The sequence below is a fragment of the bacterium genome (assembly GCA_016708025.1).
GTDB lineage: Bacteria > Zixibacteria > MSB-5A5 > GN15 > FEB-12 > FEB-12.
The window spans coordinates 1-57671 of record JADJGQ010000001.1; the positions used below are offsets into that span (position 1 = coordinate 1).

A 57671-nucleotide genomic window follows, 5' to 3' on the forward strand; every position below is an offset into this window, starting at 1 on the left:
GCCACTACACCATATCGACTGACCGTCCCTCTCCGAGCGGAGGGAGCGAATATCGCGGAAACGACCTCCGTTCTATTATCTTCTGCTGAAGTAACTGCTGACTTTGTAGTATCTAATGAAGTAACGTCACTCGCAGTCGACCCGGACTTCCATCTCTTCCGCCGCCTCTACCCTGAGGAAGTTGAACCGATCATCTCGGCGGTGCTGGGAGTGGAGCGAAAAGAATTGTTGAGGGAACCAGACGATCAGACCGGAAGCGAGGCATTTACCTCGTTTGGTTCAGCGATCACTGAAGGTTCGGTCGTCCTGCGTTCAATCGCGGATCTCGACGCGCTCCCGCATGACTGTGCACCGATCATCATGAATCCGATGCAGTTGCCCGATTATCTCGCCAAGCAGATCGTTCGCACAAAGGACTCCGTCACGATCGGTGGTGCGACTTGGTCGTTGGCAGATCACACCGTGATCATGGCAGGTCAGAACTGGAATGGCTTTGGGAAATATCTGGTGGTGATCACCGGTGACTACAGCTCATTGCCGCGAGTTGGCCAGTTGGTACCGCATTACGGCAAGTACTCCTATCTCGTGTTCGCCGGTGCCAAAAACGTCGCCAAGGGACAGTGGCCGGTGACCGACTCTCCCTTGCGAAAAATTCTTCCCTGATCGGGACATCAATCTTACCCAAAAGAATACCGCATGCAGAGCATGCGGTATTCTCTTATCCATAACTTCAGTCACTCGACTGCGAGTCAGCAGTGATCTACTGAAGTTGCATCAAAGCACGGAAGAACGGTTGCCAGTCCTCTACCATAACCGGTTTTTGCTCCAGCAACGCGGCATCCTCTTTCGAGAGCAGCTTTTTTTCGACCATCACCAGCAGGACGTTGTCATCGAACCAGGAGTCGTACATTGTCCAGTAGCCGCCGGAACCTGCGCTGGCTCCCCAGGAATTCTCAACCTTCCATTTGCGCGGGACACCCGCCTCCGTGGTATCGACCGCCAGGAGTACCATGGCGTGGTTGGGAGTCTCATCGCGATAGGCGAGACGGTCAGCTTTGGTGGTTCGCATATCGATCCCAAGCGTGCTGGTGTAGTCCCAGACATTGGCGGCAAAGAGTCCGCTATCGCTGTAGTTGTCGCGTCCCACATCGCAGGCAAACCAGACGATCTGGCTGTCCTGGATCATCTTGTACGCGTATTCTTTCAGTTTCTCGATCGGCATATTCAGGAATCGATTATCGGGCTGCTCGAGAATATTCCGACTGCTCGCCAATTCAAACAGGGTGCGGTCTTTCTGGGCAGGATTGTTGACGATCGCCACATACTCAGTGGTCAGATCACCATAAAATTCCTTGAAGAATGACTCCGGCGTAAATGTCCGGTCAATCAGGACCTTGGTGCCGGTCGTGTCGGCTTTCTTGGTTGTATCGGTGGTGACAGCCGCAGTGGTATCTTTGCGGGTCTCTTCATACCGGAAAACGAATTCTTTCGGCGGCTTGCCGTATGCGCAGACGAGGAGCCGGTAGATATCCGACAACATACTCTCTTTGTATTTGCGGATCGCGGCTTCTTTCTGTCCTGCCTGGTGCATACGACGGATCTCGGCGGTCCCCTTACGGAGCAGCGTATTAAGAAGCTCGTTGGTGCGGCCGGTCGCGGCAGATTGCTTCGTTTCCGGCATCGCAGAGGCAGGGACCACGCCATACTTGCGGATCAGTCCCTCAAAATACTGCCACCAACCACCATCGCCGATCGGGTTCTCGAGATACATCTGTAACGAGCGATCCGTAATATCTTTTGCACGCAAAGCGATCATTGTCTCCAGGAAAAGATTCGACTTTTCCAGCCGATCATAAAACGACAGATACGCCTGGGAGAGGCCAAAATCTCCCAATTTCAGCTTTGTCATCACCCGGGGAGTCACCACATTGCAGCCGGCGAACATCCAGCACCGTCCGCTCGACTTCTGATCGATGATCTTCGTCCCTTTGAGTTCATAGTTAAAGCGGCCATCAAACGAGTTGACCATCTCGCGATTGAGCGAGAGACTTCGTATGTCATTGTTGGTGGCGGCGTTGATGAGCGGCTTCATGGTGGGATCTTCGGCGAGCTTTTTCTCAAAACCCGCCAGCAGGGTGGGGGTAATTGCTCCCGATGGCTGGGCAAAGCCGGCGGTCGCCAGGATCGCCAGAAGCAACAGGCAGGAAAGAACAGTTCTCAAGATCATCATCGACTGACTCCTTCAATGCGGTAGGTTCAATGCGATAGTATATCACAAATCAGATGAGTCGACAACGGCCAATCTGGTCAATCCTGGCCGCCGGAGCGGTTTCGACGCCGACAGGCACTTCACCCCGCTGTACGGATATGACCACTCAGGTATTCGCATAAGACGGACCGGGATGGCCGCGGGATACCTCTTGACAGTGTCACGATCACAGGTATATTGCAATTTATAGACCGGTATTATCCATATTACGGTTCGTCGCGGCTCCTGTCTTTTCGCAGATCAGATCACTACAGCATATAACGAATCAACCTATCCAGGGTGAATGATGGAGGTACTGATGATTCGACCAGAAACCATGCGTGACCGCTCGGTCCGCAACCGCGTTTTACGTGCTATGCGAAAGGCTGCCTTGCTTTCGCTTCTCTTGGGCGGAATCGCCGTCGAGACGCACGCACAATTTGGAACTGGTGCCGATGGTCCGGCTGTTATTGCCGGAACCGTGACCCTAACGGGGCCGCGCAATTACACCAATCTCACGGTGTCACCTGGGGCAACTCTCAACACCGCCGGATACACCGTTTATGTCAACGGCACACTCCTCAATCAGGGGATCATCACCGATCAGCAGAATGGTGGAGCCGGGGGCGGAGGTGGCAATGGAGGAAATCCCGGCATCGGGCACAGTCCGTATGTCAATCCTTCTCAAGGCACCACTGGTTCACCGGGATCTCTTGGTACAGCATTGGGAGCGGGAAGTGGCGGTTCAGGTGGGACCGGTGGTTCCGGAGGCGGCGGAGCCTGGGATGGCTCGGCAAATGAAATGGCTTCCGGTGGGCCAGGAGGAAAAGGAGGGAATGGTGGTCAGGGCGGTGGCGTCGTCCGACTTTATGTAGCGAATCTGGATAACCAGGGGACTATTCACGCCAATGGTGCGACAGGCGGCAACGGCTTCTTCGGTCAATTCGGTCAAGCCACAACCTATAACAAGACTATCTTCGAAGAACTTGACATGGTTGGTGGCGGAGGCGGAGGAGGCGGGGGCGGTAACGGCGGAAATGGAGGGCGTGTGGAAATATTCTATGGCACTATGATTGCGCCGGGGACGATTCAGGCAATTGGCGGCGGTGGTGGATTTGGTGTCACGGGCGGTTCAGGTTTGTCTCAAAGTATAGCAGCGCACGCGGACCAGATGGCGGGTCCTGGAGCGGCCCCATTCGGAAATGGCGGCGGAGGTGGCGGCGGCGCTGTTGGCACCACAAATTCAGGCAGCGGCACCACCGGCACTCCAGGTTCATCAGGCGCGCCTGGCCTGGTGACCGTGACGCCTGTTTCCTGTTGCATAGGGCAGACTGGAAATGTCAACAAGTCGCTCGGTGAAACCCCGGATATTTCTGACCTGTCTCTGCTGATCGCGTACCTGACAACCGCTCCGGCTCCAATACTACCATGTCCCGCCGAAGCCAATATCAATGCGTCGGGTGGCGCTTCGCCGGATATCTCCGATCTGTCATTGCTGATCGCGCACTTGACCACGGCGCCGGCACCGGTGCTCCCGCTGTGTCCATAAGCGAAAAGGTAACAGCAGATTATTCGACAGAGAGTTCCTCGACGAGGAACTCTCTGTCTTCTTATCTACCTAACCCAGAGTCATCGCAAGATACTTGCCATATCCAGCTATCCCCGATTTTCTCTGCACCGGATACGCCCTCGACACGTATATTGGCACAACGAGTTGATCATGCAGAACAAGCTACTATACTCAGAAACTAGTGATTTCATACGTCGCCTGATACCGGTTTGGTGGCAACGCTGGCTGGCCATCGCCGGACTCTGGACAACAGTCGCCCTGATCTCTTCAGCCCATTGGCATTTGCTGCTTTCGGATGTGGATCCGTGGGTTGACGGTGAATTAGTGCGCGTGAAACTGCAGGTCTGGTTTGTCTGGGCGATATTGACTCCGCTGATCCTCTGGATCGGCTACCAGCTTCGTTTTGATCGAGTCCGCCCGATTCTCAGCATCCTTGGCCTGACTGTCCTGAGTCTTCTCATTACGGCTTTCTATGTTCTGACATACACATGGATACTCTATATCAATTTCGGATATCCGCGCGAAGGGCGTTTTGAGTACCTCTTTCACTTTGTCCTGACCCAACACTCTTCCTATTACTTTCTGGCGTTTTGGGTAACGATCGGAATTGAGCAACTTCTAATTGCTTACCGTCGTTGGCACGATCGCGAGTTGCTGGCCTCACAGCTTCAAGCGCAATTAGCGAGGGCGCAGTTCAGAGCGCTCAAGTCGCAGGTCCAGCCCCATTTTCTGTTTAATGTCCTCAACACGATCTCATCCAGCATTCTCGAAGGTGACCGTGACAAGGCCCACCAAATGACCGCCAAACTGAGCGATCTGTTACGCATGGTGCTCGACCGTAACGAACAGGAATTCGTCACGGTGGCCTCAGAAATGGAGTTTAACCGCCGCTATCTGGAACTGATGGCCGAACGATTCGAGCCACGACTGGTATTTCAGATCCAAACTTCTCCGGAAAGCCTGACCGGCCTCGTCCCGGAATTCCTGTTACAGCCATTGGTGGAAAACGCAGTAACACATGGCGTCGCAAATCGAACCGGCGAATCGTCAGTGATGGTCCAATCCGTGGTGAGCGACGGTCGCCTCCAGATCGCTATCGAAGAGCAGGGGGAGAAGTCCGACGCGAGCGAGATTCCGGGGAGCGGCGGCAGGGGGCATCGATTGACCGAAGATCGTCTCCGTCAGTATTACGGGTCAGATTTCCGATTTGTGGTCACCGCTTTGGCCCACACCGGTATGCGCATCAATATTGACATTCCGTTCAACGCTGATCCAGCGAAGGGAATTGCCTGATGGCGGTTCGAACCCTCAAGGTGATGGTAGTTGATGATGAAGCGCCGTCCCGCCGAGTAGTGCGGCAATTCCTCCAGCACGAGCCGCAGACTACGCTGGTGGCGGAGTGCAGTAACGGATTGGAGGCGGTAGAAATGATCGCGTCATCAAGCCCCGATGTAGTTTTGCTTGATATCCAGATGCCTGAGCTTGATGGCTTCGACGTGATCCGACGAGTCGGCGTTTCGCAAATGCCGGCGGTCATTTTTATAACCGCCTACGATGCCTATGCGGTCAAAGCATTTGAAGTGCATGCCCTGGATTACCTCCTCAAACCGTTCACTCGTCAGCGGTTTTCTGAGGCTATCGCCAGAGCGAGGAACTCAGGGTCAAAAGGGGCTACAGGACAACAGCCACGCCTGAAAAGCCTCCTCAAGCAATGGCAATACGGCGCGGGCGATGCGCCCAAGAAGGATGTCGAGGGGAGCGTCGATAAGCGCCAGCGCGTCCTCGTTCACGATCGACAACAGGTTCGATCCATCTCCCTGAAAGACATTTTCTGGCTCGAGGCAGCCGACCACTACGTGATAGTCCACTCAACTACCGGCAAACACCTGATCCACGAATCCCTTGGTGGGATGGAGGCGACACTCCCGGAGACCTTTGTCAGGGTCCATCGTGGCGCAATGGTAAACGTTGCTCATATCGCGGAGATCAAACCGTCTCGCTTTGGTACCTACACGGTCACTCTTCACTCCGGCACTCGACTGCGGGTCAGCCGGACCTTTCGAATCGCCCTGCGCCATCTTCTTACTTCCTAGCTCACCATCCTGAGTGCTGTTCGCGAATCAAACGTGCAGTTCGCGAATAGACCTCAGACAGATCCTCCTTTCTCTCGTTAGTTAGGTGTGCCCGCCGGAAACGACCGATGGGCAGATCCCGATCCGGGGACAGGATCAGTCACCGGGGAAAAACGAGCACCATCCAAGTCAACTTACCCAAAACAGAGGTGGCTAATGAGGTATTACGTCAGGCAGATGTCCAGAATCGCGATCGCAGCTCTCGGGCTGATCGTGGTGACCTTCGGTTCAGTATCAGCACAGATATTCACGATTGTCGATGATCCCGGGGTGCCATTCAATCTCGATCAGAATTTCGCGGCATATGTCGGATGTGCCTGGATAGACTATGACGGCGACGGATGGGAAGATCTCTTTGCCGTCACTCCCAACGGGTGCGATCTCTATCGCAACAATGGCGACGGTACTTTTTCGGCCACGGTTGACGCTTTCGACACAGACCTGCTCAATTATCGGGGCACGGCCTGGGCCGACTATGACAACGACGGCGATCTCGATTGCTTCATCTCGGGCGAGTATGGAGCATTGTATACCAACAACGGCGGGACCTTTGTACCCGCCGCATCAGGAGACTTTGCCCGCAGCATTCTTTCGGCCGGCTGGAGCCCAGCCTGGGGTGATTACAATAACGATGGCTATGTCGATCTCTATATTGCGTTGCCCGCAGGGTTTATGATACTCGGTACCACTCGCCCCAGTCGCCTCTATTTGAACGACGGACCACCCAACTACTCATTCACCCGCATTGATACAGGCATTATCGCCCAACAGGTGGCTCCCTTCACATCCTGCAACTGGACCGACTTCGATCAGGATGGGGATATTGACATGTTTGTCGGGACAGGACCGGCCAACACCATTGGGGGGATCGATTACCTTTATCGCAACTTGTTGATCGAATCCGGGTCTGTTGGCTTCGAGCAGATAACGACTGGCCCGATGGCCACAGATAATGCGGATGGTCAGGTCTGGAACATGGTGGACTACGACAACGATGGCGACCTGGATGGGTATCGTACTAACTGGGGAGGATCCAGACCGTCCGTCAGGCCAAATGACCTGTATCGAAATGATGGCGGCACGTACGTCGCCGTGACGGGAGACCCTATCTGCACTGAATCCTACATCTCTCTCGGTCAGGTGTGGGCCGACTATGATAACGATGGTGATCTGGACTGCTTTGTCACCAACGACCAGAATTTCGACAGTTACTACCGAAACAACGGCAACGGGTCTTTTACTTCGGTGATGACCGGTGATATCCGCAATGTGGCGTCCTCGACCTGGGGCGCTGCCGGCGGAGACTACGACAATGACGGAGATATCGACCTTTACGTCCAGGGGGGACCGGGAGAACGATCGCTCATCCGAAACGACAACTCCAATGGTAATCATTGGCTGAAGATCAAATTGGAGGGAGAGCGCTCCAATCGTGCCGGTATAGGTGCGTCCATTCGCGCCAAAGCGACTATCAACGGTCAGCCGACCTGGATGCACCGGGAGATCTCAACGCAAAACAGCTTCCTCGGTCACAGTAGCCTGATTGCTCACTTCGGACTCGGTGAAGCAACAGTCGTTGATTCCCTCATCGTGAGGTGGCCATCCGGGATCGCCACCCTGATTCAGTCAGTGCCAGCCGACCAATTGATCACCATCACCGAGTGCAGCACATCTGATGCTGATACTGATGGACACGGAGATGCTTGCGACAACTGCCCGGTGAATGCCAACGCCGACCAGCTTGACAGCGACAGTGACGGCACCGGCGACCTCTGTGATCTCTTTCCGTTCGACCCGCAAAATGACTCGGATGGTGACGGAATCTCTGGTCATATCGACAATTGCCCGTTCAATGCAAACCCTTTGCAGGAAGACAATGACGAGAACGGCGTGGGAAATGCGTGTTGTTGCGCAGGGGTCACGGGGAATGTGAACGCACTGGCCGCAGAAATTCCTGATCTCTCAGATCTGTCGCTGTTGATCACCTATCTGACACAATCGCCGAGACCAACTCTGCCTTGTCCCGACGAGGCCAACGTCAATGCGACCGGCGCCATCGACCTCAGCGATCTGTCGCTGCTCATATCTTACCTGACTGCCACCCCAGGCCAAGCCACAAATTGATTGTCCCCGGGCGTGGGCTCGCTGTTGTATTCCGGGGCTTACTCTATAATCAGGGTGGGAGATCAGGCGAGAGTCAAAGGCGATCGGATGCCCACAGGATCATATTCACAAGCGATCCGGCGGCTCAGCGTCGGCAAGGGCGATCACATGCCGGAACTGCGTTGGGCCGTAGGCTCAGCACGCTGGTCGCGCCAACCCGCCTTCATCCGCGTACTCCCCCCGGCACTCAGATGCTCTTTTATCAGTGCAAAGGATTCCTCGGTAACGAGGTGAAAAGGGATGGAACTGCTTCCGAACGCATCCATGATGACAATATCGTATTCGGTCCTATTCTCAATGAAGTACTGCCGTCCATCCTGATGGTAGAACCTCTGGCCTGCCGAAAAGGCGCCGTCCTGGTGACAGCCGGATCGATCTCAACCGATCCAATTCTCGGCGGCGTAGTTTCTCGCCACCGCCTCGCCCGACAGTCAGCATGCGGCCCCGGGAAAACGGCGTGGAATATCCACATCAACATATTCAAACAGGGGGCCGCTGGGAATACCCGCACCAGCTGCCATCGATAAACATAAACCGCCGCCCTCCCAACTCTCCCGATCCCCGCGTGGGCGCTCCCTGCTGCGATGATCCCCAATTCGCATCAGCGTCGTCTGGGCGCAAGGCGGGGAGTACTCGCCGACAAACGGGGGGGCGCCTGCGTCCCGCCCCACCATCCAACGAGCGATGTCCCGATCAGGAGCAGGCCGCAGCAAGAGCCGTGGCGCGCCCGGTGCCGGCACAGCCTGTAGCCGCGGCGGCGCACTTGCCAGGTGGAAACCGCGCCGGTGTTGCCGGCGGTTCGCCCAACTTCGTTCCAGTCTGTGCTCTCCAGCCGTATTGCGTAGGGACTGGCAATCCCCGGTGCCAGTGGCGGGGAAAGAGCACTGTCGCGGTGACCAGAACGGCAGAGGCCCCGCGGTTCGCCATCGCCAGCACCGCCTGGCCCGGGGGGGCCAGGGCAGCCGCCAATGATGAGACAGAATCGGCCAGGTTTTCGGGGTCGCGGCCCCCCGGCCGCCAATCGCATAACCGACCCGGGGGCCGCGCGGGGCGCGCCGGAGCGGCCCAAAAGGGGGGGCCCCGGCGTCGCCGGCCAGCACCGAGCCCCGGCGGGCGGTCCGGATGGGCAGCCGGGGCGCCGCCCGCCAGGCTGGGCCCCCCAGCGCCCCCGGGGCGGCGCGCGGCGGCGACCCCCGCCCCCGGGGGGCGCCGGGCGAGGACGGGAAGGGGCGGGGGCGGGGGCAGTGGATAATCGCGGATTCACGCTCATCGAATTGATCATCACGATCGTCGTGCTCGGTATACTAGCGGCGGTGGCTGTTCCATCCTATCGGGATCTTACCGTCGAAGCAAAGCGGTCCGCCTGCAAGCAGTCGCTCATGTCCATGCGCGAGGCTGTCAATCTCTGGAGATCCAACAACATTGTGCGAAATGGAAGCGCCAGTTTCCCGCCGATCGACACTTTGCGGACGATCGACCGGGTTATGGCGCAGGCAATTCCCAAAAATCCCTTTCAGGTTGACACTAACGCACCCGATTCGATCGTCACTGGCGTGACCAAGGGTGTCATTGTGGGAATGCGCGGTGGATGGGCCTACAAAGCTTCAACTGGCGAACTCTGGGCCAACACCGGTACGACCATTGGTGCGACCGGCTGTTCAGGAGCCGTCGCGATCGGCGAAAATTCCTGGTAAGCAATCGACCCCCGAAATCTGTATCATCCGTCATAATTTTTTGGACGGCCCAGCGGTTCGCTAGAAACTGGGCCGTCGTTCCGGGGGGAACCAATGAGGTAATGTCCCAATTCCCTCACGGGCAGTTGGGTATCGTTGGTCGCGGCGTGACCGTCAAATAGGCGATCAATAGCGACAAGTCTGAGAGATCTATTCCTTCCACCGCATTGATGTTTGCCTCTTCCAGACAGGGAAGCACTGGGCGCGGCGTCATTGTCAGATAACCTATTATGAGGCTCAGATCTGAAAGGTCAATGCCACCCTCCAGATTGACATTTCCGGTTGTCCCCTGGCAACAGCCATCACACTGATCGCCCACACCATCCCCGTCACTATCGAATTGGGTTGGGTTAAAGACATTGGGGCAATTGTCGCAGGCGGAACCGTATGAATCATGGTCAGGATCTGCCTGATCCGGGTTCACCACTGTCGGACAGTTGTCGCAGGCATTTCCAAGCAGGTCTCCATCGGTGTTCAACTGGTTGGTGTTTGCAATAGTCGGACAGTTGTCACAAAGGTTCCCGATTCCGTCATTATCCGAATCGGCCTGATCGGAATTGCCGATGAACTTGCAGTTGTCACAAGCATCGCCCACACCATCAGCGTCAACATCCGTTTGATTGCTGTTGGAGACCGTTGGACAGTTGTCGCAGAGATTTCCTTTGCCGTCATTGTCGCTGTCGGTCTGGGTCGGATTGGCGATCGTCGGGCAGTTGTCGCAGGCATCTGCTTTGGTATCTCCATCCTGATCGGGATAGCTCAAATTAAAAGAATCGATCACGGGCGTCGATGGCCGCGTGAATCCGTTCACTATGCCTGTTGCCGTGACCTTCCAGTAATACTTTCCAAGAGGCAGGATCTGAAATCGGTAGCTGGTATCAACCAGGGACGAAACCGTTGTCACGTTGTGTACCTGCCATGACGGATCCTTGGTATACTGCAGCGTGTACCGGACCTGTTCTCCGGAGTAGACTGATCGAGATCGCTGCCACCGCACCGTCACGCTGTCGAGCCCGCACCCGATGCCTGAAACTCCCTCGCCATTCAGCGGATAGCGCAATTCGAACGGAACGGGAGGATAATTCAGAAATAGCAGGGCGCCAAAGGCACTGCTGGCAAACGGGACATTATCCACATCGCGTGTCTCATGATCTAGAATCGCAAGGTCTACTCGTCCGGTGTCAAGGACGAGCAGATTGATATAGGCCAGCGTTCCCGGCCCATCCGCGGATTTCAGGTAACCGAGGATCAATCCCTCGATCACCAGAATCGAATCATTATTCTCGAGCCGTTTGTTAAAAACGGTCTGCCCTTGAGTTTGAAAGAGAGGCCCTTCGGTGATCCCAAGCGTATCGAGCTTTCCCGGAGCGAGCTGGATACGGACAGAGAACAGTTTCAGGTCCTGTGTAGCTGCGTCGACCCGAAGTTCCAGATGGACCGTGTCGCCGATCGGATCGACCAGCTTCACGGAATCAGGACTCAGGAATATTGACGCGCCCGAAACCGTCGACACCAGCGAGCAAAGACAGAGTGCCGCGACGATCATCGGAAGAGAAAGGGGACGGCTAATCATGGTTCCTCCATACTGCATTCTATGAAATACCTCATTCATACGGAGAGGGGTGGTTAGACCCCTCTCCGGTTTTTCCCTTTACCCGGGAGTGCGTTACTTGATAAGGACCATCTTCTTGGTGTCCTCAAAGCGTCCGGCAGTCACCTTGTAGAGGTAAATGCCCGAGCTCTGATCAGTCGCATCCCAATCGACCCGGACGAATCCAGCTTCGGCGAAGCCGCTGAAGGATTTCACTTCCTGACCGAGGACGTTGTAGATCGTCAGCGTATATTCGCTGGCAACCGGCAGCGCCAACTCGATCGAGGTGGTCGGGTTGAACGGGTTCGGGTAGTTCTGCGACAGAGCAAAGGCCGTCGGCAGCGTGCCATTGACGATGCGGTTGAATGTCAGGCTCGCCTGGAAGTCCTTGTTCTCTCTGTCACGGAAGGTCAGTTCCAGTTCCTCAAGATTCACGTCACCGGTCTTTAAGGCCTTGATCGTGACCGTGAAGAACTGATCACTGGTGTAAGTGACGTTACGGCCGAGTACCGTACCACTGACATCGATCTTGGTCGACTTCGGGTTGCTGTAGAAGAACGACTCGTTGACGCCTTCATAGGCTGAACCGGCATCAATCCGGACAACCTCAAAGGCATCATTGTTGAGACCAAGAGTGACATGGAACGCTTTGACCGCTTCGTACTGGTCGATCTTGAACGGAACGACGAATTCATCACCGATCTTCACGCGGTCGGGGATATCCGCGACCACCGCGAGCGGGCCGGCTTTCAGCTTGCCGACTTCACGCGTATCGGTCGGCTGCGCGGGCGCGCTGCCGGAACAGAGATATTCGTCGTAGTTCAGGGCGAAGATCACGAGATCTTCAAAATCAACCGCCAGATCCGGCATCGGATAGCCGGTCGTCGACATGTCGCTGGTCGGGGCGATATCCAGATACATGTTGAAGTTCGGGTCGGTTGAGATCGAATTATAAGCCACGGCCAGTTCGCCGAACTCATCGCCGAAGTCAATGCAACCATCCGGAGTCGGCTCGAAGTCGCCCAGGATATAGTTGGTCGCAGTAACATCGATGTTCGGAGAGAGCGAATAGAGACCGTGTTTGCTCAACGTCCAGATCGAGAAGGAATAGATATCCGGCTGCGGACCGTCAAACACGTACTGGAGACCAGTGACGGTATCGGTCGCGAGGATACCTTCCAGCAGGCGATCCAGCGGATGAGGCGGAATCGGATCATCATAGGTCGGATACTGGTTCTGGAAGTTGAACTTGATGATGTACTTCTGGGCGTCGGTTACGGCACCCCACTCCAGCAGACAGCTCGCCAATGGCGTGCCAGTGGCAGTTCCAGCCGCAGGAGGATTGGGATTGACGTTCGAGTAATCAACGACATGAGTAAACGGACCAGCCACGTTGTTGGCAGCGTCGCGGAACCAATACTGAAGCGTACGAGGTCCGGGACCGCCGGCAACCAATGCGTTCAGCGCAAATGGGCTGGCAACCGGAATATATCCCGTATTGCCGCTGCCGTCACTATTGCGGATTCGCATGTAGGTCACATCACCGTCCCACGTCAGGTGAGCGGTATTGCCGGTCAGCGCGTCTGTGTAGTCTATCGCCGCAAGCGGGTTAGCCGACGTTACATAGAAAGTGCCCGCCGAAGGTATCGTCGCATCAAGATTGATGACTACCGATGCTGCCGCAATGTTGCCGGCACCGTCGACCACTTCGAGATTTACTGTCTTCGGACCATCGCCCGCTGACAGCACAAAACTCGGAGCGGGATTGAACGGGATCCACGGGACGCCCGTCAACGAGCCTTCACCAAGACGCATCTGCCAGACAATGCAGTTGTCGGTTGCGCTGATCGCCAGTGCTACCGTCGGATTGTTGGTCAGTGTCGGGCCCGTGAACGAAGCGATCACAGGATTGACGAAATCAAAATAGATGTTATAGCTCAGAACCGCGGACTCCACTCCAGCGCAGGTCACAGCTTTCACCGCGATCGCGTTCGCAGCGCACTCGGTGCCGGTTCCGGCATACGTGTAGCCAAGCGTGAACGGATCGGTCGGGATGATCGCATACTGCGTGCTGGTGGCGAAGCCGTCTTCGGAAACCTTCACCGCAACAACATCGGCGCTCAGACCGGTCATCAGCAGGCCAACTGACTTGCTGTTCGACCACTGTGGCCATGTCGGGTCGGGAGTTGCCGTCGCGGCCATATCGAGAACTGTCAGGCTCGTCAGTGCTGGCACCGCAGCTTTAACTTCGATGCTGTCGACCTTGGCCGTGCTGATGTTTCCGATATCATCGACGATGCGGATGTAGAGGTATTTCACTCCATCCGGAGCCGCCGGTACTGAACCGTTCGTGGAGTCCGGAGAAGTCACACCAACGAGACTCTTCCAGGTTCCCCAGGTGGTGCCATCATAGGACCACTCTAAGGACACGGCATCGGTGCCGGTCCACGCATAGTGCCCCTTGATCTGACCATCATTGGTGCAGACAAAACCGGACAGATCGACCATGTCGTATGACGTGATCGTCACCGGTGTCTGGTCGAGAGTGATACCGTCGGACAGCACGTTGCTGATGTTCCCCGCGCTGTCGCGAGACGCCAGATAAACGGTCTTCATGCCGTCGCCGGCGGAGAGGGCAAAGGCGAGAGGCGGACCAACTGAGTTCGGAACCCAACCGGCGGTTCCACAAACCAGGTCGCCCGGGTTTTCGGAAGCTTTCCGCTCGCCCATGTTTGCGCCACCCAGTCCGAGATCAGACCATGCGAGCGCAACATTGACATTGTTGGTTTTGGCCGCCGCGGCATTGATAACCAGCGGACCGACTGCCACTGGTGCGACATTGTCCAGGATGATCGAATTGGACGCGGTCCAATCGACTCTGTTGTTGTACTTGTCGTACAACCGGGCCCAGACAGTGTGTGCACCGTTAACACCGGTCATCACGAAGTCTTTCGTAGCGACAAATGCTTCGGTCGGCTGATCGCCCGACTCCGATCGCATCATGGTAACAGGATCGCCGGTAGCGGTGATCGCCATGGTGACGGTCGGATCGTTCGTCCAGCGGCTATTATCCAGCGCGCAACCATCCTTGTCGGATATCGCGACGGCGGTAATGACCGGAGCGGTTCTGTCGATTGTGAAGTTATACGTGATCACATTGGAGATCAATCCGGCAGCATCAACGACACGCAACGCCAGATTGTTTGCACCGGCCGGCAGACCCGCCACACCACCCGCATACATTGACGGGCTGGTATAGGAGATGCCAGTGAGGCCCGGGATCCAGGTTCCCCATGGTGCGCCATTGTACGAATACTCGATCCGATTGAGATCGTAGTTATCCGTCGCCGACATGATCATATCCAGTTTCACAAACGGTCCAGGGCCCGCCACAGAACCGTCGGAATAAACGTCATCGCCGGCAGGATTGCTGGCAATGGCTGAGACCAGCACAGGAGCGACATTGTCGACCAGGGTGAAGGTTGTGGTCGCGGTCGTGTGCGGGACTGGAGTGTTGGCAGGATCACGGAAATCGGCTCCCGTGAAGCTGATCGCCGACGAAACATTGGCACCGATTACTTCGAACTGCGCAAACCCAAGACGCCCGCCATCAATACCGGGGACGGTAAAGTTCGCGGCCGCAAAGGTAAGCGAGTTGGAGGTTTCGCTGATGCCGGTATAGAGGGCCGGCGGCGCCGGGCCAAGATACGCCTCATCATAATCAGCCGAACCAGCCACATAGGCCAGCTTCGTGTCATCCCAATTGACGACAAAATTGTAGGCGGCCATCATCTGGCTGTCCAGGCTGGCACATGCCGTCATGGTCCAGTTTAAATCCACATTGATGATGTCGCCCAGATTGTAGCTGGAGCCGGAGGCTACCGCTGAAAGTAGATACTTCATCGGTGCCGCGTCGGTTACTGCCCCTGGTACCATGGTGTAAACATTATCGCTGTAGAAGTTGTTATTCCACCAGTTGCCCAGTACTCCATCGTCGTATCCCTGGCTTGCGCCAGTGTTACCGATCAGGCAGTTATTGAGGATCCAGTTCTGGAAGGTCGACGCTTGTGCGACGATACCATAGGAGCCGGACTGATAGACCAGGTTGTTCAGAACCTGGCACTGACCAGCGGCGTTGAGCCAGATACCATAATTGGCCGCCGACTCAACTTTGCAATTGGTCACGAAGGTCGTCAGGCTTCCGCCATCCACGTAGATGCCGTAGTTACCATCGACGATATTGATCTTATCGATCAACCCCGCCGTGAAATTGGCGACAGCCACGCCATAACCGCAGTCGGTCATGTCGATCATCTGGATCTTTGAGTTATTGCTCACATTCGCCAGGACACCATAGTCGAGGGTCGAAAGGACCAGGTTCTGGACCATGATGCCGTTGGCGTTGCTGATATTCACGCCAACACCACTGGCACCCTCGATGATCATGTCATCAACAACCACATTGTCGCCAATGACCGTCACACCCGTTCCCTTGTAGCCGACCAGCTTGATGCCGGATAGCTTCTGGTCCAGGCCGAGAGTGATGAAATTGAATGTCCCGGTTTGTGACGTAAAGACTATGTCTCCCGGGGTCGCATCCGGATCACCATAAATCTCGTCGATCTTCGTCGGATTCGGCGTCAGATTGACATCGTTATAGTTACCGGCCATAATGACGATCTTGTGCGGGCCACCCGCGTAGGTCTGCGCAGTCGCAATGGCTGCGGAGAGCGACGGATAGGTGGTCAGCGGGTTGCCATCGTCATCCACGACAAAGGTCGTATACTGGGCCATGGCAGGAGCTGCGGCCAGACATACCACCGTTATCGCCAAAAGAAGCATTAGGAAATTTCTAGACATGTTGTTCCTCCGAAATATTCCTTCTCGTACGGCCAGGTACAGGCGTACCTCATCCTCGCCCATTTCTCAGGGATTTCATGAGAGCCACATCGCGTGCGGCGATGATTGGTCGATTGTTGAGTTGCCTTTAGATCGTTGAAGGAGGAAGCGTAGACTCGGCCATGGCGATACAGCCGTACAAGTTACTCTTGTATAACGGAGACAGTCCCGCTATATTGCGACGCTGCCGGGTGAGGAGCCCAAGACTAGCAGTACCCAGGTTAGCCTTACGGTGCCTTCTTACCTGGCGGCACTTATTGAACCCCGCCGGCAGTCCGTCGCGAATCCCTTTTTCTGTGAGCTTACCGCTTTCGTCCTCAGCGTGCAGCCAATGCTGCGCATGAAAAGGGTCGACAATCGATCACAAGGTCGTTGTGATGTTTGTCCGATGCTGCTTTTCCCTCCGAAACTTCGAGCCACGATGTTGTCAGGTTCGAAGCGTGCAGCCGCACGTCCCCTCAATCTCATGCCGGAAACCGGCCAAGCTTGCGCACCGGGCTACATCAAGCCCGATCTGCAAACTCACTTCAATTGAGCATGCGACCGCACCGCTGTAGAACCTTAATCCATGGAAGATGTTAGGAGGCAGCTTACTGCCAAGGAGTAACGTGAGAGTCGGCGAGAGGCTCTTATTGGTTCCCTTGGAAGAGACCTTCTAACAAATTTGCCGCGACTTCCGTCTGTCGCCGCAGTACCCAGTCAATTTGTTAATTGTTCTTCCAGTTCCCGATAAGTGCTGTGTGCGTTCGGTCCCCCTGAAAAACTTCCAACCCCAAAAAATGTCGTCGCGTGACCGAAACGTACATGCGATTATCGACGCCAGCATAATAGACTGCAGGAGCCACATTGTCAAGGGGTTTCTGTTAGTTCTTCCGCAATTCTTGATTAGATTTACACTTCTCATCTCATTTGCAGAAGAGCGGGAGATCGAAAATTCGCGTTAGGTATTTTTTACCTTCAGTAGAGACCGTCGTGTTTGGTGAAAAGTACCTTCAATTGAATTGCAGATCGAATGCGAGCGCACATATCTATGATGCGCAGCGTAACTCGACAAAGGTCGTTGCAAAACGATCGCGAGTAGAAGCTTACTGCGTGCTGCCTGCATCAAGAATATCGCTGTGTCGCTATGGACAGAGCGGAAGATCTGGTCTCGGTCGATTCGTCAAGTAGCCGATCATGAGGGAGAGGTCGGTCAGATCAACACCTCCGCCATTGATATCAGCTTCCTGAGCACAACCTAATGTGATAGCGCCAGGTTCGCTCAGATACGTAATGAACACAGACAAGTCAGAAAGGTCTATGAGGTCATCGGTAGACAGATTCACATTCCCTACCATGCCATCACAACACCCCTTGGTCCAGCGAGCGATTACTGATGCTGTCTGGTCTCCCATTCCGGTGAATGCACCACCCACTACCAGATCAGAGTCCCGCGACAAAATGGTATTGACTGAACCGTTGCTTCCCGACCCAAGCGGGACCCAGTTGTCACCGTCCCATGCGACCATTCCCCCAATGGGGAGAGTGGTTTGATAACCGCCAACTGAGATTTTCCGGCGGCGATCAGGGTCATTGCAGGTACCCGGAGTGGATCAGACCGGCCCAGACTCCGGAATGAAGCGGCGAGCCAGTCTGACCATCCCACAAGGCTATCCTGTTCAGACTTGAGTGTGCCCCCGCTGGTGAAAGTCCCACCAGCAACCAGCTTTCCTTGAAGGGAAGCAAGTGCAAAGATCGCTCCATTGAGACCAGCGGCCGGATGCCAACTGGGCTCCATCCCAGGTGGCCAGATAATTTGCGCTATCGCCGATGGTCTTGAAAAATCGGCCGCCTACCCACAGCTTATCGTTGCTCGTCGCGAGAGCGTAAACATCGCGCGTCACCCAATTGCCAACTGGTGACCAGCCAGCGCCATCCCAACGAGCTACTCCCAATGGGTTCGACTGACCATTCAACTGCAGGGCACCGCCTACGTAAAGCGTGTCACGGAACACGGCGATGGCGCGTACCTGACCGCTCAGCCCCGGTCCGAGGTTATTCCAGGCACTGCCGTCATATCGGAGAACGCAATCTGTGGTACCTGTGTCAACGGTCGCGAATGAACCACCAGCGACCAGTTCATCGTTGAAATGCACAAGGCTGGAAACAACGCCTAAAGGTTCCACTCCAAACGGAGTCCAATTTGCACCGTCCCATCGTACGAGAGAATGGACTTCGCCCGACCCGTCAAGCGCGATTCCTCCGCCGACCACCAGTTTGCCGTCGTGCACGATCATCGATTTTGCTTCACCGGTCATGCCGGTAAGCAAGGGAGACCAGAATAACGAGTCATACTGTGCAATTCGCCATGCGGGGTTCAGTTCTGCTTCGACTCGCATGGAAGCGCCGCTGGCAAAGAGCTTATTCTGATAAACAGAAAGGTCGTTTATCGTGCCATTAAAATTTGGATCGCGAGATTCCCAGGAAGTGCCGTCCCAGGCGGCCACATGGTGCAATGCTTCATTGCCGATTGCAGTGAATCCGCCGCCTGCAAAAAGCCGTCCCTTGAATTCTGCCAGCGTAAGTACATAGCCATTGGGCTGAGACGACAGGGGGTGCCATGCGGTGCCGTCATACTTGGCAACATACTGAGCCGGGCTGCCGGCGGCCGCTGTAAAAGATCCGCCCACATACAACTCGCCTTGAAAGAAGGCGGCGGAAAGCACAACTGCTGTGGTTCCGGTCAGGCTACCGCCCGGTTTGGACCAGACATCCCCATTCCATATTTCGAGATATGCCTCGGTCAGACTATTCCGATAGAATCCTCCGGCAATCAGCAGATTGTCATGCGTAAACAGAACTTCAATTGATGGCGTTCTTGATAGGTCGCCGCTCCCGAGAGACATCCAGGTCTGACCGTCGAAACTTGCAATGCCGCTGGTGTACTGAGAACTCCCGCCTCCAAACTCGCCGCCGACTACCAGCTTGCCGTCGTATACGGCTAACGCAAAGAGATAGCCATCTGGTTCGCCAACGCCGACCCCTACTGGCGACCAGACGTTACCGTCCCACTGCGCCAAATTGTGAACCGCTACGCCATCAATATCGGTGAAATGCCCTGCGGCTATCAATTTCCCATCCCATACCGTCAGAGCTTCAACCGTCGGTGTGCTACCGCCTGAAATTCCATCACAAAGTCTCCTGAATTCAGTACCATCCCAGGCCGCAATTCTCGCCGCGCGAGTTCGACCGGCGACAGTGAAATTCCCGGCAAGAATAAGCTCACCATTGTATACAGTAGTTGCGTATATCAGCCCATTCACTCCCGGAATCGAGGGAGACATCTCGTTTTTCCAATAGCGGTCATCTGGCGATGACATCTGGAGCGACCCCTCAAATCCTTCCTCATTCGCCCGTCCCAGATCGAACTGGATCTGATCTGCCTGGAATTTTGAACTGGAATGATGAAAAACGCTGTCTTTAACGATCGGAGACTCTTCGGAGGCGACACCCTGATGGATGAGAAGGAAGCAGATGACTCCCATGATACCAAGCCCGCAGCGAACCAACATATGCCCTCCCGGAGCAAGTAGGTAGAACTTTGACTTCTGTCGAAATATACAGACATAGACAATATTATCCAAGTCCAACTTTCCCCACATTCACCACGGTAGGAGTCCGACCGGCACGACCATGCTTCGAGGGTCATGTTTATCCACTTTGCTGTTTCCGTCTCAGTCGGAACTACGTATAATCTCTACTTATGGATGTACTCGCCCACGCCCTCTGGACGAATCTTGCTTTTTCCGAAGCACCCCTCCCCGTGAGGGGGGCGGCGATCGCCCTGTCTGTCCTTCCCGACCTAATCCCGTTTACCCCAACTGCGGTCAGACAGTTTTTCTCCGCTCGGAAGGACCAGTCCGGAAATCCGAAACCGCGCCCTCGCCCCGAAGAGATGCACTTCTCCCGATGGGCCTATCGAGCGTACGATGTCACTCACAGTCTGCTGGTGTTTGGGGCTGTTTTTGCGGCCGGATGGCTCTGGATGGGGTCAGTCCCCTGGGTTTTATTCGGATGGCTCGGGCATATACTGGTCGATATCCCCACGCACACGCGCGCCTTTTTCGGGACCCCGATCTTTTGGCCGATCTCAAACTACAAATTCGATGGGATCAGTTGGGGAGAACGCTGGTTCATGCGACTGAATTATGGTGGGATAATTCTGATGTACGCCTATTACATTGCGACCAGTTATCTAGTTAGCTGAACTACCTAGTCGCCGACAGCTTTTTCCTAGAACAGGGACAGATAAAGCCAATAGACTGCGATTTGCACTATCGTCAGCGGTACGCCGATCTTCGCAAATTCCCAGAATCCGATCGTCTCTCCCTGCTTCTCCGCATTCTGGATGATGATCACATTGCTGGCCGCCCCCAGGATCAACAGGTTGCCTGCAATTGTGCTACCGGCCGCCAACGCCATTTTTGCCACCATCGGGTCTGCGGTCTGCTGGAGCATCGGCAAATAGAGCGCCACGAACGGTACATTTGAGATCAGTTGACTGACCAGTAAACTGATTCCCAGAATTCCCGGAACAGAATCCGATCGCCATCCGGACCTGGCGAGCACATCCTGTACGGCGCCGGTTCTCCAGACCGCCTCCATCAGCACAAACATTGCGGCGAAAAATACCAGCGTCGACCAATCGATTCGCCGGATCACCGTCAGCCGTCTACGACTCATTACCATGATCGGGACAATTGCCAGCATGGCGATCCAGGTCAGACTGAAATCGGGAAGCAGCTTGACGAATGACGCTACCACCCGCAATGCGATCAGGGCGCCGATCAAAGCCAAAGACCAGCGACATCCATTAGCCATCTGAACGTCCGCGAGCGGTTCTGCCGTGTGGGTGAGGGCTACGGTGTGAAACTCACTACGATAGAACATGCGCAGAGCCAGGTAGGCAAGGGCGAGATTGAAAATGGTGGGGAGGGCGAGATAGATCAGAAAACTGACAAACGGGTTCGCCACATTTCCCTCCACCGCCACGAGCAGGTTCTGCGGATTCCCGATCGGACTCAACACACTTCCGGTGGTAATGGCAAAAGCCAGCGCGATCAGCAGCAATTTCGGCGCAATCCGGTGCTGTTGCGCGAAGTAGATCATCAACGGCGTGCAAATGATCGCCAGCGTATCATTCATCAGGATAGCCGACAGCAGACCCATACTGAACAGGATCCGAAGTACCAGCCCGTCCACGGTCCTTGACCTGCCAAAAAGTCGATCAGAAAGCTGGTAAAGATACCCGGATTGGTGCAACGCTTCCCCCACCACGAACATTCCGAAGAGAAACAGCATGACATCGACATTGATCGCTTTCAGTGCGTCACCAACCGAGATCGAACGCATCAGCATCACCGTGATCGCTCCGGCCAGCATGATCTGCCAGATCTGCAGCCGGAAGCGTCCGATCTGACGCACGGCTATCAGGAGGAAAACGGCGGCCAGCGCCAACAGTGGGGGAGAGGTCAGTTGATCCATGCAGGCGAGTTGGTCAGATCCATTTGTTCCGACGGAACCACCAGAGCATGCCAATAACCAGGAGTGCCATTGACCCCATGATCAACGGATAGCCGAATCGCCAACGTAATTCCGGCATATAATCAAAATTCATCCCATAGATACCGACCACAAAAGTCAATGGTATAAAAATGGTGGCGATTACGGTCAGCACTTTCATCACCTGATTCAGCCGATTGCTGACGCTCGATACGTAGATATCCAGTGTACCGGCCAGCATGTCGCGAAGCGTCTCTACCGTATCCATGATCTGGATCGTATGGTCCTGTACATCTCGAAGATACAGCTCCGTAGTATGCGTCATCAATGGTGATTCGTGTCGCTGGAGACTACTGATCACATCGCGAAGCGGCCAGACCGACCGACGCATCATGATCAGGTCGTTCTTGAGACGGTAAACAGTCCGTAGAGTCGTAGGAGTCGGGGACGAAAGGACCTGAGTCTGGATCTCCTCAAACTGCTCTCCGATCGCTTCCAGTACTCCAAAGTAGTTATCGACAATCATATCGATCAGAGCGTACACCAGGTAGTCAGTTCCGGACTTGAGAAAGCGGTCTGTTCCTCGTCGAAGTCGGTCTTTGACCGCCGCAAAACTATCATCCGGTGTCTCCTGGAAGGTCAGGACAAAATTCCGTCCGGCGATTATTGAGAGTTCTTCAGTGGTGATCGACCCCGTCGGTGACACGCACGTCAGTCGCTTGATCGTCAAGAAAAGATAGTTCTCGTAATCTTCCAGCTTCGGACGTTGCCCCGATGTCACGATATCTTCGAGCACCAGCGGGTGAAGGCCGAAATGTTTTCCTATCTGTTCCACCAGTTTGGGATCGTGAATACCATTTACGTCGATCCAGGTCACGCCGGTTTTGTCGAGCGGGATCAGTGCCTCGGCGACCGTCAGATTGGTCCGTTCCTCGACAGCGCCGCCATCATAGGCCAGCATCGAAATTGAGATCGGATGGGCATGTGGCGCCCCGGAGAAGACCAGTGCCCCCGGCTGCAATCCTGCCTTTTTACGGACTCGTTTGAAAACTGTCATTGCCGATCCCTACTTTCCCTCGGGTTTCATGTAAACCGTCCGGATCGGATAAGGAATGACAATCCCTTCCTGTCGATACCGCTGGTGGAGCAGTTTAATGAACTCATGCTTTAGCAGGTATTGATCGACATAGGTTTGGATCCGCAAGATCACGGAGAGACCGATCGCAAACTCGCCAAGTTTATTGAATCGAATAAACGGGTCAAATTCGGCCACTGCACCGGTGACGGACTTCAAGGCTTCCCGCGCCACCTCAACGGTCACTCGTTCCACCTGTGCCAGGTCGCTTTCGTACGCGACACCGACATCGATCACCAACGACATCTCTTGCTGCGGCTGGTCGAAATCCGTAAGGATCATCGATGCGATCTTATTGTTGGGGACAATATAGATAAAATTGGAGAGTGCACGGATCGTGGTATTCCGCCAGGAGATATCTTCAACATACCCTTCCTGCCCCCCTTCGAGCCGGACGAAATCACCGGTCCGGAATTTCTTCGAGGCAATGATATGGATCCCGGCGAACAGGTTGGATAAGGTGTCCTGCAACGCCAGAGCGACTGCCAAACCTCCCACGCCCAGTGCGGTCAACAGTGGCGTGATCGAAATGCCGAGTGACTGGAGGATTATCAATATGCCGATGACGTACACGATCGCGCGGGTGACGTACGTCAGGATCGATGCTGATGGCAGTTTGCCATCTTCGCGGGCGGTCGACAGATTCACGAACCCGACTGCGATCCGCCCCAGAATGACCGTACCGGTGAAGATGATCAGGACGATCAGCGCTTTATGGATCAGAGCCAGAATATGGGGGGGACAGTTGGCGAAGAAACTGGCGATATAGGCGCCAAGCAGCGTGGCAACCACAGTCGTCATGCCATGCAATGCATTGATCAGGATATCGTCGCCGCGCCAGGACGTCTTGTCGGCTAATCGGCGGAGCCGGCCTAGGACGATCCTCTCGAAAATGTACCCGAGCAGGAGCGAACCACCGATTATTATCAGAGGGACAACCCAATCAATAACGACTCGTTCTGAACTGACCACCAGATTGCTATCTATCGGTTGCACAACCTATACTCCTTGTTAGAACATCAAATCTGGGCGAATTAGAGCATTTCGTCAAGCTTTGAGCTTGAGACAACAAAAAGGCCCGTCCTGCGACGGGCCTTAAGTTTCGGCCTATTCCGCAACCTGCTCCTCAAGCTGATATCGCTTGTAGATCTTGGCATAATGGCCGCCTTGACTCATCAATTGGTGATGACGTCCGCTCTCGATCACTTTCCCTTCTTCGAGCACGAAAATATTATCCGCGCGCTCGAGTGTGTCCGGGCGATGCGTGATCAGAATTGCGGTCATCCCCGGCATCACCTCATGCAGCCGTTCCCAGAGCGCCGCTTCGGTGCGCGAATCGAGTGCCGAGGTACAGTCATCCAGAATCAGGATCTTTGGTTTGCCGACCAATGCCCGTGCAAGCGCCAATCGCTGCTTCTGACCTCCGGAGATCGACATCCCACGCGTGCCGATCGGTGTATCCAGCCCTTTCGGGAATCGTTCAATCTCATCCTTGAGCTGCGACACCTCAATCGCCCAGTCCATCACCGTATCCGAGATCTCCTCGCGGCCGAACCGGATGTTATTCCGCACGGTGTCGCTGAAGAGGATCGGCTCCTGTGGGACATAACCGACTATCCGCCGCAGATCCTCAAGTTTGAATTCGCGAAGGTCGTGTCCATCCAGCATGATCCGCCCTCCGGTCGGATCGACCAGCCGCGGAAGCATATTGACCAGCCAGGTTTTGCCTGAACCGACCTTTCCGACCACTGCTACTGTCTGTCCGGCCCCGATCTCCAACGAGACTCCGTCAATGATCTTACGCTCCGAGCTGGCGAATCCGAACGAGACATCAGTCAGAGTCACCTGACCGGTCACCCCACCATTGGCGGCGCGACTTCCCGAATCAGTCACCATCGGCGGCACCTTTTCGAGTTCCACCAGTCGGTCGATCGAGATCGCCGACTGCCGCGATTTGACCAGGAACTGCCCAATATCAAACATCGGGAAAAAGAGCATGGTCGTGTAATAGACGAACGCGAACAGCTCGCCCGCGGTCAATTCAGCGTTGATCGCCTGCGCGCCACCGGCCAACAGCACGATGATCACTCCGAATTGCCAGATATACCCATACATCGAATCGATAATCGTCCCGGTTCGAATTGCGGCGATCTCTTTTTCCCGTCGTGCCAGCAGTGATTCATCGAATTTCTTCTTTTGCGCCTTCTCCTGCACGTATGCTTTGACCACTCGGATCCCCGAATAGCATGCCTCCATCACGGCGTTGAATTTTGAGATGGAGGTCTGCAACTCATCATATCGCTTGTCCAGCAACGAGCTGGTCTTGAAGAAGATGATGATCAGGATCGGCAGCGGCCCTGCCGTCAGAAGCGTCAGCCATGGGTTAATGCTGATCATCATGATCAGCGTAAAGACCACATAAGCCAATGCCTCGTAGAACCGGAATATCCCCGAGCAGGCGAACCACGAAAGTTTCCCTTCGATATCGTCGGTCAACCGGGTGATCAGGTCGCCGGTCCGGAACTTGTTGAAAAAATCCGGACCCTTGAACGTGATCTCACCAAAAGTCGCCTGGCGAAATGCCCAGTCGAGTCGTCGGTTCATCCAGGTCCGATGCGCTTGTACAAAAGCATACAGCGAAAACGAGACCACTCCGAACAGGATGAAGCTGATCGGTAGCACATATTCCAACCCGTATCCGGTCAGGTTTTGCAGCCAGCCGAACAAGCCGGAAATGACACTGTCGGGAACCGTCCCCTTCTCAATGAAATCCATCGAGAACTGCAGCAGGCGCGGGGCATACACATGCACCATCGCCTGTACCGGGGTCAGGATCAACAGTACCGCCAGGACATAGGCGAAATGGCGGTAGAATTTCCAGAACCATCGTATTTTGTCAAACATGACTAGTCACTCCATTTCGCGGCTTGAACTGCAGATGGAACAGCCGCGAATAGTAGCCGTCCTGCAGGATCAGTTCCGCATGGGTTCCGCGCTCAACGATCTCGCCCCGACGGATCACCAATATCTGGTCGACATCGAGGATCGTCGACAATCGGTGGGCGATGATCAGTGAGGTGCGTCCCGTCATCAGTTTCTTCAGTGACCCTTGAATCGTTCGTTCGGTCTCCGGATCGACCGAACTGGTCGCTTCGTCTAGGATCAACACATCCGGGTTAACCACCAGCGCGCGCGCGAACGACAAGAGCTGCCGCTCGCCACGGCTGAAGTTCGACCCTTTTTCAGAGACTTCGGTGCCATATCCCTTTGGAAGGCGACGGATGAACCGATCTGCATCCACCGTCAATGCTGCACTCTCCACCTGGCCATCGAGATACGCGACTCCATCCAGCGCGATATTCGACCGAACGTCGCCGGGGAAGAGGATGATATCCTGCAGCACCAGGGCGAACCGTTTGCGCAGGTCATCCTGAGAGATCTCCCGAATGTCTATTCCATCAACGGTGATCCGCCCCTGTTGCGGGTCATAATACCGCAGCAACAGGTTGATGACAGTCGACTTGCCGCCGCCTGTCACACCGGCGAGCGCCACACGCTTGCCGACCGGGATCTCAAACGTGGCATTCTTAAGAGCGTAATTCTCGTCATTGGTATACGAGAAGGAGACGTTCTCAAAGGCGATTCCCTGCTGGAGTCTGCTCCAGGCAACCGGCCGCAACGGCTCCTTCAGTTTCGATTCGGATTGCAGCAGCGCAAAGATCCGCTTTGCTCCGGCGATCGCTTTCTGAATGGTCGCCAATTGCTCCGAAGAGCGGAAGATCGGTTCGTAAGCGCGCCAGATCAGGATAATGAACATTGGCAGCGTCCCGACTGTCAGCAATCCCTCTCGCGACCAGCCGATCCCGAACAGCAGCACCAGGCCGATCGCCAGGTACTGAGTGAAAGCAACCAGGTTGAAAAAGACCACCACGCCTATCTCGGCGAACGAGTCGTTCTTGAACTTCTCCGCATTCACCGCATTGAGCTTCTCGCGCGCATACTGTTCGCGATTGAAGATCTGGATGATCGGCATCCCGTGCATGAACTCGGTCAGGGTCGCCGTGATCTCGGCCATCTTCTTCCGGACTTCCAGGAATCGGGGTGTGGTGACCTTATAGAAGATATACATGAGCACCGCGGCGATCGGTACGATACAGACCAGGATCAAGGTCAGCCGCCAGCTATAGTAGAACATGACGGCAAACGTCCCGACTATCAGCAGCAAGTCACCGACCAGCGCCACCGCCGCGGTGGTGAACATCATCCGCAGCGATTCCGTATCGGACTCAACTCGGGCCATCAGTCGTCCGACCGGATGACGGTCGAAAAACGACACATCCAGCCCCAACGTGTGACCGAACAGCCGCTGCTTCAGTTCGAACATCACATCCTGACCGATTATCTCCAGTTTGATTCGCTGGACATATTGGAGATAAAGGGTCATTCCCTGCATCGCGGCTATCGCCAGAGTGGTCCAGATCAGGCCCGGGTAATCACCTGTCGCAATATTGACATCAAAAGCATGCTTAAGCAGGATCGGCCAGGCCAAGCCCAGCAAGGTGGCCGCGACCAGCAACGCAAATGCAAAGAAGAGCTGGCGCCGATGATCCCGCAGGAGCGGGAGCAGTCCCACAAACGCCTTTCGGCTGCTGATCGCCTGTTCTTCGGGCGTCAGTTTCTGATCTTCGAATAAATCCTGACTCATATAGGTAACAGTATCTTCCTGTAATTCAATCGGTTACGGTTGCGCGCGGGCATAAAAAAACCCGCCGGACTACTGTGCGGCGGGTTAAAATCTGATCTGGTCCTGACTAAGTCCAAGACAGACCTCTCCCGCCGCGAACGACAGAGCCACATGCATTGGCGAAAATGCTCATCTGGTTTCTTACCATCGTTCTGTCCTTTCCCACAGCGGTTTGGAGGTTGAAATTTAAATAGACTCTACGAGTCAGGTCGTGAATAGTTTCGCAAATATATTTGCACAATTCAGTATGTCAATCGAAAAGTTTTCAGGTCAAGCCAAACTCAAACTTTACAAATACACCCCTTTATCCGATATAATATGGACAATCTAACGGTTTCCCAAACCGGGCATGTCGCGGGAAAGAGCGAGTAGTCGGTTCGTTACATCAATTCGGGCTACACAGCAATGGCAGGGGAATGTAAATGTCTGTTCTTATTGTCGATGACGAAGAGATCATCCGTGTCCTGGCTACCAAAATTCTGCAGCGCGCCGGTCAGGCGACACTCTCCGCAGATACTCCGGTAACCGGACTTTATCTTGTCGCTGAAAACCAATCCACCGTCAATCTGGTTATCCTGGATTATAATCTGCCCGGCATGTCCGGCATGGACCTGCTTGGCGAGATCAGAAAACTGGTCCCCAATATGCCCTGCATCTTTTCCAGCGGCTATCCGATCGAGATCGCCGATGTCCCCGAGGAGATGCGAGAGCGCACGTATTACCTCCAGAAGCCGTACAAGCCACAGGAACTGACCGCTCTAGTGTCCGAGATCCTGGGCAAAGTGACGACTTCCGCCTGACCATCACTTAGAAATCAGTTGGCAACCCGTCCCGCAGCGTCTATACTTTTGACGACCTGTAAGTAATTGTCGGAGTATAAGCGTTCGTGAACTCTCTTTTTTCAAGACTACTGTTTCTGCTCGTCTTTGGATTGGCGGTTACCGCCAATGCGAAGCAGTTCCGACTGGGCGTCTTTCAGGCAGGTGACTATGCCCCTAATTCTGCCGCTCAGGCCGCCTTTGATAGATCCCTCAAACGGATCCTGCCACCCGACACAACACATCAATTTGTAGCGGCGGCATTCCGATCGGCCGAATGGAATCGGGACAGTTCTCGCGCCATGGCGAAGCAGTTGGCCGCAATCAGAGAACTGGATATGGTCGTGGCGATCGGCCCCTGGGTGGTTGAAGATCTGATCGAGGCCGGCTTCACCAGGCCGATCATCGCTCTCTATCGCACCGATCCATACCTGGAAGGTTTGACCGATTCCATCTACCGTCCACTCTATCGAAACCTCACAGTGCAGGCGGTCCCCAATAAATTGGAGAACGATATCGCGTTGCTCCATCGGCTCAAGCCGTTCAAAAAGCTGGGCGTCCTTTTCTTTCCGTCCGGACTGGATTCATCGCGATTCCTCAAGGCATTCTCTGACCTTGCTGGCCGGCTTGGCGTAGAGGCTACCAGCGCCTTTGGACATAATAATTCCGGCACGTATGCCTTTCTGAAGGCATACGCCGCGCTGCCTGCTGATGTTGATGCGGTTTATCTCCTCCCGACTTGGGGGCTTGATGCCGAACGGATCAAAGAGCTCTCCGGCCGATTACTGAATGATCGTCGGACATCTGTCAGTTTCGAGGGGTTATATGCGGTCGATAAAGGGATATTGATAAGTTCTGCCGCCTTACCCTATGAAGCGGAAAGCCGCTTTGCTGCCTGGAAAGCGCTCCAGATCTTCCGAGGCGCTACACCGCAGAACCTCCCAACTTTGTTGCCGTCGTCCGTGAAGCTTTCCATCAACGAGCATACCGCTACGGTCCTCGGGATCGACATCACACTGGAGATGACGACCGAGGCTGATTTGGTGAAACCAGTACAAGGTCAGGCCCTGGAATTGCAGACATTACCTGACTTGATCACCCGCGCGCTTGATCTGAATCCCGGCCAACTGTCATGGCAGGACCAGATAGCTCAGGCTGATGCTCAGATCGGACTGGCCAAGACCGGGCTTCGCCCCAGCCTTTCCGCGCTCGGATCGGTCGGGTATCGCGATGATAACCGCGTCCATAACGAGCAGTTGCTGGTCCCTACGCCAGAGTTGATCAGGAATGACCAGTATCGTGCATCGCTATTACTGGACATCCCGTTGCTGTCAGTTGAAACGATGCGCAGAACCAGGCAGGCTACCGTTGAATCAACGCTCGACAGACTGAGTGCGGATTCTGCCCGGTTAGCTCTTGAGGCATCCGTCGCCACCGCATATTATGAGGTTCTTCGGCTCAAAGCCCTTCGTGGGATCCAGCAACGACAAATGCAACTGGCTAACCACGCTAATGAGATCGCGCGTGGAATGGTCGCCTCAAACGAGCGACCCAAAGGTGAACTGACCCGTTGGAAAGCGGAAGAATTCCACGATCGCCAGCTCTTGAATTCTCTGGACACCGATACGCGCATTGCGACCATCTACCTTAACGCCCTGATGAATCAGCCGGCTGCATCCCCCATGTTGCTTGACTCAACTGCTCTTACCGAGGACGCTTTCTGGACGTCGTATGAACTGATCCGGCCGTACATCGTCACCGAGTCTGCCCGACTGCGCACCAGCAATCAGTTGGTCGAGGCCGCACTTTCGGACTGTCCCTCGGCGCGTCGGTCGGCCGAAGAGATCAAGGCGAAAAAGGCCGTTCTCAGCACTGTGCGAGCCGCCAACTTCCCAACAGTCTCACTTCGTTCCTCGCTGGATATTGCTGATGAGCTTGAAAGCTATCAGTCATACGAAGAGAAAAGCACTTCCTGGTCGATCGGGGCGTTTCTCCGCTGGCCGATCTTCGATGGCGGCAAACGCGGCAAAGAGATGCGCATTTCTGAAGCCAAAATTAGCGAACTTGAATATCTCAGGGATCAGACCAGCCTGCAGGTGATGAAAAATGTAAGCCGACTTTTGCGCGAGGTTGCAGGTGCCGCGGCTGAGGCCATCGCCGCTCAACGTGAAAGCGAATTGGCAACCGCCCTGGTGAATGCCGCAGTCGAAGAATATACGTCCGGCATTGAACGGTTTGAACCAACCGCACGGGCGGGGCTGTCAGCTTCCGATGCCCAGAGACGCCTGGTCAATGCGCATGCCACCTTCCAGAATGCTCTTTACCGACTCGCCTGCGCGATCGGCTGGTCCCCCCATCAGGAGTCACGCACGCCGGCGCAATTGCTCCGTCAACGCCTTTCAACCGGCAAATAGCAGGGAGCATCACTCCGATGACCCGGTTCCCTTTTCCCATTAAGGAACTCGACACTCCGTCGATCTTGCTCGATCGCACTTTGATCACTCGGAATATCGAGCAGATGCAGTCTCTTGCCGATCGATCTCAGGTCCGGTTGCGCCCACATATCAAGAGCCACAAGTCGATCGAACTTGCCAAACTCCAGCTCCAAGCCGGCGCCACGGGTGTCGCTGTTGCCAAGCTGAGCGAGGCAGAGGTCATGGCCGCCGCCGGGATCAACGATATCCAGATCGCCAACCAGATAGTGGGCCAGATCAAGATCGAACGGCTGGCCGTGCTGTCGGAAAAATGCAGAGTTTCCTGCGCCGTTGATTCGATTGAAAACGTGCACCGGTTAAAAGAGATCTTCGCGGCCAACGGTAAGACGGCTGAGCTCTTCATTGAAATTGACACCGGACTTCATCGTGCCGGTCTTAGCCATTGGTCGGAAGTTCACACTCTGGCCGCGGCAATTCTCTCCTCCCCGCACACTCATCTGGCGGGGTTGCTGACACATGCCGGTCAGGCCTATGCTGCATCGGATTTGCGCCAGATCGAAGAGATTGGGCTGGCCGAGGGGAAGATCATGGTTGAGTTGGCCGAAAGGCTCCGCAGTGAAGGAATTGAGATCCCTGTGGTTTCTGTCGGCTCCACGCCAACCGCTCGCTTTTCTGCCGCTGTTCCCGGAGTGACTGAACTTCGTGTCGGAAATTACATCTTCAACGATGCTATTCAGGTCGCTCTGGGGGTTGCAACTTGGGAAGAGTGCGCGCTGAGTGTTCTCGCCACGGTTACCGCGGTGCATGCTGATCGATGGGTGTTAGATGCCGGCAGCAAGGTCTTCAGTTCGGACACAGGGGCGCATGGTTCAATGCTACTGTCCGGATTCGGACGGATGGTTGGAATGTCCCAGACCTTGACCCGACTCTCAGAAGAACATGCGGTGGTGGCATCGCCTCCACCCGATGGTCTGGCAGTCGGTGATCGGGTCAGGATCATTCCGAATCACGCCTGTCCCGTTATGAACCTTGCCGAACGTGCCTGGCTGGTCGATTCCGGGTCGGTGATTCAGGAGATCCGCATTGATGCGCGCGCGATGACTGCGTGACCTGCTCACCAGGGGAGAGGGAGAATGCCGAATCTCTCGGCCAAATAAACCCATAGGCAGAACAACAGAGCAATTGCCGTCAGGCCGAGACGAAGCCATCGATAGAGCTTACGGTCGGCAAACGGCTTGATTTGATGTCCCTGCAACTGTGCGATGAAGACTCGTGCATAAACGAGCAACGAACCCGCCAACAGCAAAAGCGTAAAAACTGCGGCGATCTTCACACCCGAATCAAAGCGGATCACCGAAAATGCGATCAAGATCACGATCGCGAAGAATGCGTACTTTCCGGTGAGCGTTGAGCCAACTGCTCGCTTCCGTTTGTCCAGGATCACCAGCCCAGCCAACAGAATTATCAGATCTCGCCCAATAATGGCCGCCGCCAGCCAAACTGGAAACTCTCGAAAGAGTATCAGTTCGATTATCAGTACAGCCGCGAAAATTTTATCTGCCAGCGGGTCGAGGATCAGTCCGAGCTGACTGATCAGCCCCATCTTGCGTGCGGCATACCCATCCAGTGCATCGGTGATCGCAGCGACCACCAGCATTACCAGACAGATCAGCGTACTGGCTGAATCATTGCGCCACAAGAAGTAACCGACCGCCGGCGTCAGGGCAATCCGCGAAAGACTGAGCAGGTTGGGGAGAAGCAGGAGTTCGGATGCGCGCATCTGGTTTGACATTCTGGCCTTGTCTGGTGTTGGTAACTAGGTACAACAATGCGACCGGTAATTCAAGCTTCAAAAAAAATCCACTGCACTTGAACGTGGATAAATCGTATTGCTTAATAGAAGCGTGAGCCCGGCTTCGTGTCGGGTGAGGATTGTACGGACCCGCCGAGTGACCGCACGAAAGCCCTTAACTGAATGTGGTTAAGGAAAATCGCCCAACCGCCGATAGATTCTATGTGACGCCGTGACCAACGGTCATGGCCGATACGACCACATGCAATATCGCAACGCAGCCTGCCATCGCATGATGCAGGAGCACGAGACCCGATGAACGGGAGTGTGAACAGGCGCGTGGGCCCGCACAGTGCGATCCCCTTGCCGGTCGGTTATTTTAACCTACTCGCGAGTCTGGATTGCCCGGATCCTCCGACCCTCACGCCAACGTCGATAACCGCAGGTCTGACCAGACTGATTATGACGTCCAAGTTCAGTCTGGAACGCAAGTTGGACGGCTGTCAGCAACAAAGTTGTTGTTGACTCCAAATTGTACTTTTGGCCTATTTGGTGATAGATGAGCAAGATACGCCTGATTGACTAAAGGAAACGCGTGAAGGAGGTGTCGCCTGAAGACCTTTGATATGGAAATTCCAATTAGCTCATTAGATATTTTGAACGCTTTAACTTGAGGGAAGAGAAGCATGAAGCTCAAATGCCTTACTCTCGTAATGCTCATGCTGTGTCTTCTGGCAGGGACAGCGATGTCTGCTACCGTCGGAAAGATCACTGGTGTGATCACCGATTCGCAGACCAAAGAACCCCTCGTCGGGGTCTCTGTCTCGGTGGTTGGCACAACCATGGGCGCCATGACCAACGAAGATGGCCAGTACAACATCATGAACGTTCCCGTCGGAACGTATGTGTTGAAACTGACCGCCGTCGGTTATGCGACCGTTGAAATCAGCAATGTTGAGGTCTCGGCCGATCTGGCTACCTACCAGAACGAGACCATGAGTTCGCAAGCAACCGACCTCGGCAAAACCATCCAGGTCACCACGGAACGTCCCCTTGTTCTCAAGGACAAGACGACCACGGTGAATATCGTCAAGCGCGACGAACTGCTGGCCATGCCGACTCGCGGTTTCGACCAGGTGGTCGGGATCCAGAACTCGGTTGTTCGCATGCAGTCGAACGTTGACGTTCGTCAGCGCGGCCAGCGTGAACCGGTCGGCGGCACAGGTTCGGAATTGAACCTTCGCGGCGGCCGTCCGTCAGAAGTCGCCTACTACGTCGATGGATTCTCCCAGCAGGATCCGCTGACTGGAAACTCGACGACGAATATCAACAATAACGCGATCAAAGAAGTACAGGTGACCTCCGGTGCCTTTTCTGCCGAGTACGGCAACGTCGCCTCCGGTATTGTTAATGTCACGACCAACTCCGGCTCCAATGAATACCACGGCAACGCCGAGATCGTGACCGACAATCTGGTCGGCTCAAGTCGCAGTTACGACAACAATTACTATTCTGCCGACTTTGGCGGACCGATCCCGGGAACTGAAAAAGGTTATTTCTTCCTCTCCGGCGAAAAGCGCTGGCTCGGCGATCGTGAACCGTCCTCACGCACTGATGAGATCTGGGAAGAATATGGGTTGAGCGAACGGTTTGACGGTACTCGCCGTCTGCCGAATAACTCGCTGGATGGTTACTCCCTGCAGGGAAAGATCGATTACAACTTCACGCCGAACCTGAAACTCGGCCTGAGCGGTAACGGCTCCCGCGATAAATGGCAGGAATTCCGTCAGATCTTCCTCTTCATCCCGGAACACAATCCGCGGTATGATGACAAAAACCTTGGCTTAAACGCTAAGATCACTCATACCCTGAATTCAAAGACTTTCTATAACCTGTCAGCATCCTACTTCAAGACCTCCCGCTTCCGCGGCGATGGTGTGGTTGGCGAAGACTTGGCGGCTTATAATCGTCCATTTGCCAATCCGGAAGAAGACACTGTTGACCTTTTCTGGGAAGATTCCCTGCGGTACGTGTATCAGTCAACCGGCGACACCACGTACAACGAAGCTTATTGGCCGGGTTATCTGAAGAGAAAGTCATCCTACGTCGGCTTCAAGGGCGACATCACGTCCAACTGGGCGCCCGAACACACACTGAAAGCCGGTATCGATTTCCAGCGCCATACCCTGCGTTTCTTCGAACACCTCGATGCCACTCTTGGGTATCGCCAGGACTTGTTGAACCGGTATGGTTATGATTCACTTGGTAACGAAACTGATGATGACGATTTCAAGAACAACGTTAAGCACCCGATCAACCTCGGGCTGTTTATCGAAGACCGCTTTGAATGGCAGAATCTCATCGTCAGCTTTGGACTCCGTTTCGATTACTTCGATTACAAGGCACTTCGCATCAAGAACCTGCAGTATCCGCTCGACTTTACCGGCGGAACGGACCTCTCCCTGGATCGCGAAGACCTTGAGGAAAGTAAGAAGTTCAAACGTCTCTCGCCGCGCCTCGGAATCGCCTTCCCCGTGAGCGACAAGACGCAGTTGCACGTTAACTACGGTAAGTTCTTCCAGCGCCCGGATCTTCGCCGACTCTATCTCGGCTATGACTTCCTCGAAGCTCGTATCACCGCTGGATCGTATTATCCGTTCGCCAGCCCTAATCTGGAGCCGGAAAAGACGACTCAGTATGAAGTCGGTATCACCCATCAGTTGGGCGCTACGACGGCCATTGATATTACCGCTTATTACAAGGATGTGCAGGATCTGACACAGATCTTCCACCAGTCGCCGGCCTCGCCGAGAACCTACGACTACTTTGCCAATATCGACTTCGGCACGATCAAAGGTGTTGATATCGGCCTGAATATGCGCCGTACCAACCACATCTCCCTGGACCTCAAGTATACGTTGTCGTATGCCAGCGGAACCGGTTCGTATGCGCAGTCCCATTACATTATCGCGTGGCAGAACCCCGAGGGTGCGCCGAAGCGGAAAGCTCCGCTTGATTACGATCAGCGCCATGCGCTGGCCGGGATCATCGACTACCGTCTCGGAAAATCTGAAGGTCCCAAGTTTGGCGATACCTATATTCTCGAAAACTTCGGGATCAACGTGATCGTGCAGGCGAGTTCGGGTACACCGTACACGCCGATTCAGGTTGATAACGAGATCACTGAAGCTGCCTTTACACCGCTGCCGATCGGCTCGATCAATTCCGCCCGGCTCCCCTGGACCTGGCAGGTCGATTTCAAGGCCGAACGCATCATTCCGCTCGGCAAGTACTCCTTGGTCCCGTACCTCGTGGTCAAGAACTTGCTCGATCGCGATAATGTCGTTTCTGTGTACGAAGGTACCGGCAAACCGAACGAGACAGGATGGCTCGGCACTGCTGCAGGGCAGGACTGGGTTTCAAGCCATGACACCTATCTGTACAACCTCAAGCAGGATAATCCCAAGAATTATGGCGCCCCGCGTCAGATCTTGTTTGGTTTGAGGATGTCCTTCTGATGAAAGGTGAGACAAATATGAAACAACACTGTGTGATTGCCATCCTGCTGCTGCTGCTTGGCGTTTCAGTCATAGCAGCGCCACCGAGCGGCCAACGGTCGCCGGTCAGGATGGTGACAGCATTGGACTATGAAGCGTTCATTGACGCTAACAACATCTTTATGTTCATCACCAACCAGGGTAACTATGGGCGTGACCTTTCGGGTGTGTATGGACATGATTATGGAACGTTTTTTCCTTACAATGGACAGGAGTTCATTGCCGATGGTTCGCTGGTTGCATCACCCCTGTATGCCGCCGGCATCTGGGCCGGAGCGACCGACTCCGCGACAGGTGAGCGCCTGGTGACCGTCTCAATTTACAGCAGTGAGTACATTCCTGGACCTATTGTCACAGACACTCCGCTGACTGTTCTGGTAGACAACGACTCTATGCGAGTCTACAAGCTCTACAAGGACAGTCTGGAAGGTAACCCGAACCAGGACTATTTGGAGTGGCCGGTTAACCACGGTGCTCCCGTCGATTCTCTGGGTAATCCAAAGATGATCGGCGACCAGATGACCTGGGCGGTCTACAACGATTGGCATACCATTGGCACCTACGACAATGAGTCCGGATCCACCCCGCCACTTGGCCTCGAGATCCGTCAATCGACGTTTGCCTTTGACCGCGAAGGGCCGCTGGGAAACTGCGTGTTCTTCAAGTTCCAGATATTCAACAAGGGAGATAAAGTCCTCCGTGACTGCTACTTCTCTCTTTGGGCAGATCCGGATCTGGGTACTTCCTCAGATGACTTGGTCGGCGTCGATACGTTGACCGGCCTGGGATACACCTACAACGCTTCGGCGACTGACGGTGAATATCAGAATATTCTCCCGTATCAGGCTCCTCCGGCTATCGGCTTTGACTTCTTCCAGGGTCCCCTGGTTTTCACAGGTTCATTGGCGGATACGGCCAAGGCCTGGGATTCACTATGGCCAGGATATCGCGCCTTGCCGATGGCGTCATTCAATAAGTACATCAATGGTACTGACCCGAACAGTGCTGAAGAAACCTACAATTATATGTTGGGTCTTCAGTCGGACGGCAATCCGCTTTCCAACGGTACCACCTTCCAGGTGCCGGGTGATCCGGTTGGTCAAACCGGTGACCTCGACGTTGCACCGGCTGATCGTCGCATGATGCAGTCAACCGGCCCGATCACGTTCAGACCGGGAGATTCGGTCGAAATCGTGGCTGGAATGGTCGTCGGTTGGTATCAGGATCAGTTGTCTTCTATCTCCTTCATGAGATATTACGACATTTTCGCCCAGTCGGCCTACGAGGAGGATTTCATTATTCCCGAGCCGCCGGCTCCGCCGATCGTCTCGGTTGCCGCTCTCAATGGAGAGATCTCTCTTGCCTGGACGGACACGTCAGAGGCTGACCCCGGCGACTTCCCGTTTGAAGGATACACGGTTTACCAGGGAGAGTCCGCGAACGGTCCCTGGAAACAGATCGCCAACTATGCGGTCCTGGGTGTGGACATCATTGACCTCGCTCTTGATCCGATCTCGGGACAGCTCGAACAGCGTGTGGTCAAGAACGCTTCGGACAAGAAGATCCAGCGGTATATTGGTATTGACCGAGATTACATAAATGGAGGCGATCTCGATAACGGTACCACTTACTTCTTCCAAGTCGAGGCGTATTCGTACGACGGGACTAAGACGCCTAAGATGCTGCAAAGCATAACGCTGGCGACTTCGACACCACAGGCGCCACCGGCAGACGTTGACTTACCAACAAACTACGGCGATTCTCTTCCCGTGGCGCACGTTGGACCGTCAGATGGTTCGGTCCTTGCACATGTCATTGATCCAAACTTGCTGACTGGCCACGACTACAGAGTCTCCTTCTTCGACACAGACAGCGGAACAGCCTGGCGTTTGACAGACTTGACATTGAATACAATTTTGGTGGACAGTCAATTCAATCAAACCTACGACGAAGACTATGAAATTGTCGATGGTATGATTGTCAAAGTCAGTGGCCCGCCGCCTGGAATGAAAACAATCAGTCCCGGAGATTTCCTGAGCTGCGATCCGGACGATCCATCTTTGGGATGGTGCTTCGAGTCTGGTGCTCGGCCCTTTACATGGGCCGGTGGCGCTTCAGACCTTCATTTCGAGAATTTCGAAGGAGCGGCTGGCTGGCATAGCCCGTCTAGCTACTTCGGCGGCGCACCACAGCCGGTTACCGCACCCGAAATTGTTAACATTCAATTGAGGCTGGCTACAACTGATTCGGCTGGTGTATTTGATCCTAACGACCCAAATGCGTCCTACGCATATCGCTATGGCCGCGGATTCGCGAGCGCACCAGCACTTCCGGAGTTTGCACCTTATATTGTGAACGCGACCAGCGGTTATTCCTACCAGGACTTTACGAAGAGCGTTCCTCTGTCCGCCTGGAATATGGAAACCGATCCACCCACCAGATTGGCAGTTGGGTTCTTGGAGAACAACGCCGCTGGTGGAATGGTCAACGGCAGATATATGCCACCTCTCAACTCTGACATTAGCAACGTCGATGGAGCTGGACCTCGTGAGTGGCTGTTCATCTACAAGGCGCCATACTCCGAGACTCCAGATCCCAACTTCCAAGTCGAAGCAATTGGAAGTCCCATGCCAATCATGTATTTCATGACATGGGCACGTCGAAACCTCAATCCATGGGCGGCGCAGGTCATGAACCTCTACGCTAACCATGTTAATTCGCCGGCGGATGTGTTCTCGTTCACAGCAACTGCTCCGACAACGCCCACCAGTTCGCAGGCGGAAGCCAACCTGAATAAGATCGTAACTGTCCCGAATCCATTCTACCTGTACAGCAATTACGATCCGGCGGTCGGCAATTATCAATTGCAGTTCCAGCATCTGCCCAGAGAGTGCAAGATCACCATCTATTCGCTCTCCGGTGAATTGGTGCGGACCATTGACAAAAACGATGAAACAGACCGTGCCACCTGGGACCTGCTGACTTCCAATAGCCTCCCTGTGGCGTCAGGAATCTATCTCTGGGTTGTCGATGCACCTGGAGTCGGTCAGAAGATCGGCAAGATGGCGATCTTCACCGAGGTCGAGGTTATCGACAGGTACTAGTTGAAGAAGGAAACACAATTATGAAAAATAGAACCCTGTTGTTGATCCTGACGTTGCTGGTGGCGCTGAGCTGTACCGCTTTCGCAGCCAACGAACGTCGGACCGGGACAGCCGGAGGTCAGGAGCTCCTGATCCCCGTCGGCTCGCGCGGCACCGCTCTTGGCGGAGCCGTTATAGCCAGTGCCCGCGGCGTTGAGTCTATCTTTTGGAATCCGGCCGGCCTGGCATCGCTGGAAGGCACTGAAGCCGCATTCAGCCATATGCCATACCTGGCGGACATCGATGTCAACTTCGGTGGCGTTGCGACCGCTATCGAGGGTTTTGGAACGATCGCCTTCGGAGCCAAGGTTGTCTCCATCGGTGATATGATCGAGACCACCGAGGAATATCCGGATGGTACCGGTCGCGTTTTTAACCCGACCATGAGCGTCCTCAGCTTCAGCTTTGCGAAGCAGTTGACGACCAGCGTGGCGTTCGGCGCAACCGGCATGTACATCAACGAGTCGATCTTCGAGGTCAGCGCCAGTGGCGTCGCCTTCGATGTCGGCTTTACCTATGATCCGCGCTGGCGCGGATTACAGCTCGGCATGGTGGTCAAGAACTACGGCCCGGAAGCTTCATTCTCCGGACGCGGTTTTGATCGCGATGTTAGCGGACGAGCGGCGGCTTCATCTTCTGCCAGCTTCGATCTTCCGAGCTTCATTGCTCTTGGGGCATCGATTGACTTGATCAATCAGGGAGAGAATTCGGTTGCGATCTTAGGGAATTTCCAGTCGAACAACTTCCGGGCCGACCAATTCCAGGGCGGCGCGGAATATTCGTTTAACGATCGGTACTTCCTGCGCGCTGGCTACAACTTCTCCGAACAGGGAGAGTGGCTGTACGGTGCGTCGTTTGGCGCCGGCTTGAACGTCCCGATTGGCACGGCCAATCTCGGATTCGACTATTCCTGGACCGAGACGGATGTGTTCGATGATAATCAGGTCTTCTCTCTGAGAATCGCGTTCTAATTCCGTTCAATCGATTGAATGCAACAGGCCGGATCTTCACACGAAGGTCCGGCCTTCTTATTTTTGTGGCTGACTGATCTTATTATAATGTGCAGACAAAAAAAATCACCGGCAGCCAGGGAATAACTGCCGGTGTGAACCCTAGCGGTACGGGGATTCGAACCCCGGTTAAATGGCTGAGAACCATCCGTCCTGACCCCTAGACGATACCGCCAATTCAATGCGCAATGCTAAAAAGCAACGTGCGAATATATCAGTTTTAAAAAACAGATGTCAAGCAATCTAAATGTGTTGATTGTCAACGACTTACGCGGGGTCATTGGTTAATACCATGCCCTCGAAGAGCTTACTTACTCTCTCTTTTTAACCCAATTCCGGAGTTTTTTTAGACCATCTGACTGGCAGTCATGGCAGGCGGCATGCCATCCTGTCATGCGTTTGGCTTGTTCACACTCCCCAAATACTCCAATTGAATCAGCACGCCAAACGTAGCTGGCTTGTATTCCAGTGGCTTAGCGACATATCTATACCGGTTAAAGTCGATGACAATTTCCCCTTTGGCACTCTGGCCCGCCTCCGGACGAGCTGGCGGAGTCGCTATCAGGCTTCTTCCTTTACGGTCAAAGAGCAGCACGCCCGGACTGCAGTAGATCAAGCTGCCGTGTGAGTCATAAAAGAGGAACGGACGCTCAGTTACCCCCAAAACGGCCCCCAGCATCGCATTGAGACGTCTCTGGCGCCACCAGAGCCAGATTGCGGCACACAGCCCGGATATGAGCACTATAATGACGGAGGGGAGAAGCAGTGATGATTCGTGCGGCACCATGATCAACCAACGAAACCTCAAATCCGAATGAACGCAAGCGGAAATGGCGAGAGATCGCTCTCCTCTTTCTCGCCTTGTTTCAACAGACCCGCCCGTCTATATTGCCGCTTCAAAATCTGAGCCACGGAGGAATCTGCATGGCGATGTCGAAGAAGAAACGCTCGACCGCACCACGACGCCACGAACTGGGACTATCGGACATTGACTATCGCGTTGAGCTACGACCGCCCAAACTGCGCAGTTCCGACGATATTGCCCCCTGCGAGACGATCATTGGACAGGATCGCGCCATCGAGGCGATCAAACTTGGTCTGAAAATCCGTTCCAAGGGCTACAACGTCTTTGTCACCGGCCAAAGCGGCACCGGGCGTACCTCCACCATTCGACATCTGCTCGAACAACTGGTTACCGAAGAAAAGCCTGAGCTCCAGGATATCTGCTATGTCGCCAACTTCCGCAATGAAGACAACCCGCGCGTGCTCTACTTCAAAGCTGGCGAAGGGAAACGTTTCAAGAAGGACATGGCCTATCTGATCAGTTCATTGCGGAAAGTGATCCCCAAGATCTGGCTTTCGGAGGATTACAAGGACCGCAACAGCCGGATCGTCCGTGAATTCGAATCCCGGCAAAAGGAACTGATCGGCGCATTTGAGGATAAACTGACCAACGCTGGCTTTGTCATGGTGCAGATCCAGTCGGGACTGGGCGTCCGCAATGAAATGCAGCCGCTCGTCGACAACGAGCCTACCGCACTCGAGAAGATCGAGCGCTTCGTCAAAGAAGGGAAGTTTTCGGCTTCCGATCTCGATGAACTGCGCCGCCGTTGGGACTCCCTCCGTCGCGATTTCGATATCACCACCGTCGAGTCAAAAAAACTGACCACCAAGATGGAAGAGGCGATCGAGAAGCTGAACCACGCGATGGTCGCACCTTTGGTGACCGACAAAGTTAATCTGCTGAAGAAGCGCTACACCGATGAAAAGTGCGTCCAATATCTTGAAGAGGTTGACGAGTCACTCTCTTCCGATCTGGACCGCTTCCGTGAAGCCCAGCCGCGTCGGGGTGAGGAGGAAGCCCCTCCCTATCGCAAGCGTGAGCCGTTTGAAGAATTCTCTGTCAACCTGATCCTCGACAATTCCGAAAGCACCAAAGTTCCGATCGTGATCGAGCGCTCCCCTTCCTATCGCAATCTTTTTGGTACTCTCGAGCGTGTGGTTGACCGCTTTGGGTACTGGCGCACCGATTTCACCCGGATCTGCTCCGGGTCGCTCCTGCGGGCGGCCGGTGGCTTCCTGGTGATCAACGCCTTTGACCTGCTCAGTGAGCCGGGAGTCTGGTATCCGCTCAAGCGGGCGCTCCGCAATGGCGAGCTCGAGATCGTCGGCTATGACCCCTTCTATATGATGGCCGGCTCCGGAATCAAGCCTGAGCCGATCCAGTTCAGCGTCAAAGTTGTTCTGATCGGCGAACCGTACATTTATAGCATGCTCTACCGCCTCGATGAGGACTTCAAGAAGATCTTCCGGATCAAAGCGGAATTCGACAATACCATGCCGTTGACCGACGAGAATGTGCTGCGCTATTTCCAATTTGCCCGGCGGATCATCGACCAGGATCAGCTTCCGCCGTTTGACCTGACTGGACTCCAGGCAGTCGCCGAATACGGTCGCAAGCTTTCGGGACACCGCGACAAACTGACCGTCCGATTCACCGCAATATCCGACATCGTCCGCGAAGCGGCCCTGTGCGCGCAGGAACGGAATGCCCGAAAAGTGGCGCGCGAAGATATCCACCAGGCGATCCACCGCCGCCGCTTGCGGGTCAACCTGGTCGAAGAGAAGATACAGGAACTGTACGACAACAACACCCTGATGGTCTCAACCACCGGAAGCGCAGTGGGGCAGATCAATGGGCTTTCAGTCTACAATATCGGCGAATACAGTTTTGGACGGCCGACTCGCATCACGGTCAATACTTCGCTTGGGAAAGCGGGGGTGATCAACATCGAACGAGAGGCAGACCTTTCCGGCCCCGTTCACGACAAAGGCGTGTTGGTTCTTAGTGGCTGGCTTCGCGAAATGTTCGCTCAGGATAAACCACTCGCTATGTCAGCCTCGATCTCGTTTGAACAATCTTATAGCGGCGTTGATGGCGACTCTGCGTCATCCACCGAGATCTACGCCATCCTTTCTTCGCTGACCGGCCTTTCGATCAAGCAGGGGATCGCCGTCACCGGTTCGGTCAACCAAAAGGGAGAGATCCAGCCGATCGGAGGGGTAAATGAGAAGATAGAGGGGTATTTTGATGTCTGCGTCAGTCGCGGCCTTCAGAATGACCAGGGAGTGATCATCCCGCATCAGAATGTTCAGGACCTGTTGCTGCGACCAGACGTGGTCGATGCGATCAAGCATCGAAAATTCCATATCTATCCGGTTGCGACCATCTCGGAAGGGATAGCGATCCTGACCGGGGTACCGGGCGGCAGTCGTGACAAGGATGGCCGCTTCACCAAAGGTTCGGTGATGGAACAGGCGGATCAGAAATTGCGACAGATGGCGCTGACGCTCGAACATTTCGGACGCGATGAGGTCGCTCGTCGTCGAATCGGCGAAAAAGCGCATCGCGCCGCCGATGCCAAAGCACGCAAAGTCGCTCGAACGAAACCCTCGCGCCGTTCCAAACGATAAGTATCGTCGATCATCCGGTTCATTCCGCGATCGTGCTGGACTTGATGCACGATCGCGGCCCGCAAAAATGCATATTTCTCTTGACAGACTCTCGATCAAGATGTTCTATATATCCCGAATCCACACTCCACACGGAGATTCAATGCGCAACGCTAACCGTCAGATGTGGAGATGCCGCTCAGGGAAATAATGCGGCGAGCGAGAAGATCTCGTACACGACCGGTCGTCGCTTTCGCGTGAACGGTCCAGGTACAGCAGCCCGAGAGGATCGGGCGAAATAATAAACGCGGCTCCTGAGAAGCCGCGTTTTTTCTTTATCCGAGCATCTGTCGGGAATTGATCAGAAGTCCGCGCCAAACGAGAAGTAATGTTTGGCCTTCTCCGATACATCATAGAAATCGGTCTGCCAGGCGACATCGTAGCGCAAGAGCACGAAATTAAACAGGTTCGCCCGCATCCCAAACCCGAATCCGGACTTGATATCCTGCAAACGATTCCGTCCTTCGCTGGTTGTCCCCCCCTTGAAGCGACTGTCATACCAGGCCGACCCGATATCGCTGAAGATCGCGCCTGAGACATTGGCAATGACGATCGGGAGAGGGAAGCGCATCACGAAATACTGGATCATCGGGAAACGGAATTCCATATTGACCAGTCCAAACCGGTTGCCGCTCAGATCGTAATATTCGACACCGCGCAACGGTGTCACGACATCCGAAAAATAGAGATTCTCGACATCGTATACCTTTGCGTCCAACGTCCGATTCCCGATCCAGTTGGTGGTGCCGCCCAGGAAATACTGCTTGGGCGTATTCCCGGTTGATCCACCGCCCGCTACACGGAAGGCGAAGCTGAACTGCTTTCCCAGATGCCAGTACTTCCGGTAGTCGGCCTCAAGGGAGTAGTACTCGATATCGCTGGCATCGAACAGATTGATCCCGGCTGACAGCGAAACCTTGGTGCGGCGTCCGGTCACCGGTCCGGTCATTCCCCACAACACATTGTCGGTGACATAGGAAAGAGTTCCGGTCGTCACCTTGGAACTCCGGTTATCCCCGAAACGCGGGTCATCCAGATCATAATAGCGGCGATCGATAAAGTACTGGGCCGCGATCAAGTCAACGCGACTAAAGGTCGAGAATGGCCGAGCCAGAAACGCCTGGAATCCATAAAATCGATCGGAAAAGAGATAGTCGTAATTGTCCAGGTAGTAGTTTTTGGTATGGAAAATTCCGCCGCCCCAATTGAGCCGCTTGGTATTATTGAAATAGTACGCCTGCACATTGGACTGGTCGATCGTATTGACCAGGTCGGTCGCCAGATATATCTGGTGATTCCCCAGATAGTCGGAAAAGACGAAATAGGACTGGCCGCGCAACCCGAAGAAGGTGTCATAGGCAAATCCGCCACCGACATAGTCCGGCGTGAACTTCACCTTATACTTGTTGATCGCATACTCACCGCTTGGCAGGATCCCTTGCACAGAATCGAAAACAGCCGGCTCGAGGGGCATTTCATCGCGATAGCTGCCGCCGGATGTGTCATCGGTTCGAATGTCGTCGAAAAGCGAATCCAGCGGGTCACGCTTACGGCTGCTGACATACACATACTCGTCCCCAACAATGCCAGATGAATCCGCCTTTGGTTTGTCCGTCGAGGCCAGTGTATCGCTTGTGGCTGCAAGGGTGCTGTCGGGCATGACAGCCGCCAGCGTATCGCCTGCGGTCGGAAGCGCGCTGTCCGGAGTAACGGCCGCCAAAGTATCAGTGGCCGCTTTCAGCGAATCGAGCGCCAGTAAGCTGTCACTCGGTGTGGTTGAGTCTGCAGCAGCCTGAATGGGCGCCGTATCAGCCGTCTGCATATGCCCAGCCTGAACATCCTTTGGCTCTTTGGGGCTCTTGGATGCTATCGCGACGCCGGAAGAATCCAGCAGGTTATATTTCCCCAGCACGAAATCGGTCGGGGAGAGGACGCCGTTATCTCCCGCCGGCACCATATCCTTCAATGTGAAAATATCAAACGCGCCGTTAAAGAAGGCTGAAAACGCGATCCGCTTGCCATCCGGTGACCAGGAGAGTGTCTGCACGCCGGTCAGGATGTCGGTCACCGCGTAATATTTGACGCTGTCAAGATAGCCGATATAGAGGTTGTCGATCCCGTTTCGATTGGATACAAACGCCACCATGCTTCCGTCGGGCGAGACCTTAGGATTCCGGTTGGCGCCGGGGCCGACATCGATAGGCGAGATCTGGTTATTCGACAGCTCCAGCTTGAACAGGTTATAGTCGCCATACGCGAAATCACCCGGCTTAAAAGCGCCACTCTGGATATATGGGTGGCCCATCGGATCGAGTACCGGCGTTGATGGATGCGGACGGTCCGACTGGTAAACCAACCCCTGTGAGTTCGGGAACCAGCTCGGGTATCCATCGTCAAAACGATCATCAGTTAACTGCTTAATGGCGCCGGTCTCAATGTCGTACAGGTAGAGGTCTCGCTTGTAGCCATCGAGTGCCGAAAAAGCGACTGACTTCCCGTCCGGCGACCAAGCCGGAGAGATGACGTTGTAGAAATCGAGCCGTTCGCGCTTGTAAATCTTCTTCTTGCGGACGTCCAGAAACATCAGGGCATCTTTCCCTTTGGACTTCGCCACAAACACGATCTTACGACCATCAGGGGAGAAGGACATGCCGGAAACAAATGAATGAAGCGATTCCAGGTCGGCCGAACGCTCACCTTTGATGAGGCGGTCCAGCACGCGGCCATCCGCCGGCGCGATCAATACGATCTCTGTCGCATCCGACTTGTCGCTGAAGATCGCTATTTTGTCCCCTTCAGGGGAATAGGTTGGCTGTTCATTGAAGTAGGATCCGTCTTCGCGAGCCTTGGTCAACTGAGTGGCGATTTCGTCGGCTTCCTTGCGCTGTGCGATCTGTGGCCAGTATCGACGTTTCATCTCTTTGGAGAAATCCTCCCAGAAATCCTGCTCCTCAATATTAAGCGCCGACTTGATCGCTTTCGCCATCGTCAGGTGGACACGCCCCTTTTGCAATATCTCTCCGAGCTTCTCCTCGCCGTACTTGTCAGCGATATATTTGACCATCGCCTGTCCCTGCTTATAGGCCAGGAACCCACCCAGATAATCGGGCGGAGCGAGATAGCCATTGATGGTGGCATCACGAACAAACATGTCGGAGAAATAGTCCCAGCCGTGACGGGAGGAGTATTCAGCATATCCTTCGGCAAACCAGAGCGGGACGTCAAACAGCCGTTGCCGCGAAATGATCGAGCCGAGCAGATTGCCGTAGACCAGATCGTAAACCACCGCATGGGTCAACTCATGATGCAGTACGTGACGAAGATCCTCGTATGACCCGGTGAAGGGGATGACTATTCGATTTTTAAATGCCTCGGTGAAGCCGCCGACCCCTTCGGGGATCAGGGCCGGGTAGATATTGGTCTGCTGAAAATCACTGTGCGAATTGTAGAGGAAGACCGGGACGCGGCGCTGAATATGATAATTCAGCTCCTTGCTGATCTCAACATACGATGATTCCAGGACCGCCGCGGTAAACTTGGCGGTTGGGTAGGCATTTTCGTAATAGTGAATGTCGAAGTGGCGGGACTGGATGTAAAACCACTCGAAATTCTTGTACTGGACCTTGTTTTTGCCGAAAGCGGTTTCCTGTCCCAGGACCGATCCAGCCAGGGCGGCAAACAGAACGACCGCCAATATGAAGATTTTCCTCATAGGTATCTGCTATCCTTTTGCACAGTGACGTTGAGCGGCGCTACGCCGTCCAATCCATTATACCGGAAAAGCCGCGAGACGCCCGTTGAGGAGACCGGAGGTGAGATTCTACCGGTGCGGGCCAGGCTAGTCCTTCTCTCGTCTTATATCGACACCGAGGGAGGCTAACTTCTCTTCCAAGCGCCAGTACCCTCGGTCTACATGGTATATACGCAGGATCTTCGATGGTCCATGGGCAGCCAGACAGGCCAATACCAGCCCGGCCCCGGCGCGAATATCCGGCGCCATTACCTCTGCGCCATGCAATTCATCTACGCCATTGATGATCGCCTCAGACGCCGAAACCTGTATATCTGCCCCGAGGCGGCGCATCTCCATGGTATGGGAGAACCTATCTACGAAAACAGTCTCTTTGATATGGGAAGTTCCCTGAGCTACTGTCGCGGCTGCCATTGCGCAGGCCTGCAGATCAGTCGGATACCCAGGGAAAGGGAAGGTAGTCAGGCTAACCGGTGATAAACGCTTGGGTGCCTTCACCGAAATACTGTCAATTTTTGTAACAACTTCGCACCCCATCTCCTGCAGCTTAAAATTGACCATCGTCAGATCAGCCGAGGGAACCCCCGAAACCTCCACGCGCCCGCCGGTGATGGCGGCTCCATACAGGTAGGTCCCGGCCACTAATCGATCTCCGGAGACCGTATGTTCCACGGCCGTTAGTTCTTTGACCGGCTCGATGATCACTGTCGGAGTACCGACTCCATGGATCTTGGCGCCCGCCTTGTTCAGGAAATTCGCGACATCGACAATCTCCGGGTCACAGGCAGCGTTGGTGATGATCGTCGGATTTTGTGCGAAGATCGCCGCATACAGCATGTTTTCCGTGCCGGTGTGTGAGGGGCGATCAAAGTAGATTGACCCGCCGTGCAGCGGTTTTCCTTCGGCAATGATATATCCTGCCTTTTCGCTGATCTTGGCTCCCAGCCCCGCAAACCCCTTGATATGGAAGTCAACAGGACGAGCACCCAGCGAACAGCCGCCGGGAAGCGATACGCGAGCCTCACCCATTCGGGCAAGGATCGGGCCCAGCACCAGGAACGATGCGCGCATCTGCCGCATCAGGTCGTATGGCGCGGTGACTTCGGTGATAGTGGCGGCGTCCACCGTCATCACTTCGGCTTTGGCGTCGTAGGTTACTTTGGCGCCAAGGAATTTCATCATCTCGATCAGGGTGTAGATATCCCGAAGCGGCGGGACATTGCGGATAACGCTTTCCCCTTTGCTGATGAGCAACGCACCGGCAATGATCGGCAGAGCGGCGTTTTTGGAACCATCGGCCTTGATCGTTCCTTCGACTTTGTTCGGCCCTTGTATGACAAAACTATCCATGGTGTATCTTTCTGTATCAGACGCCGCGGCGGCGCGCTGTTAGCGACTCTGTCGGTTTCAGTTGACGCGGGTAAAGTGGCAGAATGGTCCGAAAAAGAAAAGCAAAAAAGAGATCACCAGAGAGAAAAGGGGAGACTAACCGACTTTGCGGCCACTCTCGACATCAGCGGTCTCTTCAATCGGATCGAGGCTCGAACGGACGCGCAGGAAAAAGTCTATCGCATCATCATGGCAATAGTCGAGATTGGTCCAGGGGAGACGACAGAACTGGCCGCGAGACCAGATCAGCGTAACCTCGGAAAAGACCCCATCGCCCAGATATATCTTATGACCACCGTCCTTATGCGAGGACATCACCAGGTTGGAGGGGGTGAGCACGCCGGGGTCGAGATTGACCGTTCGGAAAGTGAAATCATGTACCTGGTCGCCAAGTTGCGATTCCAGCTTATGGCAGGCGGATTTGATATCAACCAAACCTTCGCGAGGTACCAGCCGCTCGAAGGAGAAAAACCGACGCTGCAGATCGGTCCCCATCTCCTCGGCATATTCGCGCCCGGTCGAATGAGGAATATCCACTGTCTCCGCATGGACCCGTCCAAACCGACGCTCCAATTGACGGAGTGCATCGGCAAGTGCGTCACGCGATGAGTGCAAGACTGAGACGACGAGGCGCCCTGGAGCTGGTTTTTGTATGCGTGCCATAGATTGAAACCAAAAGTGACGTTTTCTCGATTGAAATCAACAAAAAAGTGGCGTCAATCCAATCATTTCTTCACATTGTCGCGCAAATGTGACTGCGCGGGGAGTTGGCGCGGCATATGAAACTCATTCTTGAGTACCGCATAAAGCTTCGTATCCATCCAGCGTCCTCGTCGACGGCGACTTTCTCTCTCCAACCCTTCAAACTTGAATCCAAGATTAAGGAGCAATCGCTCTGATGCGGTATTGCCGATGAAGACATGCGCGTACACGCGGTGCAATTTGAGTGTCTCGAAACAATATTTGACCGTCAGACTGACCGCTTCGGTGGCGACTCCCATGCCCCGATACTTCAAGCCGAGCCAGTAACCGATTTCCGTCCGTTTATTACGCTGATCAATATCGAATAATCCGACCACTCCGATCACCTCGTCCGATTCCCGCCAGACGATGCCGAAATGGGTCGCGATCTTTTTGCGACTCCAAAGGCGAACCACGTCGAGGAATTGCTCGGCATGTTCGGGACGGTACGGGTGAGGGACATACGTCCATCGGCTGATCTCCCGATTCCGCGCGTATTTGTAGAGTGACGGAGCATCGGATCTTCGCAGTGGCCGAAGTTTCACTCTCGGGCCTAGAATGTCTGGCAGCATAGCAACCTCCCGGTGCTGTTTCCGGTAGCATAAGATTCGCAAGCGATTGCGGCAACTACAATTGTCCAATTGACTTGCTTTGGCACCCGGACTATATTCGGGCGACTGTGATTGAGACGGAGATATATCCATGAAGATACCTACTGTTCGGGCAGCCCGCGGTCTTACCCTCTCCTGCAAAGGATGGCATCAGGAAGCCGCCCTGCGCATGCTCAACAACAATCTCGACCCCGAGGTGGCCGAAAAACCCCAGGAACTGATCATCTACGGCGGTTCCGGTAAAGCGGCCCGCAATTGGGACAGCTACCACGCTATCGTCAAATCGCTGAAATCGCTCGATGATGACGAAACGCTATTGGTCCAGTCCGGCAAACCGGTCGGGATCTTCCGCACCCACGAATATGCCCCCCGCGTATTGATCGCCAACTCCCACCTGGTCCCACGTTGGGCCACCTGGGAGAAGTTTCGCGCCCTCGACAAACTGGGCCTGATGATGTATGGCCAGATGACCGCGGGAAGCTGGATATACATCGGCACCCAGGGGATCCTCCAGGGGACCTACGAGACCTTTGCCGCTGTCGCTGACAAACATTTCAATGGCGACCTGACCGGCAAATGGATCCTGACTGGCGGCATGGGAGGAATGGGTGGCGCCCAGCCACTGGCTGGTGTCTTCAACAACGCCGTAACTTTGGTTGTAGAGGCCGACGAGGCCCGTATCAACCGGCGCCTCAAAATCGGCTACTGCGACCTCAAAGTTAAAGATCTCGACAAAGCACTCAAACTGGTCAAAGAGTCGACTCGCGCCGGCAATGCCGTGTCGATCGGCCTGGTCGGCAACTGTGCCGAGATATTCCCGGAGATCTACCGCCGTGGCATCCTCCCCGATATCGTCACCGACCAGACCTCTGCTCATGATGAACTGAATGGATATATCCCCGAAGGACTGACAGTCGCCGAGGCAACTCGCCTTCGTGAAAAGGACCCAAAAGGGTATATGGCCCGCGCCTATGAGTCGATGGTCAAGCACTGCGACGCTATGGTCAAATTCCAGAAGGCTGGCTCGATCGTTTTTGACTACGGCAATAATCTCCGCGGTCAGGCCGAGATCGGCGGCCTCAAAACAGCCTTCGCATTCCCCGGCTTTGTTCCGGCCTACATCCGTCCGCTTTTCTGCGAAGGGAAGGGGCCGTTCCGCTGGGTTGCACTCTCCGGCAAACCGGAAGATATCCATGTCACCGATAAGATCATTCAGACCAAATTCGGCTATAACAAGCCGCTGGTCCGTTGGATCAACAAAGCGCATGACTCTGTCCCATTCCAGGGGCTCCCGTCGCGCGTCTGCTGGCTGGGGTATGGTGAACGCGCCGAATTCGGCGACATAATCAACACTTACATCAAGCAAGGGAAGATCTCCGCACCGGTTGTGATCGGACGTGACCACCTTGATTGTGGCTCGGTCGCCTCGCCAAATCGCGAGACCGAGGGCATGGCCGATGGATCCGATGCAATCGCCGATTGGCCGCTGTTGAATGGCCTGCTCAATACCGCCTCCGGCGCAAGTTGGGTCTCTATCCATCATGGTGGTGGGGTCGGAATTGGCAACTCCATCCATGCCGGTATGGTGATTGTGGCGGATGGATCCAAAGAAATGAAGACTCGCCTCAATCGAGTGCTGACCAACGATCCCGGCACCGGTGTCATGCGCCATGCTGATGCAGGCTATCGTGATGCTATCGTTCAGGCAAAAAAGCACAAGATCAAAATCCCGATGATGAAGTAGGCCGGGCTGCTCCGCAGCCCATGTATGGCGAAACCGTTTACGCAGTCGAATGAATCTTCCCGGGGAGGGGAAGGGGCCGGTGTGTTTTCACCCAGCCTGATCCGGTGGCTGCTTATCCTCACGGTCGCCTTCTTCGTCGGCTACCACCTGATTCACATTACCGAGCCGCCTAACGGCTACCATGAGTGGCGTGAGGCATTGACCGCCTCTATCAGCCTCAGCTACTACCAGGAGTCGATGTCCTTCTTTGAGCCGCGAGTGCACTATCGGGGTGCCACGCCCGGCATCAATGGCATGGAATTCCCGATCGTCAATTACGCGATCGCCATTCTCTACTCACTCTTCGGACCGCATCACTGGCTGGCCCGGGTCGTGATGCTGCTCTGCACCGGGGGAGCGCTTCTGTTGCTCTTCCGCCTGGTGCGCCGATGGTTCGGCTTTGATATCGCTGTCTGTACCACCTTTGCTCTCGTGATGTCGCCACTATCGCTTTTCTACGCGAGCAAGATCCTTCCTGACTCGTATGTCGTCCTTCCATTGATGCTTTCGGTCTGGGCGTACTGGCGCTGGCACACTGAGCGATCATGGGGGCATTGGGTTGTGGCCGCACTTTTTCTGGCTATTGCCGGGGCGATCAAGCCCACGTGCCTGACTTTGTACCTCCCGTTTCTCTATCTCACCCTTACCGGACCGGGGAAGAAGTGGCGGGAAGTGGGGATATTCACCCTTTTCATTCTGATTTCATTCCTGCCGGTGGTGATCTGGGTCGAATATGCCCGCTCGTTGGCGATGAAATACCAGACCAACGCCTTTTATCTGGGCCAAACGTTCGCTCAGGTTTGGGCCGCAATTCAGTCTGGGTGGTTTATCAAAATGAATCTTCTGCAACGCCCATGGGAGCTTTGGGTCGGCTGGACTCTGGCGATCCCCTTCGTTCTCGGGCTCTATCGTGCCGGTAAAAGCAACCCGGGACGATTCCTGCTCTTCTGGACTCTCGGGAATTTCATCGGCTTGCTGATGATCGCTCACCATTCGGCTATGCATGACTACGATGGCACTCTGATCGTGTTACCGATCGCCGGAATAACCGGACTTGGCCTCTACCATCTACTCTCGTTGAGATCCAATTGGCGCTGGGTTGCGGTGGCTCTGATGCTGGCCGCTCCGATCAACGCGGTCACCCGGCTGGATCATCGCTACGACGACCCTCCCTTCGAGCAGATCAGGGCTGAGGCAGACGCCACCATTTCATTCGATGAACTGGTGATCGCCGAGGACTGGTCGCCGATCATTCGCCTTTACCAGCTCAACCGGTTTGGATGGGCTATGCGGCCGGGGGTGACTGAAGACTGGGTCCGACAGGCGGTCGAAGATGGAGCGGATTGGTTTGTACTTGAGAAGCCATTGTCCCAGCAGCGGTTCGACCTGCTGCCGTATCTTGTTGATACCACCCCGACCCATATCGGCCCGTTATTAGCATTTCGTATCAAACAACCAAATTGACCCCGGACTAAAGAGTCTCTATCATACCGCTATGTCTTCACCCAAAGCTACTTTGATCATCAGCAATATAGGCCAGCTCCTGACCATGGATGGCCCGGTCCCGCGTATTGGCGCGAACATGCGCGAATTGGGGATCATCCGAAATGCGGCGGTCGCGATCGCCGATGATACCATCATCTATGTCGGCGAACGAGCCAAGATGAAAGTCCCGCTCGCGCCGGACTGTATAGAGGTTGATGCTGAGGGGCGTGTGGTCACTCCCGGCCTGATCGATCCGCACACCCATCCGGTCTTCTCGACCACTCGCGAAGATGAGTTTGAAATGCGGCTCCAGGGGAAAACCTATATGGAGATCGCCGCCACGGGCGGCGGGATCAGACGCTCGGTCAGGGACCTCCGTACTACTTCACAACAGGTACTCTTCGCCAAAGCGATGCGAAGGCTCGATCGGTTTATCGAGCATGGCGTCACCACTATCGAAGCGAAGTCCGGCTATGGACTTTCCACCGAATCCGAACTTAAGCAACTAGAAGTCATTCGCGACCTGCATCACGAACATGTCATCGACCTGGTCCCGACTTTCCTCGGAGCCCATGAATTCCCTGATGAGTTCCGTGACAAAAAGGAAGCGTATGTTGATCTGGTGATCAATGAGATGCTCCCGGCGGTCGCTCAGTCTGGTCTTGCCATTTTCTCAGATATTTTCTGTGAAAAAGGAGTTTTTGATCTCGACCAGTCTTTTCGCATACAGGATGCCGCGCGTGGCTTCGGCCTCAAATTGAAATTCCATGCCGATGAACTGGTGTCGTTCGGTGGCGCCGAACTGGCCGCCTCCATGGGCGCGGTCTCGGCCGACCATCTGGTTTATATCTCCGATTCCGGCATAAAGGCGATGGCCGATGCTAAAACTGTCGCGGTCATGCTTCCGGGAACCAGCTACTCTCTGGGACATGGTCACTATGCTCCGGCCCGCAAAATGATCGATACCGGGGTTGTGGTCTCGGTCTCGACCGACTGCAATCCAGGGTCAAACTATTCTGAATCGCTCCCGATGATCATGTCGTTCGCCGCTACCCAACTCCGCATGACCGCCGCCGAGATCTTCTCGGCTGTGACTGTCAATGCCGCCTGCGCGATCGACATGGCCGGCGAGATCGGCATGCTTGTCCCGAACCTTCCGGCTGACCTGGTGATCTGGGATATGAACGACTATCGCGAACTCCCCTACCATTACGGCGTTAATCTGGTCTCCGCCGTGATCAAGCGCGGCCAGGTGGTGCTTCAGCGATGATGGAACATAACCAGACCGGGCTGGGTAAACCATTCATGCGGGCTGCGCTTTTCGTTCTCCTTACCATTGGCCTGGCCGGCTGTGGCGTCTACACGCTTAATCCGGCGGGGAAGTCTGCGATAAAGTCAATCACGGTTGAGCAGATTGAGAACAAAACGACTGAGTTCGGACTCACCGACCGTCTGACTGAATTCGTTATCGATGCCTTCATTAAGGAGGGGTCGATGAAGGTTGTGCCGGAAGGGATGGGGGATGCCTCCCTGATTGCCATTCTCAATCGCTACCAAAAACTACCGGCAAAGTTTGACGAAAATGACCAGGTTGAGGAGTATAAGATTGTGCTCGACCTCCAGGTGACCCTGAAGAATCCGAAGGATGATTCGGAGATCTGGACCGAACATATGATCCAGGAGGGGCTCTATAACGCCAGCTCACAAACAGAAGAAGATGGCCAGCGGGCGGCAGGAAACCGGCTCGTCGAGGCTATCCTCAACCGAACCACAAAATCATGGTAACCGGTACCGGCGAAAAGAGTTGACTTCGCCGGTCTATGCCGATATTATCCGAACCAGGAAGCTCACATGAAAAAGGCTATTCGCACAACAACTTACCTGCTCTTGGTCTGCGCCCTGGCTCTAGCCACGACCGCCACTGCAGGAAATTCCAAAACCGGCACGACCGCATTCCCTTTCCTTAAGATCAACCCGGGTGCCCGGGCGGTCGCTATGGGTGGGGCATTTACCGGTCTGGCTGACGATGAAATGGCCGCCTACTACAATCCGGCCGGTCTGGCCCAGCTTGAGGGGAAGCGGTTTATCGCCGAGTACCAGAGCTATATCGCAGATATCAATAGCGGCATGGTGGGGATAGTCCTCCCCAACTCCGCCGACCGCGCTCTGGCGATCCATATCAGCTATCTCAATTATGGTGACTTTGTCCAGACCGATGAATTAGGGAATATCACCGGCGAGTTCGGCGGCTCGGATATGCTTTTTGGTGTCTCCTATGCCATGCGAATCAAGCCGACTATCCTGGTCGGCGCGACCGGAAAATTCATCTACGAAAGCCTGCAGGATTATTCAGCGACCGGCGCTGCGGTCGACCTCGGGGCCAAGTATGTTTCGGATCGTGATCGCTATCACCTGGGGGTGATGGTTCAAAACCTTGGCGCGCAGCTCTCCAGCCTTGGAGAAGAGAAGGATGCGCTCCCGCTGACTTTCCGTGCCGGCGGAGCGATTCGTCCGCGTGGGCTCGCGATTGTCACCAGCCTGGATATCGCCGTACCGATCGACAACGACCCATTTGTGGCGGTTGGCGCCGAGCTGTATAAATTCGACCCGGTCTTCATTCGGATGGGCTGGAATAGCTTTGGCAGCAATTACAAGGCGGCCAACTCGGATGATAATTGGGCCGGTCTGTCACTCGGCTTTGGCATTGATCTCTGGACCACCCAGCTCTCATATGCTTTTACTCCGGCCGCGGACCTTGGCGAAATGCATCGCATAACCTGGCAGGGGAGATTTAAATGATCAGATCACGGATGATTCGTGTCGCAATGGCGGCACTCATGGCCGCGTCGATAGTCGGCGGATGTTCTGAGTCCGGACCGACCAATCCGCGCGAGACAGTGATCGCCTTTTTTGGCGCCATGGAGAAAAATGACCAGGCAACCCTGGCCCGCCTGTTGGACCTTCCAGCGCTGATGCGCAACAAGTCCGAGGACTACGCAGTCACAGCCGATCAACCGCGCATTTTCACCAATCCGCAAGATATCCTGAATGACTTGACCAACGATGGCCTGACCAAAACCCGATGGTTCGCCATGCAGCGGATCATCAACGATGCGTTTGTCGAACCGGAGACAGCGACAGTCGAGGTCACCTTCGTGGACAAAGAACATTCCAAGGGATATCGCACCAATTTCGGACTGCACAAGGTCAATGGTAAGTGGCGTATTTACAGTTTCAAGACCTTCCAGGAGTCGGGACAGTCTGAGAACTAACGTTATTTTCTCGCTCGTCTGGGGGATCGCATTGCTCCTGGCGTGTAACCAGGAATCCAAGCAATCGGCCGATATGCAGAATACGAATAATTCTATCCCCGAGATCACGGTCCAGCAACTTCAGCAGAAGGCGAATAACGGAGAGCAGTTTTATCTGCTCGATGTTCGCACGTTGCCTGAATATCTGGAGGCTCATCTCAGTTTCACCGATGATCTGATCCCGCATGACTCCGTACCATCGCTCCTTCAGCGACTCCCCGCAGATAAATCGACACCGCTGTATGCGTTCTGCCGCTCCGGTAATCGGAGCGGACTGGTCACCCAGTATCTTCGCTCGATCGGTTACACCAATGCATTTAATGTGTCCGGTGGAATTATCGCGTGGAGATCTGCGGGATATGAGACGGTCGCGGGTCAGTGATACGCTCGACTCCCCAATAAAAAACTTGCCGACAGAGCCAGACGAGAAAGAGGGGATGTTCCCGCGCTGGCGTGGGATGCCGGCAAGTGATAGAAATCTACATTAATAGCAGAAAGCTGTCAATCCTTTCAGAGATAATCTCCGGGTTCCGCACCAGATATTTTGCCTAATCTGGTCCATATTGGGCGTGAATA

At 54.8% G+C, this 57671-nt stretch carries 38 protein-coding genes and 1 tRNA gene; 21 read left to right on the forward strand and 18 right to left on the reverse strand.

The genetic code is table 11. The features are described 5' to 3' along the window. The coding region (locus tag IPH75_00005) for a hypothetical protein (protein MBK7140443.1) at positions 1-663 on the forward strand (663 nt) is incomplete at its 5' end. A 97-nt stretch (positions 664-760) separates the two neighbouring features. Here IPH75_00005 and IPH75_00010 read toward each other — a convergent pair. Then, entirely contained in the window at positions 761-2230 is a 1470-nt protein-coding gene (locus tag IPH75_00010) for a hypothetical protein (GenBank protein ID MBK7140444.1), read from the reverse strand. Positions 2231-2567: 337 nt separating this feature from the next. On the opposite strand from IPH75_00010, the gene IPH75_00015 reads away from it, so the two are divergent. From IPH75_00015 to IPH75_00030, 4 genes are all read left to right on the forward strand, one after another. Beyond that, positions 2568-3797, forward strand: a complete 1230-nt coding sequence (locus IPH75_00015) for a hypothetical protein (GenBank protein MBK7140445.1) — start codon at positions 2568-2570, stop codon at positions 3795-3797. Positions 3798-3968: 171 nt separating this feature from the next. Beyond that, positions 3969-5111 (forward strand): histidine kinase, encoded by a 1143-nt coding sequence (locus IPH75_00020; GenBank protein MBK7140446.1) that lies wholly within the window; start codon positions 3969-3971, stop codon positions 5109-5111. Further along, positions 5111-5911, forward strand: a complete 801-nt coding sequence (locus IPH75_00025; protein ID MBK7140447.1) for a response regulator transcription factor — start codon at positions 5111-5113, stop codon at positions 5909-5911. The genes IPH75_00020 and IPH75_00025 overlap by 1 nt, the downstream gene beginning before the upstream one ends. A gap of 216 nt (positions 5912-6127) precedes the next feature. Beyond that, a complete protein-coding gene (locus IPH75_00030) occupies positions 6128-8074 on the forward strand; it encodes a VCBS repeat-containing protein (GenBank protein MBK7140448.1) in 1947 nt (648 codons plus the stop codon). 143 nt (positions 8075-8217) lie between these two features. Here IPH75_00030 and IPH75_00035 read toward each other — a convergent pair whose 3' ends face one another. Continuing rightward, the gene (locus IPH75_00035; GenBank protein MBK7140449.1) at positions 8218-8412 is read right to left on the reverse strand and encodes a hypothetical protein; all 195 of its coding nucleotides are present in this window, start codon (positions 8410-8412) and stop codon (positions 8218-8220) included. A 672-nt stretch (positions 8413-9084) separates the two neighbouring features. On the opposite strand from IPH75_00035, the gene IPH75_00040 reads away from it, so the two are divergent. Then, entirely contained in the window at positions 9085-9807 is a 723-nt protein-coding gene (locus IPH75_00040) for a prepilin-type N-terminal cleavage/methylation domain-containing protein (protein MBK7140450.1), read from the forward strand. A gap of 115 nt (positions 9808-9922) precedes the next feature. On the opposite strand, the gene IPH75_00045 is transcribed toward IPH75_00040, so the two are convergent. From IPH75_00045 to IPH75_00060, 4 genes are all read right to left on the reverse strand, one after another. Beyond that, positions 9923-11392: a thrombospondin type 3 repeat-containing protein gene (locus tag IPH75_00045; GenBank protein ID MBK7140451.1), complete on the reverse strand. Its 1470-nt coding sequence runs from the start codon at positions 11390-11392 to the stop codon at positions 9923-9925. A 120-nt stretch (positions 11393-11512) separates the two neighbouring features. Next, entirely contained in the window at positions 11513-16297 is a 4785-nt protein-coding gene (locus IPH75_00050) for a right-handed parallel beta-helix repeat-containing protein (protein MBK7140452.1), read from the reverse strand. Between the two features lie 1163 nt (positions 16298-17460). After that, positions 17461-17844 (reverse strand): hypothetical protein, encoded by a 384-nt coding sequence (locus IPH75_00055; GenBank protein ID MBK7140453.1) that lies wholly within the window; start codon positions 17842-17844, stop codon positions 17461-17463. A gap of 150 nt (positions 17845-17994) precedes the next feature. Further along, entirely contained in the window at positions 17995-19887 is a 1893-nt protein-coding gene (locus tag IPH75_00060; GenBank protein ID MBK7140454.1) for a hypothetical protein, read from the reverse strand. A 191-nt stretch (positions 19888-20078) separates the two neighbouring features. Between IPH75_00060 and IPH75_00065 the strand changes: the two genes are divergently transcribed. Next, positions 20079-20582: a hypothetical protein gene (locus IPH75_00065; protein ID MBK7140455.1), complete on the forward strand. Its 504-nt coding sequence runs from the start codon at positions 20079-20081 to the stop codon at positions 20580-20582. A 26-nt stretch (positions 20583-20608) separates the two neighbouring features. Here the strand turns inward: IPH75_00065 and IPH75_00070 are convergent, their stop codons facing one another. The 5 genes from IPH75_00070 to IPH75_00090 all read right to left on the reverse strand — a co-directional run bounded on the left by IPH75_00070 (position 20609) and on the right by IPH75_00090 (position 27717). Beyond that, complete coding sequence (locus tag IPH75_00070) at positions 20609-21859, reverse strand: anion transporter (protein MBK7140456.1); 1251 nt, start codon at positions 21857-21859, stop codon at positions 20609-20611. A gap of 13 nt (positions 21860-21872) precedes the next feature. Further along, on the reverse strand, positions 21873-22934 hold the full coding sequence (corA, locus tag IPH75_00075) for a magnesium/cobalt transporter CorA (GenBank protein MBK7140457.1): 1062 nt from the start codon (positions 22932-22934) through the stop codon (positions 21873-21875). Between the two features lie 9 nt (positions 22935-22943). After that, a complete protein-coding gene (locus tag IPH75_00080; GenBank protein MBK7140458.1) occupies positions 22944-23960 on the reverse strand; it encodes a mechanosensitive ion channel family protein in 1017 nt (338 codons plus the stop codon). 159 nt (positions 23961-24119) lie between these two features. Continuing rightward, positions 24120-25916, reverse strand: coding sequence for an ABC transporter ATP-binding protein (locus IPH75_00085; protein ID MBK7140459.1), 1797 nt, complete (start codon positions 25914-25916; stop codon positions 24120-24122). After that, positions 25909-27717, reverse strand: coding sequence for an ABC transporter ATP-binding protein (locus IPH75_00090; protein ID MBK7140460.1), 1809 nt, complete (start codon positions 27715-27717; stop codon positions 25909-25911). The genes IPH75_00085 and IPH75_00090 overlap by 8 nt, the downstream gene beginning before the upstream one ends. A gap of 461 nt (positions 27718-28178) precedes the next feature. On the opposite strand from IPH75_00090, the gene IPH75_00095 reads away from it, so the two are divergent. The 3 genes from IPH75_00095 (at position 28179) to IPH75_00105 (ending at position 32118) form a co-directional block, all read left to right on the forward strand. Further along, a complete protein-coding gene (locus IPH75_00095; GenBank protein MBK7140461.1) occupies positions 28179-28556 on the forward strand; it encodes a response regulator in 378 nt (125 codons plus the stop codon). Positions 28557-28642: 86 nt separating this feature from the next. After that, complete coding sequence (locus IPH75_00100; protein MBK7140462.1) at positions 28643-30988, forward strand: TolC family protein; 2346 nt, start codon at positions 28643-28645, stop codon at positions 30986-30988. Between the two features lie 17 nt (positions 30989-31005). Then, complete coding sequence (locus IPH75_00105) at positions 31006-32118, forward strand: alanine racemase (GenBank protein ID MBK7140463.1); 1113 nt, start codon at positions 31006-31008, stop codon at positions 32116-32118. 5 nt (positions 32119-32123) lie between these two features. On the opposite strand, the gene IPH75_00110 is transcribed toward IPH75_00105, so the two are convergent. Further along, positions 32124-32801, reverse strand: a complete 678-nt coding sequence (locus IPH75_00110) for a CDP-alcohol phosphatidyltransferase family protein (protein MBK7140464.1) — start codon at positions 32799-32801, stop codon at positions 32124-32126. A gap of 686 nt (positions 32802-33487) precedes the next feature. Between IPH75_00110 and IPH75_00115 the strand changes: the two genes are divergently transcribed. The 3 genes from IPH75_00115 to IPH75_00125 are packed head-to-tail and all read left to right on the forward strand — an operon-like array spanning position 33488 to position 40472. Next, the gene (locus IPH75_00115; GenBank protein MBK7140465.1) at positions 33488-36319 is read left to right on the forward strand and encodes a TonB-dependent receptor; all 2832 of its coding nucleotides are present in this window, start codon (positions 33488-33490) and stop codon (positions 36317-36319) included. 17 nt (positions 36320-36336) lie between these two features. Further along, the gene (locus IPH75_00120) at positions 36337-39462 is read left to right on the forward strand and encodes a hypothetical protein (GenBank protein MBK7140466.1); all 3126 of its coding nucleotides are present in this window, start codon (positions 36337-36339) and stop codon (positions 39460-39462) included. A 20-nt stretch (positions 39463-39482) separates the two neighbouring features. Beyond that, positions 39483-40472, forward strand: a complete 990-nt coding sequence (locus IPH75_00125; protein ID MBK7140467.1) for a PorV/PorQ family protein — start codon at positions 39483-39485, stop codon at positions 40470-40472. 142 nt (positions 40473-40614) lie between these two features. On the opposite strand, the gene IPH75_00130 is transcribed toward IPH75_00125, so the two are convergent. Further along, positions 40615-40686: transfer RNA gene (locus tag IPH75_00130), tRNA-Glu, on the reverse strand. A 216-nt stretch (positions 40687-40902) separates the two neighbouring features. Further along, positions 40903-41319, reverse strand: coding sequence for a hypothetical protein (locus IPH75_00135; GenBank protein MBK7140468.1), 417 nt, complete (start codon positions 41317-41319; stop codon positions 40903-40905). A gap of 116 nt (positions 41320-41435) precedes the next feature. Here IPH75_00135 and IPH75_00140 point away from each other — a divergent pair, with 116 nt between their 5' ends. Further along, positions 41436-43985 carry an AAA family ATPase gene (locus tag IPH75_00140; protein MBK7140469.1) on the forward strand — a complete coding sequence of 850 codons (2550 nt, stop codon included), beginning with the start codon at positions 41436-41438 and terminating at the stop codon, positions 43983-43985. Between the two features lie 340 nt (positions 43986-44325). Here the strand turns inward: IPH75_00140 and IPH75_00145 are convergent, their stop codons facing one another. The 4 genes from IPH75_00145 to IPH75_00160 all read right to left on the reverse strand — a co-directional run bounded on the left by IPH75_00145 (position 44326) and on the right by IPH75_00160 (position 50477). Then, positions 44326-47736, reverse strand: a complete 3411-nt coding sequence (locus tag IPH75_00145) for a PD40 domain-containing protein (protein MBK7140470.1) — start codon at positions 47734-47736, stop codon at positions 44326-44328. Between the two features lie 126 nt (positions 47737-47862). Next, complete coding sequence (gene murA, locus IPH75_00150) at positions 47863-49125, reverse strand: UDP-N-acetylglucosamine 1-carboxyvinyltransferase (protein ID MBK7140471.1); 1263 nt, start codon at positions 49123-49125, stop codon at positions 47863-47865. Positions 49126-49260: 135 nt separating this feature from the next. After that, the gene (locus IPH75_00155; protein ID MBK7140472.1) at positions 49261-49827 is read right to left on the reverse strand and encodes a DUF4416 family protein; all 567 of its coding nucleotides are present in this window, start codon (positions 49825-49827) and stop codon (positions 49261-49263) included. A gap of 62 nt (positions 49828-49889) precedes the next feature. Further along, positions 49890-50477: a GNAT family N-acetyltransferase gene (locus IPH75_00160; GenBank protein MBK7140473.1), complete on the reverse strand. Its 588-nt coding sequence runs from the start codon at positions 50475-50477 to the stop codon at positions 49890-49892. A gap of 130 nt (positions 50478-50607) precedes the next feature. Between IPH75_00160 and hutU the strand changes: the two genes are divergently transcribed. The 7 genes from hutU to IPH75_00195 all read left to right on the forward strand — a co-directional run bounded on the left by hutU (position 50608) and on the right by IPH75_00195 (position 57477). Beyond that, complete coding sequence (gene hutU, locus IPH75_00165) at positions 50608-52260, forward strand: urocanate hydratase (GenBank protein ID MBK7140474.1); 1653 nt, start codon at positions 50608-50610, stop codon at positions 52258-52260. Positions 52261-52284: 24 nt separating this feature from the next. Next, on the forward strand, positions 52285-53763 hold the full coding sequence (locus IPH75_00170) for a glycosyltransferase family 39 protein (GenBank protein ID MBK7140475.1): 1479 nt from the start codon (positions 52285-52287) through the stop codon (positions 53761-53763). Between the two features lie 31 nt (positions 53764-53794). Next, complete coding sequence (locus IPH75_00175) at positions 53795-55054, forward strand: imidazolonepropionase (protein MBK7140476.1); 1260 nt, start codon at positions 53795-53797, stop codon at positions 55052-55054. After that, positions 55051-55569, forward strand: a complete 519-nt coding sequence (locus tag IPH75_00180) for a hypothetical protein (GenBank protein ID MBK7140477.1) — start codon at positions 55051-55053, stop codon at positions 55567-55569. Before IPH75_00175 ends, IPH75_00180 begins: the two co-directional genes overlap by 4 nt. Positions 55570-55635: 66 nt before the next feature. Further along, positions 55636-56583, forward strand: a complete 948-nt coding sequence (locus tag IPH75_00185; GenBank protein ID MBK7140478.1) for a PorV/PorQ family protein — start codon at positions 55636-55638, stop codon at positions 56581-56583. Continuing rightward, entirely contained in the window at positions 56580-57056 is a 477-nt protein-coding gene (locus IPH75_00190) for a hypothetical protein (GenBank protein MBK7140479.1), read from the forward strand. The genes IPH75_00185 and IPH75_00190 overlap by 4 nt, the downstream gene beginning before the upstream one ends. A 73-nt stretch (positions 57057-57129) precedes the next feature. After that, the gene (locus tag IPH75_00195; GenBank protein ID MBK7140480.1) at positions 57130-57477 is read left to right on the forward strand and encodes a rhodanese-like domain-containing protein; all 348 of its coding nucleotides are present in this window, start codon (positions 57130-57132) and stop codon (positions 57475-57477) included. Positions 57478-57671: the final 194 nt, after the last annotated feature.

Excerpts from the sequence above, each read along its gene's own strand:
- IPH75_00025 (MBK7140447.1), top strand. The coding sequence starts at position 5,111 with ATGGCGGTTCGAACCCTCAAGGTGATGGTAGTTGATGATGAAGCGCCG.
- IPH75_00085 (MBK7140459.1), bottom strand. The coding sequence starts at position 25,916 with ATGTTTGACAAAATACGATGGTTCTGGAAATTCTACCGCCATTTCGCC.
- IPH75_00185 (MBK7140478.1), top strand. The coding sequence starts at position 55,636 with ATGAAAAAGGCTATTCGCACAACAACTTACCTGCTCTTGGTCTGCGCC.
- IPH75_00015 (MBK7140445.1), top strand. The coding sequence starts at position 2,568 with ATGATTCGACCAGAAACCATGCGTGACCGCTCGGTCCGCAACCGCGTT.
- IPH75_00010 (MBK7140444.1), bottom strand. The coding sequence starts at position 2,230 with ATGATGATCTTGAGAACTGTTCTTTCCTGCCTGTTGCTTCTGGCGATC.
- IPH75_00110 (MBK7140464.1), bottom strand. The coding sequence starts at position 32,801 with ATGTCAAACCAGATGCGCGCATCCGAACTCCTGCTTCTCCCCAACCTG.
- IPH75_00105 (MBK7140463.1), top strand. The coding sequence starts at position 31,006 with ATGACCCGGTTCCCTTTTCCCATTAAGGAACTCGACACTCCGTCGATC.
- IPH75_00055 (MBK7140453.1), bottom strand. The coding sequence starts at position 17,844 with ATGGTCGCATGGGACGGTGACAACTGGGTCCCGCTTGGGTCGGGAAGC.
- corA (MBK7140457.1), bottom strand. The coding sequence starts at position 22,934 with ATGACAGTTTTCAAACGAGTCCGTAAAAAGGCAGGATTGCAGCCGGGG.
- IPH75_00155 (MBK7140472.1), bottom strand. The coding sequence starts at position 49,827 with ATGGCACGCATACAAAAACCAGCTCCAGGGCGCCTCGTCGTCTCAGTC.
- IPH75_00020 (MBK7140446.1), top strand. The coding sequence starts at position 3,969 with ATGCAGAACAAGCTACTATACTCAGAAACTAGTGATTTCATACGTCGC.
- IPH75_00095 (MBK7140461.1), top strand. The coding sequence starts at position 28,179 with ATGTCTGTTCTTATTGTCGATGACGAAGAGATCATCCGTGTCCTGGCT.
- murA (MBK7140471.1), bottom strand. The coding sequence starts at position 49,125 with ATGGATAGTTTTGTCATACAAGGGCCGAACAAAGTCGAAGGAACGATC.
- IPH75_00125 (MBK7140467.1), top strand. The coding sequence starts at position 39,483 with ATGAAAAATAGAACCCTGTTGTTGATCCTGACGTTGCTGGTGGCGCTG.
- IPH75_00040 (MBK7140450.1), top strand. The coding sequence starts at position 9,085 with ATGAGACAGAATCGGCCAGGTTTTCGGGGTCGCGGCCCCCCGGCCGCC.
- IPH75_00120 (MBK7140466.1), top strand. The coding sequence starts at position 36,337 with ATGAAACAACACTGTGTGATTGCCATCCTGCTGCTGCTGCTTGGCGTT.
- IPH75_00030 (MBK7140448.1), top strand. The coding sequence starts at position 6,128 with ATGTCCAGAATCGCGATCGCAGCTCTCGGGCTGATCGTGGTGACCTTC.
- IPH75_00170 (MBK7140475.1), top strand. The coding sequence starts at position 52,285 with ATGGCGAAACCGTTTACGCAGTCGAATGAATCTTCCCGGGGAGGGGAA.
- IPH75_00175 (MBK7140476.1), top strand. The coding sequence starts at position 53,795 with ATGTCTTCACCCAAAGCTACTTTGATCATCAGCAATATAGGCCAGCTC.
- IPH75_00145 (MBK7140470.1), bottom strand. The coding sequence starts at position 47,736 with ATGAGGAAAATCTTCATATTGGCGGTCGTTCTGTTTGCCGCCCTGGCT.
- IPH75_00115 (MBK7140465.1), top strand. The coding sequence starts at position 33,488 with ATGAAGCTCAAATGCCTTACTCTCGTAATGCTCATGCTGTGTCTTCTG.
- IPH75_00050 (MBK7140452.1), bottom strand. The coding sequence starts at position 16,297 with ATGTCTAGAAATTTCCTAATGCTTCTTTTGGCGATAACGGTGGTATGT.
- hutU (MBK7140474.1), top strand. The coding sequence starts at position 50,608 with ATGAAGATACCTACTGTTCGGGCAGCCCGCGGTCTTACCCTCTCCTGC.
- IPH75_00140 (MBK7140469.1), top strand. The coding sequence starts at position 41,436 with ATGGCGATGTCGAAGAAGAAACGCTCGACCGCACCACGACGCCACGAA.
- IPH75_00190 (MBK7140479.1), top strand. The coding sequence starts at position 56,580 with ATGATCAGATCACGGATGATTCGTGTCGCAATGGCGGCACTCATGGCC.
- IPH75_00160 (MBK7140473.1), bottom strand. The coding sequence starts at position 50,477 with ATGCTGCCAGACATTCTAGGCCCGAGAGTGAAACTTCGGCCACTGCGA.
- IPH75_00060 (MBK7140454.1), bottom strand. The coding sequence starts at position 19,887 with ATGTTGGTTCGCTGCGGGCTTGGTATCATGGGAGTCATCTGCTTCCTT.
- IPH75_00045 (MBK7140451.1), bottom strand. The coding sequence starts at position 11,392 with ATGATCGTCGCGGCACTCTGTCTTTGCTCGCTGGTGTCGACGGTTTCG.
- IPH75_00195 (MBK7140480.1), top strand. The coding sequence starts at position 57,130 with ATGCAGAATACGAATAATTCTATCCCCGAGATCACGGTCCAGCAACTT.
- IPH75_00070 (MBK7140456.1), bottom strand. The coding sequence starts at position 21,859 with ATGGATCAACTGACCTCTCCCCCACTGTTGGCGCTGGCCGCCGTTTTC.
- IPH75_00180 (MBK7140477.1), top strand. The coding sequence starts at position 55,051 with ATGATGGAACATAACCAGACCGGGCTGGGTAAACCATTCATGCGGGCT.
- IPH75_00090 (MBK7140460.1), bottom strand. The coding sequence starts at position 27,717 with ATGAGTCAGGATTTATTCGAAGATCAGAAACTGACGCCCGAAGAACAG.
- IPH75_00065 (MBK7140455.1), top strand. The coding sequence starts at position 20,079 with ATGGATGTACTCGCCCACGCCCTCTGGACGAATCTTGCTTTTTCCGAA.